Source organism: Cognataquiflexum rubidum, assembly GCF_022538115.1.
Classification (GTDB): Bacteria; Bacteroidota; Bacteroidia; order Cytophagales; family Cyclobacteriaceae; genus Cognataquiflexum; species Cognataquiflexum rubidum.
This window is the reverse complement of record NZ_JAKZAL010000026.1, coordinates 1-57,671: the sequence shown is the minus strand read 5'-3', so window position 1 is coordinate 57,671 and position 57,671 is coordinate 1. Positions and strand designations below refer to the sequence as shown.

Annotated in this window: 54 protein-coding genes and 3 tRNA genes (1 of these 57 running past the window's edge); 21 read left to right on the top strand and 36 right to left on the bottom strand. The window is 41.0% G+C overall.

Going from position 1 to position 57,671, the window contains the following annotated elements:
• The 6 genes from MMU05_RS20515 to MMU05_RS20490 all read right to left on the bottom strand — a co-directional run.
• A protein-coding gene (locus tag MMU05_RS20515; RefSeq protein WP_241143530.1) for a PorP/SprF family type IX secretion system membrane protein crosses the window boundary here: on the bottom strand, window positions 1–64 show its 5' end (the start). 956 nt of this gene lie to the left of the window's left edge; the window shows 64 of its 1,020 coding nt (coding positions 1–64); it begins with the start codon at window positions 62–64; the stop codon falls past the left edge of the window.
• Window positions 64–2,358 carry a PKD domain-containing protein gene (locus MMU05_RS20510; protein ID WP_241143529.1) on the bottom strand — a complete coding sequence of 765 codons (2,295 nt, stop codon included), beginning with the start codon at window positions 2,356–2,358 and terminating at the stop codon, window positions 64–66. The genes MMU05_RS20515 and MMU05_RS20510 overlap by 1 nt, the downstream gene beginning before the upstream one ends.
• Before the next feature lie 162 nt (window positions 2,359–2,520).
• The gene (locus MMU05_RS20505; protein WP_241143528.1) at window positions 2,521–3,792 is read right to left on the bottom strand and encodes an adenylosuccinate synthase; all 1,272 of its coding nucleotides are present in this window, start codon (window positions 3,790–3,792) and stop codon (window positions 2,521–2,523) included.
• 112 nt (window positions 3,793–3,904) lie between these two features.
• Entirely contained in the window at window positions 3,905–4,249 is a 345-nt protein-coding gene (locus MMU05_RS20500; RefSeq protein WP_241143527.1) for an STAS domain-containing protein, read from the bottom strand.
• The gene (locus MMU05_RS20495; RefSeq protein ID WP_113926313.1) at window positions 4,246–4,713 is read right to left on the bottom strand and encodes a Fur family transcriptional regulator; all 468 of its coding nucleotides are present in this window, start codon (window positions 4,711–4,713) and stop codon (window positions 4,246–4,248) included. Before MMU05_RS20495 ends, MMU05_RS20500 begins: the two co-directional genes overlap by 4 nt.
• 353 nt (window positions 4,714–5,066) lie before the next feature.
• Complete coding sequence (locus tag MMU05_RS20490; RefSeq protein ID WP_241143526.1) at window positions 5,067–6,644, bottom strand: high affinity choline transporter 1; 1,578 nt, start codon at window positions 6,642–6,644, stop codon at window positions 5,067–5,069.
• A 324-nt stretch (window positions 6,645–6,968) separates the two neighbouring features.
• On the opposite strand from MMU05_RS20490, the gene MMU05_RS20485 reads away from it, so the two are divergent.
• Window positions 6,969–7,808, top strand: a complete 840-nt coding sequence (locus tag MMU05_RS20485) for a CDP-alcohol phosphatidyltransferase family protein (protein ID WP_241143525.1) — start codon at window positions 6,969–6,971, stop codon at window positions 7,806–7,808.
• A 130-nt stretch (window positions 7,809–7,938) separates the two neighbouring features.
• Here MMU05_RS20485 and MMU05_RS20480 read toward each other — a convergent pair whose 3' ends face one another.
• A complete protein-coding gene (locus tag MMU05_RS20480; RefSeq protein WP_241143524.1) occupies window positions 7,939–10,158 on the bottom strand; it encodes a RelA/SpoT family protein in 2,220 nt (739 codons plus the stop codon).
• A 129-nt stretch (window positions 10,159–10,287) separates the two neighbouring features.
• Between MMU05_RS20480 and MMU05_RS20475 the strand changes: the two genes are divergently transcribed.
• The 5 genes from MMU05_RS20475 (at window position 10,288) to MMU05_RS20455 (ending at window position 14,692) form a co-directional block, all read left to right on the top strand.
• Window positions 10,288–10,369: transfer RNA gene (locus MMU05_RS20475), tRNA-Leu, on the top strand.
• Between the two features lie 109 nt (window positions 10,370–10,478).
• Window positions 10,479–11,804 carry a trigger factor gene (gene tig / locus MMU05_RS20470; RefSeq protein ID WP_241143523.1) on the top strand — a complete coding sequence of 442 codons (1,326 nt, stop codon included), beginning with the start codon at window positions 10,479–10,481 and terminating at the stop codon, window positions 11,802–11,804.
• Between the two features lie 77 nt (window positions 11,805–11,881).
• Entirely contained in the window at window positions 11,882–12,556 is a 675-nt protein-coding gene (locus tag MMU05_RS20465) for a ClpP family protease (protein WP_262917715.1), read from the top strand.
• Window positions 12,556–13,782, top strand: a complete 1,227-nt coding sequence (gene clpX / locus MMU05_RS20460; protein ID WP_241143522.1) for an ATP-dependent Clp protease ATP-binding subunit ClpX — start codon at window positions 12,556–12,558, stop codon at window positions 13,780–13,782. Before MMU05_RS20465 ends, clpX begins: the two co-directional genes overlap by 1 nt.
• A 142-nt stretch (window positions 13,783–13,924) precedes the next feature.
• Complete coding sequence (locus tag MMU05_RS20455; protein ID WP_241143521.1) at window positions 13,925–14,692, top strand: hypothetical protein; 768 nt, start codon at window positions 13,925–13,927, stop codon at window positions 14,690–14,692.
• A gap of 25 nt (window positions 14,693–14,717) precedes the next feature.
• Here MMU05_RS20455 and MMU05_RS20450 read toward each other — a convergent pair whose 3' ends face one another.
• The 18 genes from MMU05_RS20450 to mutS all read right to left on the bottom strand — a co-directional run bounded on the left by MMU05_RS20450 (window position 14,718) and on the right by mutS (window position 33,714).
• Window positions 14,718–15,131 carry a GxxExxY protein gene (locus MMU05_RS20450; protein WP_241143520.1) on the bottom strand — a complete coding sequence of 138 codons (414 nt, stop codon included), beginning with the start codon at window positions 15,129–15,131 and terminating at the stop codon, window positions 14,718–14,720.
• A 708-nt stretch (window positions 15,132–15,839) separates the two neighbouring features.
• On the bottom strand, window positions 15,840–16,952 hold the full coding sequence (gene lpxB / locus MMU05_RS20445; RefSeq protein WP_241143519.1) for a lipid-A-disaccharide synthase: 1,113 nt from the start codon (window positions 16,950–16,952) through the stop codon (window positions 15,840–15,842).
• Window positions 16,953–17,028: 76 nt separating this feature from the next.
• Window positions 17,029–17,403 (bottom strand): four helix bundle protein, encoded by a 375-nt coding sequence (locus MMU05_RS20440; protein WP_262917714.1) that lies wholly within the window; start codon window positions 17,401–17,403, stop codon window positions 17,029–17,031.
• A 146-nt stretch (window positions 17,404–17,549) separates the two neighbouring features.
• Window positions 17,550–17,969 carry a 6-pyruvoyl trahydropterin synthase family protein gene (locus MMU05_RS20435; protein WP_241143517.1) on the bottom strand — a complete coding sequence of 140 codons (420 nt, stop codon included), beginning with the start codon at window positions 17,967–17,969 and terminating at the stop codon, window positions 17,550–17,552.
• A 108-nt stretch (window positions 17,970–18,077) separates the two neighbouring features.
• Entirely contained in the window at window positions 18,078–18,746 is a 669-nt protein-coding gene (locus MMU05_RS20430) for a hypothetical protein (protein ID WP_241143516.1), read from the bottom strand.
• Between the two features lie 69 nt (window positions 18,747–18,815).
• Entirely contained in the window at window positions 18,816–19,289 is a 474-nt protein-coding gene (locus tag MMU05_RS20425) for a DUF4843 domain-containing protein (protein ID WP_241143515.1), read from the bottom strand.
• A gap of 12 nt (window positions 19,290–19,301) precedes the next feature.
• A complete protein-coding gene (locus MMU05_RS20420; protein ID WP_241143514.1) occupies window positions 19,302–20,813 on the bottom strand; it encodes a RagB/SusD family nutrient uptake outer membrane protein in 1,512 nt (503 codons plus the stop codon).
• A 22-nt stretch (window positions 20,814–20,835) separates the two neighbouring features.
• Window positions 20,836–23,913, bottom strand: a complete 3,078-nt coding sequence (locus tag MMU05_RS20415; protein ID WP_241143513.1) for a SusC/RagA family TonB-linked outer membrane protein — start codon at window positions 23,911–23,913, stop codon at window positions 20,836–20,838.
• A gap of 548 nt (window positions 23,914–24,461) precedes the next feature.
• Complete coding sequence (locus MMU05_RS20410) at window positions 24,462–26,381, bottom strand: OmpA family protein (protein ID WP_241143512.1); 1,920 nt, start codon at window positions 26,379–26,381, stop codon at window positions 24,462–24,464.
• A 3-nt stretch (window positions 26,382–26,384) separates the two neighbouring features.
• Window positions 26,385–27,014: a 7-carboxy-7-deazaguanine synthase QueE gene (locus tag MMU05_RS20405; RefSeq protein WP_241143511.1), complete on the bottom strand. Its 630-nt coding sequence runs from the start codon at window positions 27,012–27,014 to the stop codon at window positions 26,385–26,387.
• Window positions 27,015–27,238: 224 nt separating this feature from the next.
• Entirely contained in the window at window positions 27,239–27,676 is a 438-nt protein-coding gene (locus tag MMU05_RS20400; protein ID WP_241143510.1) for a GNAT family N-acetyltransferase, read from the bottom strand.
• The gene (locus MMU05_RS20395; protein ID WP_241143509.1) at window positions 27,676–28,131 is read right to left on the bottom strand and encodes a GNAT family N-acetyltransferase; all 456 of its coding nucleotides are present in this window, start codon (window positions 28,129–28,131) and stop codon (window positions 27,676–27,678) included. Before MMU05_RS20395 ends, MMU05_RS20400 begins: the two co-directional genes overlap by 1 nt.
• Window positions 28,132–28,270: 139 nt before the next feature.
• Entirely contained in the window at window positions 28,271–28,756 is a 486-nt protein-coding gene (locus MMU05_RS20390) for a methylated-DNA--[protein]-cysteine S-methyltransferase (protein WP_241143508.1), read from the bottom strand.
• A gap of 197 nt (window positions 28,757–28,953) precedes the next feature.
• Window positions 28,954–29,649 carry an XRE family transcriptional regulator gene (locus MMU05_RS20385; protein ID WP_241143507.1) on the bottom strand — a complete coding sequence of 232 codons (696 nt, stop codon included), beginning with the start codon at window positions 29,647–29,649 and terminating at the stop codon, window positions 28,954–28,956.
• Window positions 29,650–29,790: 141 nt separating this feature from the next.
• Window positions 29,791–29,874, bottom strand: a tRNA-Leu gene (locus MMU05_RS20380).
• A 69-nt stretch (window positions 29,875–29,943) separates the two neighbouring features.
• Window positions 29,944–30,016 (bottom strand) — tRNA-Gly (locus MMU05_RS20375).
• A gap of 221 nt (window positions 30,017–30,237) precedes the next feature.
• Window positions 30,238–31,038 carry a response regulator transcription factor gene (locus tag MMU05_RS20370; protein ID WP_241143506.1) on the bottom strand — a complete coding sequence of 267 codons (801 nt, stop codon included), beginning with the start codon at window positions 31,036–31,038 and terminating at the stop codon, window positions 30,238–30,240.
• Window positions 31,039–31,101: 63 nt separating this feature from the next.
• On the bottom strand, window positions 31,102–33,714 hold the full coding sequence (gene mutS, locus MMU05_RS20365; protein ID WP_241143505.1) for a DNA mismatch repair protein MutS: 2,613 nt from the start codon (window positions 33,712–33,714) through the stop codon (window positions 31,102–31,104).
• Between the two features lie 85 nt (window positions 33,715–33,799).
• On the opposite strand from mutS, the gene MMU05_RS20360 reads away from it, so the two are divergent.
• The gene (locus tag MMU05_RS20360) at window positions 33,800–34,342 is read left to right on the top strand and encodes an RNA methyltransferase (protein ID WP_241143504.1); all 543 of its coding nucleotides are present in this window, start codon (window positions 33,800–33,802) and stop codon (window positions 34,340–34,342) included.
• A gap of 57 nt (window positions 34,343–34,399) precedes the next feature.
• On the opposite strand, the gene MMU05_RS20355 is transcribed toward MMU05_RS20360, so the two are convergent.
• A complete protein-coding gene (locus MMU05_RS20355; RefSeq protein WP_241143503.1) occupies window positions 34,400–34,774 on the bottom strand; it encodes a hypothetical protein in 375 nt (124 codons plus the stop codon).
• A 77-nt stretch (window positions 34,775–34,851) separates the two neighbouring features.
• On the opposite strand from MMU05_RS20355, the gene MMU05_RS20350 reads away from it, so the two are divergent.
• Window positions 34,852–35,187 carry a tRNA-binding protein gene (locus tag MMU05_RS20350; protein ID WP_241143502.1) on the top strand — a complete coding sequence of 112 codons (336 nt, stop codon included), beginning with the start codon at window positions 34,852–34,854 and terminating at the stop codon, window positions 35,185–35,187.
• Between the two features lie 10 nt (window positions 35,188–35,197).
• Here MMU05_RS20350 and MMU05_RS20345 read toward each other — a convergent pair whose 3' ends face one another.
• Window positions 35,198–35,515, bottom strand: coding sequence for a Rieske (2Fe-2S) protein (locus MMU05_RS20345; protein WP_241143501.1), 318 nt, complete (start codon window positions 35,513–35,515; stop codon window positions 35,198–35,200).
• 51 nt (window positions 35,516–35,566) lie between these two features.
• On the opposite strand from MMU05_RS20345, the gene MMU05_RS20340 reads away from it, so the two are divergent.
• Entirely contained in the window at window positions 35,567–36,310 is a 744-nt protein-coding gene (locus MMU05_RS20340; protein WP_241143500.1) for a hypothetical protein, read from the top strand.
• Between the two features lie 147 nt (window positions 36,311–36,457).
• Here the strand turns inward: MMU05_RS20340 and MMU05_RS20335 are convergent, their stop codons facing one another.
• The 3 genes from MMU05_RS20335 to MMU05_RS20325 are packed head-to-tail and all read right to left on the bottom strand — an operon-like array spanning window position 36,458 to window position 37,833.
• Window positions 36,458–37,054 carry a DNA-3-methyladenine glycosylase I gene (locus MMU05_RS20335; RefSeq protein WP_241143499.1) on the bottom strand — a complete coding sequence of 199 codons (597 nt, stop codon included), beginning with the start codon at window positions 37,052–37,054 and terminating at the stop codon, window positions 36,458–36,460.
• A 5-nt stretch (window positions 37,055–37,059) separates the two neighbouring features.
• Entirely contained in the window at window positions 37,060–37,524 is a 465-nt protein-coding gene (locus MMU05_RS20330; RefSeq protein WP_241143498.1) for a TspO/MBR family protein, read from the bottom strand.
• 3 nt (window positions 37,525–37,527) lie between these two features.
• A complete protein-coding gene (locus MMU05_RS20325; RefSeq protein WP_241143497.1) occupies window positions 37,528–37,833 on the bottom strand; it encodes a DUF4286 family protein in 306 nt (101 codons plus the stop codon).
• A gap of 140 nt (window positions 37,834–37,973) precedes the next feature.
• Here MMU05_RS20325 and MMU05_RS20320 point away from each other — a divergent pair, with 140 nt between their 5' ends.
• From MMU05_RS20320 to MMU05_RS20280, 9 genes are all read left to right on the top strand, one after another.
• Window positions 37,974–38,627, top strand: a complete 654-nt coding sequence (locus MMU05_RS20320) for a carotenoid biosynthesis protein (protein WP_241143496.1) — start codon at window positions 37,974–37,976, stop codon at window positions 38,625–38,627.
• Window positions 38,628–38,667: 40 nt separating this feature from the next.
• Window positions 38,668–39,114 (top strand): sterol desaturase family protein, encoded by a 447-nt coding sequence (locus MMU05_RS20315; RefSeq protein WP_262917712.1) that lies wholly within the window; start codon window positions 38,668–38,670, stop codon window positions 39,112–39,114.
• 2 nt (window positions 39,115–39,116) lie between these two features.
• Window positions 39,117–40,013, top strand: coding sequence for a MerR family transcriptional regulator (locus MMU05_RS20310; RefSeq protein ID WP_241143495.1), 897 nt, complete (start codon window positions 39,117–39,119; stop codon window positions 40,011–40,013).
• Window positions 40,014–40,227: 214 nt separating this feature from the next.
• Complete coding sequence (locus MMU05_RS20305; protein ID WP_241143494.1) at window positions 40,228–40,740, top strand: RNA polymerase sigma factor; 513 nt, start codon at window positions 40,228–40,230, stop codon at window positions 40,738–40,740.
• Window positions 40,741–40,745: 5 nt separating this feature from the next.
• Entirely contained in the window at window positions 40,746–42,227 is a 1,482-nt protein-coding gene (locus MMU05_RS20300) for a phytoene desaturase family protein (protein WP_241143493.1), read from the top strand.
• 23 nt (window positions 42,228–42,250) lie between these two features.
• Window positions 42,251–43,093 carry a phytoene/squalene synthase family protein gene (locus MMU05_RS20295; protein ID WP_241143492.1) on the top strand — a complete coding sequence of 281 codons (843 nt, stop codon included), beginning with the start codon at window positions 42,251–42,253 and terminating at the stop codon, window positions 43,091–43,093.
• Window positions 43,094–43,186: 93 nt separating this feature from the next.
• Window positions 43,187–44,032: a 4-hydroxy-3-methylbut-2-enyl diphosphate reductase gene (locus MMU05_RS20290; protein ID WP_241143491.1), complete on the top strand. Its 846-nt coding sequence runs from the start codon at window positions 43,187–43,189 to the stop codon at window positions 44,030–44,032.
• A gap of 53 nt (window positions 44,033–44,085) precedes the next feature.
• Window positions 44,086–44,769 (top strand): fatty acid desaturase, encoded by a 684-nt coding sequence (locus MMU05_RS20285; protein ID WP_241143531.1) that lies wholly within the window; start codon window positions 44,086–44,088, stop codon window positions 44,767–44,769.
• A gap of 82 nt (window positions 44,770–44,851) precedes the next feature.
• Entirely contained in the window at window positions 44,852–47,257 is a 2,406-nt protein-coding gene (locus MMU05_RS20280; protein ID WP_241143490.1) for a TonB-dependent receptor, read from the top strand.
• Window positions 47,258–47,337: 80 nt separating this feature from the next.
• On the opposite strand, the gene MMU05_RS20275 is transcribed toward MMU05_RS20280, so the two are convergent.
• The 6 genes from MMU05_RS20275 to panC all read right to left on the bottom strand — a co-directional run bounded on the left by MMU05_RS20275 (window position 47,338) and on the right by panC (window position 52,591).
• Window positions 47,338–48,267: an AraC family transcriptional regulator gene (locus tag MMU05_RS20275; RefSeq protein WP_241143489.1), complete on the bottom strand. Its 930-nt coding sequence runs from the start codon at window positions 48,265–48,267 to the stop codon at window positions 47,338–47,340.
• Window positions 48,268–48,406: 139 nt separating this feature from the next.
• Window positions 48,407–49,546, bottom strand: coding sequence for an acyl-CoA dehydrogenase (locus MMU05_RS20270; protein ID WP_241143488.1), 1,140 nt, complete (start codon window positions 49,544–49,546; stop codon window positions 48,407–48,409).
• A 104-nt stretch (window positions 49,547–49,650) separates the two neighbouring features.
• A complete protein-coding gene (locus tag MMU05_RS20265; RefSeq protein WP_241143487.1) occupies window positions 49,651–50,337 on the bottom strand; it encodes a zinc metallopeptidase in 687 nt (228 codons plus the stop codon).
• A gap of 32 nt (window positions 50,338–50,369) precedes the next feature.
• Window positions 50,370–51,371 carry a lysylphosphatidylglycerol synthase transmembrane domain-containing protein gene (locus tag MMU05_RS20260; protein WP_241143486.1) on the bottom strand — a complete coding sequence of 334 codons (1,002 nt, stop codon included), beginning with the start codon at window positions 51,369–51,371 and terminating at the stop codon, window positions 50,370–50,372.
• Window positions 51,372–51,373: 2 nt separating this feature from the next.
• Window positions 51,374–51,721 carry an aspartate 1-decarboxylase gene (panD, locus tag MMU05_RS20255; RefSeq protein ID WP_241143485.1) on the bottom strand — a complete coding sequence of 116 codons (348 nt, stop codon included), beginning with the start codon at window positions 51,719–51,721 and terminating at the stop codon, window positions 51,374–51,376.
• Window positions 51,722–51,742: 21 nt separating this feature from the next.
• Window positions 51,743–52,591 carry a pantoate--beta-alanine ligase gene (gene panC, locus MMU05_RS20250; protein WP_241143484.1) on the bottom strand — a complete coding sequence of 283 codons (849 nt, stop codon included), beginning with the start codon at window positions 52,589–52,591 and terminating at the stop codon, window positions 51,743–51,745.
• A gap of 124 nt (window positions 52,592–52,715) precedes the next feature.
• On the opposite strand from panC, the gene MMU05_RS20245 reads away from it, so the two are divergent.
• From MMU05_RS20245 to glmS, 3 genes are all read left to right on the top strand, one after another.
• Window positions 52,716–53,525, top strand: coding sequence for a glycogen/starch synthase (locus tag MMU05_RS20245; RefSeq protein WP_113926273.1), 810 nt, complete (start codon window positions 52,716–52,718; stop codon window positions 53,523–53,525).
• On the top strand, window positions 53,509–54,864 hold the full coding sequence (locus tag MMU05_RS20240; protein ID WP_241143483.1) for a DUF4270 family protein: 1,356 nt from the start codon (window positions 53,509–53,511) through the stop codon (window positions 54,862–54,864). The genes MMU05_RS20245 and MMU05_RS20240 overlap by 17 nt, the downstream gene beginning before the upstream one ends.
• A gap of 121 nt (window positions 54,865–54,985) precedes the next feature.
• Window positions 54,986–56,827 (top strand): glutamine--fructose-6-phosphate transaminase (isomerizing), encoded by a 1,842-nt coding sequence (glmS, locus tag MMU05_RS20235; protein WP_241143482.1) that lies wholly within the window; start codon window positions 54,986–54,988, stop codon window positions 56,825–56,827.
• Window positions 56,828–57,671: the final 844 nt, after the last annotated feature.

The following is a 57,671-nucleotide window of genomic DNA, read 5'->3' as shown; positions in this document are numbered from 1 at the left end:
TATCCTGCGCTTGGGCAAATCCAACAGTCAAGGCCATGAAAAGGATGACAATATATTTACCCATTACCTTATCAATAAAAATCTACCACTTTGCTCAACCGATTCTCCATCAATAGAAACCATTTTGACCCTGTATACATAATTGCCCCCGGGCATCAATTCCCCATTGACTTTACCATCCCAACCTTCTGTTTGCAAATCATCTGTTCTAAAAAGCATATTGCCCCAAAGGTTGAAAACCAGGATTTCCATCTTCGCGATTCCTCTGACTTTGGGCCTGAAAAAACGATTTTCAGCCAAAGTCGGGGTAAATCCTGTAGGGAACATTACCCTAAAACTTTTGGTGATAGAAAGCTCTTTTGTAATCTCAGCAACACAACCTAGGCTGTCGGTGATGGTCAAAACAACCTGATAAACCCCTTTAACTCCATAGACATGGATAGGATTCTCTTCTGCTGAACTATTCCCATCACCAAAGTCCCATGACCAACTGACCACCTCTTCAGACGACAGGTCTGTAAATTTGATAGGATCATCCGGGAAGATCCCACCCTCTTCATCCCCTTTCACTCCTGTGCCATCCACTTCGAAGTCAAAATTTGCCTTCAATACCTCTTCCACAATGATCACCTCAAAAGGCGCGGGTTCGGACCAACAAGTCAAATCTTTGTGCTTTACCCTTATCAAATAATCTCCCGAAAGGGCTATTTGGGCCATTTGCTCATTGAGCAAAAATTCTCCCGATGGTGTCTCCAATTGGTAATCATACAGCGAATCATCATGGCCTGAAATGAATTGCCGGATGTCAAGGGTCATGCCCGGATCGCATCCAACGACCGGATTGGTAATCACCAATGACGGAAAGGCAGGATTGATCAAGGTAAAACCCTCGGATTCCGTGGGGCAACTTTTAGAGTTATAGGCGATAACTTTATAGGTGCCGGGAAGGATGGCGGAGATTTGGGGAAGGTCAGAGTTGGGGATCAAAATATCATCCCTGTACCATTCGAACCTAACATAAACTTCCTCTCCGACAGCCTTTAAAATAACCGGAGCCCCTGCACAAAGCCTAACTTCATTTGTATTTTCCTCCACCCCTTCAGCCACAACGCTGACAGGTTCGGGGGATTCTTTGATCAAAAGCTTGATATAATTCCCTGAGGATGTTTTGCCATAATTATCCGTGATGGTATAATACACCTGAACTGTCTGGTCTGTGAATCCGGTATTTGGGAAAAAAGTAAATTCTCCTCCTGTATCTGAAGCACGGAAGGTTCCCTGCGGCAAAACCAAAACCCGGTTTTCCGGTCTACACCTTGCCTGAGAACAGATGTCCCCCTCTTCGGCCTGAATGTCCTCAAGGGAGCCATAAAACTGCAAACACCTGATACTTGAATTCTCATTTGGGAGGGTAGCCTCGGCGGCAGTTATTTCATAGGTGTTTTCTTGCCCTTCGCAGGAGGCTTTGTCATCAATATTGATTCCCTCGGGATTGGCTAAGCCATCCTCGTTTGAAACCTCTACAATGAGATTCCTTATTTCGTGAATATTGTTTAGCCCCCCTGTGGAAGCTGTGAATCCTATTTTAAGATTTGGGGGTGCAGGAAAGTCGTACGGTCTATCAAAAATGGTGACCATCCGCGGATTGTTTGCCTCGGTAGAAACGAGCATTTTCACCGTCAAAAAGTACCCGTCCCCGAATGGATCCGGCTGCAAATCCAAAAATACTTTTCGATACCCTGGAAGGTTTGGGTCGGTAACCCTGTTTGTCCCTGGTCCACCTGAACTTATGGGAAATTGGTCAGAAGGTCTGAGACCATCATTTCCCGGCAACATTGTTTTTCTCCCTACAACGAAGCCATAACCTGAAAGCCCGTTTCCGGGACCTCTGATGACAATGGAATTGGGAACCAAGGATTCTCCAATACCCGCAAATCCACCATTCTTTCCTTCTTGAGTGGTCCCAAAGTTGCCAAACTCATCAAATCCGATTCCCAGATATGCTCTTGATAAACCAACTTGGTTACCGCGCTGCGCATAACCAAGAGATCCGCCAAAGCCACCGGTGTTGAATATGGGCGTTTCGGCATCAAAAAGAAATGCCACTATACCATCTGCGCCATTGCCTCCATAACTGAAATACTCAAATTCAGCTTTGATGCCATAGGTTGAAGAGAAAGGGATGTCGATATAGATATACCCATTTTGCTCATTGATAGCATCTGTAAGCCTGAGAGCACCATCCACGATTCTTGCGCTGCCTCCAAAAACCGTGGCAGATTGGGTAGAATTGTCTGTAAATTGCTCACAATACGGGAAACCAACCTGCGCCACGCTTTCATTAACTAACGAAAGCACACACAATAGGAAACCTAAAAAAAATAATGCTTGCGGTTTTAATGGGAAAGGATTTTTCAATTACCTGAGAAATCTAAATTGACAATCATTTAAGAACCTGTAAAGTACAGAAACTCTTAAAAAATAAAAAGGCTTCCTTTGGGGAAGCCTTCAATTAGGAGATTATCTAAGGATCGTCTGCTTTCGATCCGGTCCGACCGATACCATTTTGATCGGAACACCAAGCTCTTTTTCGAGGAGGTCGACATAATTTCTCAGCTCTTTGGGAAATTTATCATATTCATTCACTTCTGCCAAGGATGTAAACCATCCGGGCACTGTCAGGTAAACCGGCTTGACTTCGTCGTTATTAAGTTCATAAGTCAATCTGTCTACCCGAGTCCCATCAGGGAGTTCGTAATGGGTACAGATTTTTATTTCCTCAAAAATATTGAGTACATCGGCCTTCATCATGAAAAGCTGCGTCACTCCATTGATCATAATGGAATACTTCAATGCCGGCAAATCAATCCAACCGCATCGTCTTGGGCGTCCGGTAGTAGACCCAAATTCGTTTCCTTCTTTGCGCATGGCCTCTCCTGTGGCATCATGGAGTTCGGTAGGGAAAGGTCCGCTGCCTACTCTGGTACAGTAGGCTTTGAATATCCCAAAGACATCGCCGATTTTGGATGGGGAAACACCTAGACCTGTACAGGCGCCCGCGACCATGGTACTGCTTGAGGTGACAAAAGGATAACTTCCAAAGTCTATGTCCAACAAAGAGCCCTGTGCACCTTCTGCCAATACTTTTTTGCCGGAGGCTAGGTAATCATTGACTTCATATTCGCTGTCAACGAGGTTGAGTGTCCTGAAAAATGCCACTGCATCAAAAAAGGTTTTTTCCAATTCTGCCAATTGGCTGATATCAAAATCGTAGAAATTGAGAATTGTCTTGTGCTTTTCTACCAATGCGCTGTATTTCTCTTCAAAATCCGCCGCCAAAATATCTCCTACCCGTAGGGCTACTCTTCCGATTTTATCCTGATAGGTTGGTCCGATTCCTTTGAGCGTAGACCCAATTTTCTTGTCTCCTTTGGATTTTTCATAAGCGGCATCCAACAGCTTGTGTGTAGGGATGATGATGGTTGCCTTTTTGGATATAAAGAGGTTTTTCTTAAAAGCAATATTGAATTTTTGAAGGCCCTCAATTTCCTTTCTCAAAACTAACGGATCCAAAACAACTCCGTTGCCAATGATATTGAGGATATTTTCCCTAAAAATACCGGAAGGGATCTGATGCAAGACATGCTTGATCCCGTCAAATTCCAACGTATGACCTGCGTTTGGACCTCCCTGAAACCTGGCTACCACGTCATATTGAGGAGCCAATACATCTACTACTTTACCTTTTCCCTCGTCTCCCCATTGCAGGCCTAAAAGAACATCCATTTTCATTTTAATCTATGTGTATAAAATTTTAAAATCAATTCGGCCGTGAAGTTTGTCATATCCACAAAAAATAACAAATAACTCTCTTTATTTTATATAGATATCCCCACGTTGCCAATTATGCAATAGCGTTTTTTGCCTCGGAGATGGAGGGGTAAACGGTGAAAATATTGTTCAATTTGGTGATAATGAGCAGCTTTTGAACATGTTCTGAGGGCGCTGTCAGGTAGACTTCCCCACCTGAATTTCTCATTTTGGTAAGCATGGTGATCAAAAGCCCAATGCCACTCGAACTGATGTACCTCACTTCAGAGAGGTCCACCACAAAAAACCTGATCTTGTCATTCACTGCATCGGACACCATTTCTACCAGTTTTGGTCCGACCTCGTCTCCGATCAAATCACCTGTCACAAACAGAAAGTGGGCTTTATCCTCTTTTTCAATCCTGTAATTTAATTTCATATTATGGCTCTATTTTCGCAGTTTTCTTTTAAGCATGTTCCGTACAGGATCAGAGAATGATGAAGGACTTTGAAATTTAAAATCTCGCTGACTGTATTTTGGATGTTTTGTATCCTAGGATCGCAAAACTCAAGCACTTTGTTGCATTCGATGCAGATCAAGTGGTCGTGCTGCTTGTAACCATAGGATTTTTCGAATTGGGCGATATTTTTGCCAAACTGATGCTTGGTCACCAGATCGCATTCTTCCAATAAGTCCAAGGTATTGTACACAGTAGCTCGGCTTACCCGGTAGTTTTTGTTTTTCATGCTGATGTAGAGTGATTCTACATCGAAGTGTCCGCCACGCCCGTAGATTTCTTCCAAAATGGCATAACGCTCGGGTGTCTTTCTAAGCTTTTTATTTTCCAGGTAGGCTGTAAATATTTTCTTTACCTCTTCGAAAAGGGTCTGATTTAAGGCCATGAATTTTAGGTTTTTGCAAATATAACTTATCTTATTTAGAAAAGATTCGAATAAGCAAGATAGAAATCCTTTTAATCAAACCTTGTCTCTTTGAAAATTCCTTCTAATTGGAAAAGTTTTGTTGCTTGAAAGAGTTTTGACTGATTGTCGGTTAATATTTTATCACTGAGATAAAATGGACTGGAATAATTACTGTCCAATAGCAGGGTCATTCTTAAAAAAGACCACTTTTTTTGACTTTGGATCGGATGGAAAATTTACTTGAACAATGTAAATGGATAATCAGGGTTCAAAAATCATCAGCGAACAGAAAAGACCATACCTCTAATTTCGTTTGCCTTCCTTTTCCAATCCTAATCTTCTCCTATCACCAATATTTTGGCTGTATCCCATTTTTGAGTCAGCCTGGACACGAAGATTATGGTTAACAAACTGCTGACCATTGCCAATGTACGAAACGGAAACAAGACCGCGCCATCCTCAATCATCGGATAGTCAATTAAAATAGGCAAACCCAGTGAGGCCTCGCCCCCTCCAAATCTCAAAATCACGCCAATCGCAAAACCTGCCATTGACCCGATTTTATTGGCTTTTTTGTCAAATAGAGCAGTCACCAACTGCGGAAAGAGCAGGCAATACACAAAATCGCTGCACAGTACCCAAAGGGAATAAACACTTGTCACATTTAGTGCAACCAAAGTAGCAGCTATGCCAATAATCCCAATCGAAGTTTTGATGACTTTATTTAGATTTTCAGTCGAAATATCGGGTTTAACCAAGGGCCGATACACGTTCCAACTTGCCAGTGAAGATGCTGATAAAATGGAGGAATCAATCGAGGACATGACCGCAGCCGCAATTGCTCCGAGCCCAATCGTAGCCACCACAGTAGGTGTAAGGTAGCGAATGACATAGGGCAAAATCATGGAATTGTTTTCTAAATTGGCCGCTGCCCCAAAATCCATCCAATCGGTTACGTTGCTTCCGATAATACCGATCATCACAGCCGGAACTGCGGCTATCAGACAGACTACACCTGCCAAAATGGACAGGCGAACGGCTGTTTGTTCGTCTTTGGATGCCAATACCCGTTGAAAATAAACCTGCCAAGGAATTCCGCCAAAGATGAGTAATAGGGCATAATCCCACCAATACCAATAATAACTCCCCAGTACTTCTTTACTCGGGATGAAGGTCGCTGCTCCACCTTTCATGGTTTTGTAATTAGCCCAAGCCACATCCCATCCCCCAACCTCAGAAAGTGCAAAGGGAACAACTATCGCCAAGCCAATCAATAAAATTGACATTTGAATAATATCCGTCAAAGCCACCGCCAAAAGTCCCCCAATAGCTGTGTAGGCAATGGTAACGACTGCTGATATAATAATAGAGGTTTGGGTATCAATACCTAAAACGGTAGAAAATGTGGTGCCGAGTGCCACCAAAATGGCTGCTGTCCAAAATATTTCACCGGCCAAGGCAGGCAAAAAAAGCACAGCTCCCATTTGTTTGCCGAAGCGCTGGGCCAATGGGTCAAGCATGGTTTTGAAACGATGACGTCGCATTTTCCGCGCAAAAATCAACCCTCCCAACATCAAACTCAAAGCATATCCCCAAGGTGCCTGCACCCATACCAAGCCGTCTCCGTAGGCGTATTCCGCTGAGCCATTGATGTAGCCACCCCCAACCCAGGTGGCACTCATTGTAAAAATTGCAATCCCCAGTGGCAAACCTCGCCCCGCCAACATCATATCGGCTTTTGATTCCTTTTTTTGGGCGACAATGGTGCCGTAGTAGAAAATCAAAGCATAAAAAATCATCATGGATGCATAACCATACCAAAAAACCTCAGCTTCGGTAAACCAATACAAATACAATCCAAATAAGATTAAAACGCCTAGCAAGAAAAGTGTAGGGTAGATTTTTTTCATGGTTTTAATAGGCTTCTATAATATTGTTGAGCTTGGTCTGGAAACTGACTATGACTGCTTCCGCTATTTATTTTATGCTCCGGATTTAACACTAAATTGGGGAATAAATATTATTGATGAATTAAGGAAAGCCAATATAATAACTTACAAAGTTCAACTTATTCTTTTTCACTTTGACTTCTTTACATTGACTTCCAAAAGAAACAGCTCACAAGCTTTTCTTTGCAATATTTCCCCTTTTGAGAAAGAAGAGAATCGTATAAATCGTTGACTATTTTAACCAATTAACTTTTTACAGCATGTATTTGAGGTGTTGCAAATTAAATGAATTTGGCATTTGGGCATCACTTCAATTTTAAACCTCAAATTTCAAACCTCATCATTTTAAATAAAAAGGATAAATTTGCTCCTGAAGCCAAGTTGCTAAATAATGACCATCCTTATGATAAAATTGATGTGAAAAAATTCAGCTTTTTTCAATACGTCTTAGCATGGTCAGTTCATGCCTTTACAGCATCGGGGATGATTTTTGGTTTCTTGGCAATGTTAGCAATTCAAAAACAAGATTTTGCTCAGGTTTTCGTATGGCTTACGGTTGCGTTTTTGGTAGATGCAATAGACGGTACACTTGCCCGTGCTGCCAAAGTTTCGGAGGTATTGCCCAATTTTAAAGGCGACTCAATTGACCATGTGATTGATTTTGCAAACTATGCCATTATTCCGGCATATTTTATCCATGAAGCAGGTCTTTTGCCTGCAGAATTTAATCTGTTTGGCGCATCGGCAATCCTGTTTGTTTCGTGTTTTTATTATGGCAAAACGACCTATGTTACCGAAGATCTTTATTTTGAAGGATTTCCTATTTTGTGGAATTTTGTAGCGTTTTACCTCTATTTTGTGTTTGATTTTTCGCCTACGGCAAACTTGGTTTTGCTTTTAATCCTTTGCGTCCTCCCAATTTTGCCATGGAAATACCCCTACCCAAGTCAAACAAAAGAATATAGACTGCTGACATTTACAGCACTCTTTTTTATTGCCATAGGAATCATTGGGACCGTTGTCATTTTCCCCGAGAAAAACTATTGGATTCAACTGTGTTCCTATGTAGGGATAGTCTATATTTTTGGAATGGCAATTTTTAAAACATTCTTTTCCAAAAAATAAAAGGCTGAATACCTGAGTCCGAAAAAGTCATTAACGAATCATAGGATTTTGAGGCAAATGAAAACCTGGTATTCCAAGGCGTCTAAATCAATAGTACTCCAACAAAATTCAAATTCTGACGGCCCAGTGTTCAATCAAACCTTGTCACTTTGAGGATTCCTTCGACTTTTGAAAGGTTTGACATTAATTTTTCGAGGTGTTGGGTGCTGTGGACGTAGAGTTTGATCGATCCTTCAAATATTCCGCTGTCAGAATCTACGGTGATGGACCGCATGTTGACTTTGAGTTCATTGGAGATTACCCTGGTGACATCATTGATCAGCCCCACCCTGTCGGTACCTACGATTCTCAAGCCCGCCAAAAACGCGATCTGCTGTTGGCTTGTCCAACGGGCTTTGATTACCCTGTTTCCGTGGTTGGACAGCAATTCTAAGGCATTCGGACAGGAAGTTCTGTGGATTTTGATGCCTTCATTGATGGTCACAAAGCCGAAAACATCATCTCCGGGGATAGGATTACAGCATTTGGCAAGGATATAATCCACCAAATCCATGTCTTCACCGATGAGCAGTTGGTCATGGTCAGGGCCTTTGAGGTTTTTGATTTCCTTAGTAAAGGAGGATTCGTCCTTTACTTTTTCAAAGGAAGCTTTGCCTTTTTGTTTTTTCTGCTCTTTAAATTCTTTGAAGCTTTTGATCGATGTGGCATCGATGACTCCTTTCCCTACTTTATAAAAAAACTCGTTTGGCGTTTTGGTCTCAAAATATGCCCTCAATTGCTCGACGACTTCGGAAGTGAATTCCATTTTCATTTGACGGAGTTTCCTTTGGACGATCTCTTTCCCATCCAGGATGGTAGATTTCTTTTCTTCCCGGAGCGCGTCTTTGATTTTGGCTTTGGCCCGTGAGGTCACCACGGAATTGAGCCAGTCTTCAGTTGGTTTTTGTTTGTTGGAGGTCAGGATTTCTACCTGATCGCCGTTTTTGAGCTTGTGGTTGATTGAAACCAATTTTTGGTTGACCTTGGCTCCGATGCATTTGGCTCCGACTTCTGAGTGTATCTCAAAGGCAAAATCCAAGGCTGTTGCACCATTGGGAAGGACCTTCAATTCACCTTTTGGGGTAAAGACAAAAACCTCGTCATGGAAAAGGTTGCCGCGGAAGTCGTCCATAAACTCAATGGCCGAGCCGTCATTTGACTCCAACAATGTCCGTACTTGGGTAATCCATTCGTCTAATCCTGTTCCCTTGTTTTGGATAGTATCCTTTTCCTTGTATTTCCAATGAGCGGCATATCCCCGCTCGGCGATGTCATCCATCCTGGACGTCCTGATCTGAACTTCCACCCATTGGCCGGTCTGACTCATGACCGTAGTATGGAGGGATTCATAGCCGTTTGCCCTCGGGGTGCTGATCCAATCCCTGAGTCGGTCGGGATTGGGCCTATAGAAGTCTGTCACTACGGAATACACCTGCCAACAATCTGCTTTTTCATTTTCGAGCTCGCTGTCAATGATGATCCTCACAGCAAAAAGATCATATACCTCTTCAAAAGGTATATTCTGCAATTTCATTTTGTTGTAGATCGAAAAAATAGATTTTGGTCTTCCTTTGATGGTAAATTTGAAGCCCTGGGAAAGCAGTTCCTCTTCCATGGGACCAATAAAACTTTTGATGAATTTATTTCTGGAGAGCCTGGTTTCATTGATTTTGTTGACAATGAAAAGGTAGGTCTCCGAATCTGTAAATTTGAGGTAAAGATCCTCCAACTCCGATTTGATGGCATAGAGCCCCAATCGGTGGGCGAGCGGAGCATAGAGGTACATCGTTTCGGAAGCGATCTTCAACTGCTTGTGCCTTGGCATGCTGTCAAGGGTACGCATGTTGTTGAGCCTGTCCGCCAATTTGATCAGGATCACCCGTACATCGTCGGAAAGCGTGAGGAGCATTTTCCGGAAGTTTTCTGCCTGCTGTGATGATCCGTATTCAAATACTCCTGAGATTTTGGTCAAGCCGTCTATGATCTGGGCGACTTTGGCACCGAATTCCCTTTCTATGTCTTCCAGTTCCCAATCGGTGTCCTCCACCACATCGTGCAGCAAGGCTGCCACAATACTGGTAGTTCCCAGGCCAATTTCCTCCACACATATCAATGCGACCTCAAGAGGATGATAGATATAAGGTTCTCCGGACTTCCGCCGCATTTCTTTATGGGCTTCATTGGAAATGGTAAAAGCCCTTTTGATGATTTTGGCGTCACCGGGTTTGAGGACCGGTTTGGCCATTTTCAAAACCTTTTTGTATCTTTTTAAGATCTCCTTTCTTTCCTCTACCGGGTCTATTTCTATCATATTATCGAAGCTAAAGCAATTCTTTTATCAAAACAACCCGTCCTGTAGGGTATTTAACAAATTTTGGGATGAATTTTATTCCAATTTTTGCAAGTTTAATTTTACTTATTACCTTTGCAACCACAAATCGCGGATGTGGCGAAATTGGTAGACGCACTAGACTTAGGATCTAGCGCCGCGAGGCATGGGGGTTCGAGTCCCTCTATCCGCACGCTTCTTAACCCTCAATCAACTTTCCGGCTTCGAGCCTAATACAGGCAATCGAAATAAGAAATGGGATTGGGGGTTTTTAAATTCAAATCACACCAAAATACAGCAAATTGGAAATCTCATTAGACAAGCACGCAGCAAATCAGGCTTCAGTTAAAATTAAACTAAATGAAGCAGATTATCAACCAAAGGTGGATGCGAAAATTAAGGACTATGCCAAAAAAGCCACAATAAGAGGTTTTAGACCTGGCAAAGCTCCCATCACCATGGTAAAAAAGATGTATGGAACCTCGGTACTCGTGGATGAAATCAATTCGATCCTTACTTCTTCCCTGAATGATTATCTGAAAGCCCAGACTTTTAAAATATTGGGAGATCCCCTTCCAATGGTTGAAGATGCCGCAAATATCAATTGGGATAGCCAAAAAGAATTTGAGTTCAAATACAAAATAGGTTTTGTAGAAGATATCTCTGTCAATATCGATGGCATTGATGCTGTCAACTATAAGATGGAAATGGAAGAAAAGGAAGTAGATGACGCCATCCAAAACCTTCGAAGCCAATACGGAAAAATGACCAATCCTGAGGTCAGCCAAGAAAATGATTTTCTATATGGCGACCTGAAATCTGAGGATAGTTCATTTGAAAAAACCTTCTCCATGCCACTTTCTGCCATAGAAGCAGGTTCTTTAAAGCAATTCATCGGATTGAAAAAAGGAGATGTAGTGACCTTTGATCCTTCCAAAGCCATCAAGGAAAACCTTGCTGCCACCGCAGGTGTCACTGAGGAAGAAGCTGCTGACCTTAAAGGTAATTTTACATTTACTGTTCAAAACATCAACAGGACTGAATTGGCAGACTTGAATCAGGAGTTTTTTGACAAACTGTTTGGCGAAGGTCAGGTAGACTCAGAGGAAGCGATGAGAACCAAAGTGAAAGAAATTCTTTCAGAAAATTACAACAAAGAGCTGAGGGTTTTTGGTGAAGAAAAAATCAAAGAAAAACTCGTTGCCAAAGCCAATATCGATTTGCCGGAAGATTTCCTGAAAGAATGGTTGCTAAGGGCCAACGAAGGAAAAGTGACGACAGAACAAGTAGAGCAGGAATATCCAATCTACGCCAAGCAACTGACATGGACATTGATTTCCAACAAAATTGCGAAGGACAATGATATTCAGGCAGAACATGCAGATGTCATTGAAAAAACCAAAGAAATGATCCGCGAGCAATTCGCTTCTTCAGGACTTGGTTCACAGATGGAAGCAAGCATGGATATGTTTGTGGATAATTATCTCAAGGGCAACGAAGGCCAAAATTATATGCAGATGCTGACTTCTGTACAGAATGAAAAAGTCCTTGATTTTGTAAGAGAAAAAGGAAATCTGAAAGAAGAAGTCATCAAAATCGACAAATTCAAAGAACTGTTAGAAAACTAATTTTTGGATAAAATCGTTATCAAAAAGTCCTTCTTTAAGGGCTTTTTTTATTTTTGTACAAGACTAAAACAGAAATTATGATAAACAGAGACGAATTCAGAAAATACGCTGTCCACAGCAGGGGCATCAGCGGTAACGCTTTTGACCAATACAACACATTTGTGGAAAACATGACCAGGTCAGTAATCGAGGAAAGACCTACCAATTTCCGCGAAATTGATGTATTTTCAAGGTTGATCATGGACAGAATCATCTTTTTGGGAACTCAGGTAGATGATTTCATTGCCAATATAATCACTGCACAGTTGTTGTTTTTGGAATCTACGGATCCAAAAAAAGATGTGCTGCTATATGTCAACAGCCCCGGAGGCTCTGTGACTGCAGGACTCGGCATCTATGATACTATGCAGTATATCAATCCTGACGTGGCCACTATCTGTACCGGTATTGCAGCTTCAATGGGAGCGGTATTGCTAGCCGGTGGTGCCAAAGACAAGAGATCGGCTTTGCAACATTCCAGGGTGATGATTCATCAGCCTTCGGGAGGCATGCAGGGACAATCTAAGGACATGGAGATTTCTTTGAAGTTGATCCTTTCCATGAAGCAAGAATTGTATCAGATCCTTGCTGACCATTCAGGAAAATCTTTTGAAGAAATTGAAAAGGATTCTGACAGAGATTATTGGATGAAAGCACCGGAAGCCAAGGAATATGGCTTAATTGATGAAGTATTGATTAAAAAAACTAAATAATGGCACAAATTACCTGTTCATTTTGCGGAAGAAACAAGAAAGACGTGGACCTGATGGTCTCCGGGATCTCGGCGCATATCTGCAATTTCTGTATTGACCAGGCCTACCAGATTCTTGGCGAGGAAGATAAAAACAAAAAACCCGGCAAGAATGTCAAGGTCAAGCTCAAAAAACCAAAGGAGCTTACTGAATTTCTAAACCAATATGTGATCGGTCAATATGAAGCCAAAAAAGTACTGACCGTAGCCGTGTACAACCACTTCAAAAGGTTGCTTCAAAAGGGTGAGGAAAATGACGATATCAGGATCGAAAAATCCAACATCATCATGGTCGGTGATACAGGAACAGGTAAAACCTATCTAGCCAAAACATTGGCCAAGGTGTTGGAAGTGCCATTTTGTATTGCTGATGCCACTGTGCTGACCGAAGCAGGGTATGTGGGTGAGGATGTGGAAAGTATCCTGACAAGGTTACTTCAAGCCGCTGATTACAATGTAGAAGCTGCTGAAAAAGGCATCGTTTACATTGACGAAATCGATAAAATCGCCAGAAAATCAGACAACCCTTCCATTACCCGTGATGTAAGCGGTGAAGGCGTGCAGCAGGCTTTGTTGAAGTTGTTGGAAGGAACAGTGGTAAATGTACCCCCACAAGGTGGCAGAAAGCATCCTGACCAGAAAATGATCGCCGTCAATACAGAGAACATCCTATTTATCTGCGGTGGGGCATTTGACGGGATTGGAAGACACATTGCCAAAAGGCTGAATACCCAACCCATGGGATTCAATAAATATGTGGAAGACAGACAAGTGGACAGGACCAACCTGCTCCAATATGTCACCGCACAGGATTTGAAATCTTTTGGTCTCATCCCTGAGTTGATAGGAAGACTTCCTGTGGTAACCCACTTGGACCCTTTGGATAGAGACACGCTGAAGAGCATCTTGACCGAACCAAAAAACGCCTTGACCAAACAGTACAAAAAGCTGATAGAAATGGAAGGTGTCAAATTGGTTTTTGAAGAAAGCGGTATCGACTATATCGTAGAGAAAGCCGTGGAATACAACCTTGGAGCTAGGGGCTTGCGGTCAATCTGCGAAGCGATCATCACCGATGCGATGTATGAATTGCCTTCGGATGATTCGATCAAAGAATTGGTTATTGATGCCAAATATGCGCAGGAGCAGTTTGACAAGTCTAAGTTTAAGAAACTACAGGTAGCCTAATGGAGTGATCAGTTTTCAGTGATCAGTTTTAAAACCGCAGAAGAAACCAAAAGGACTTCTGCGGTTTTTTTATGTCCAGAAGATAAGCTACTGTTTTTTATTAAAATCTTCTTAGTAGATTAGTACGTTAAATGATGTCATTATGAAAAGGATATATCATATTTTCGTCCCATTGGTTTTTTTGGTGTCAAGCTGTGAATTGGGTCGAACCGAACAAGAACCTATTTTTGATGAGGTGAAGTTGGCATTATCTGAGACACTTTTCACTCCAGAAGGAAAATTGAAAAGCAAATATGACTTTCAGGAATTCCATATTCCCTTGGGAAGGATTGATTATTATTATGATGCTTCAGGAAAGCTTAAACTATCAGTTGGGATTAAACCTAACAATGATTCTTCCTCAGTTTTTCTGTATGATTATGACCAACGTGGAAATCAGGTGGCTGTCAATGTGTATTCAAAAGAAGAAGGAAAACATATTCTATCGTCAAAGACTTTAAAAGAGTATGACGAAATGGGTAGGATTATCACTGAAAAAAATACAGGTAGTATAGCAAAACGTACTTACCTATACGATGAATCAGGGTTTTTGATTACAATAATATTAGCGGGCGATTTGACAGGAGGGGAATGCCATTTGTTTTATGCTGATGATCAAAATCGTACTGCTAGGCTGGTTTGGGGAAATTGCATTGAGGGCGCTACCCCAATAATGGAATATTTTTATAGGTACAATGAAAATGGTTTATTAGAAGCCAAGGAAACGTGGGATGGGCCTTCAGGAAAGAAGGATGCCTTCCAATATTTCTATAATGAATTAGATCAAATGCTTGAAGAAAAAGAATACTATCCTCAATGGGGTTTTGTCCCAAGGAATAGATCAACATATGAATACTATACGACTTCTTGAGTTTCCGGCAAATAAAACTTTTTAATCAATCCATCAGGCTTTCAAAATATTCATTTACAAAAGTCTTTTGACCATGATGGAATATATTGGTCACGTTAAAATTTATGATGATGCCTTTAGGAGCTTTTAGCAGTTTCATATAGGCCAATGTTTGGGCATGAAACAGGGGGATGACTTCTTGAACAGCTTTTATTTCAAGAACCAATGACTCCTCAATGTAGAAATCAAAGGTAAGGTCTAAGTCCACAAACTCTCCTTTGTAGTCAAAAGGCATTTTGACTTGTTCTCTGTATTTAATTCCTCTGAGAGATAACTCTCTAGCCAGACATTTTTGATACACTTTTTCTAGCAAACCGGGGCCCAAAATCCTATGGACCTCAATAGCGGCCCCAATTACATTATAGCTTAACTTATCGAGTTGTTTTTTGGACATTTCCATTTGGACAGAGGTTAAATCAAAGAGTCAATTTTGAATAATTTCTTAATTTCTAAAATTCAAAACAAAAAACATAGTGGGAGAAAAAATAATTACCATATAGGTCATATAGACAACATGGGCACTAATCAAACCATATAATGATTTCATAATTCAATTGACATTTTCAATCCTCATATCAACATTCTTCAGGGAAAAGATTAACCACATAGCTCATATAGAACACAAAGTTCTTAGCCAAACTTTTTTTGATATCAAAAATTAAATTGAAGATATGGATCCTTGATTAATTCCTCTAAAAAACTATGTGGACTATGTGTCTATGTGGTAAATTAACCTCAAATCCTTTTGTCCATTGACCATTCCTAAAGTCCGGAAGAAAAATTACCCACATAGCCCATATAGAACACATAGTTCTTGGCCAAACTTTTTTTGATATCAAAAATTAAATTGAAGATATGGATCCTTGATTAATTCCTCTAAAAAACTATGTGGGCTATGTGTCTATGTGGTAAATTAACCTCAAATCCTTTTGTCCATTGACCATTCCAAAATTCCAAAGAAAAAATTAACCACATAGCTCATATAGAACACATTGTTCTTAGCCAAACATGCCTTGATATCAAAAATTAAATTTGCGCTTAAAATCCTTTATCAATTCCCTCTAAAAATCTATGTGGGCTATGTATCTATCTGGTAAATCAAATAACCTCAATGGCTAATCCATAGGCTGCTACAAATCATCTTAGCAGCAGTTTCTGAAGCTGAACCGGTCCCCAGCTTTTCTTTGATTTCGGTATAGCCATCCAAAATTTCAGCTTTGTGTAAAATATTAGACAGGATCAGATTCAGTTCCTGACTGAGGTTCTCGACGTCATAATCATCTTGGATCAATTCTGCAACGACTTTCCGATCGGCGATCAAGTTGACAAGAGAAATAAACGGTACCCGAATCAATCTTTTGGCGATGGCATAGCTGATACCTGAGGTTTTGTAGACGACTACTTGGGGAACGCGGAAAAGGGCTGTTTCCAAAGTGGCTGTGCCCGAGGTGACAATGGCTGCATTGGCATGGTGCAGCAGGTCATAAGTCTGATTGTAAATGACTTTAATACCGGCTTTGATGGCAGTTTCATATAAGGTTGTGCTAAGATTGTCTACTCCTGCAATGACAAACTGTGCATTCGGAAACTTCTTGACCACCTGCAGCATGACATGCATCATGTTGGTGAGTTCCTGCTTTCGGCTTCCAGGCAGCAAAGCGATGATGGGACTGTAGCTTAAACTGTTCTTTTGATGAAAAAAAGGATGCGGTTCAAATTTGGCGATTTCGTCGAGCAAGGGATTTCCAACATATTCAATATTTACTCCATACCGCTCAAAAAACGCTGGTTCAAAAGGAAGAATCGAATATACCTGATCGGTGAACTCCTTAATTTTAAAAGCTCTTTTTTGGTTCCAAGCCCAAACTTTTGGTGGGATATAATAGTGGACAGGGATGGTATGCTTTTTCCCAAAAGCTGCCATTTTCATATTGAACCCCCCATAATCCACCAAAATGAGGATATCAGGTTTGGCGTCTAGGATATCATTTTTGACTAGAGAGAGGTATTTCAATACTTTTCTGAACCCAAAAAGCACTTCTACAAAACCCATCACTGCCACTTCATCATAATGGGCACAGAGAGAAAGTCCTTCATTTTTGGAATAATCTCCACCCATGCCACGAAAGGTAGCTTTAGGATCCAAGGCTTTGATGGCCCGGATAAGGTTGGAGGCGTGTAAGTCTCCTGATCTTTCACCTGATATGATGTAGTACTTCATTGTTATGGTAAGAGGTGGAGAGGTTAAAGGTGAGAGGTAGAAGGTAAAAGGTGAGAGGTAAGAGGTAAGAGGTAAGTTATTTGCAGAATTGCGATGATTTATTGATCATTGAATTTAGCATTCTATTTATTGAAGCACAATCATTCAATACTTTTGCCAATTCCTCTTCTGATATAAGTTGAAGGTCAAAGGCGATTTCAATCCAATGCTGGGTTTCCAAAATTTCCGCATCAGCATCGGTCAACTTACTGATAAAATGTTTTTCATATCTCCTTTTGGCCCATGATTCGGCTATCTGAGCACCTACAGACCTGGAAGATCTTCGAATTTGATCAGTAAGTGAAAACATTTCCTCCTTCGGGAATTTTTTTGTCAATAAGAAAATATTTGAAGCCAAAGATCTTGACAAAATATAAACCTCCAGATTCTTATAGTTGCTTACAAAGGTCATGAGCAAGTCTGTTAAATTAACTTATTAATTTAACAAAAGATAAAAGGAATCCAAATCAAAAAAAAATCTCAAATTCATGGTTGACCCCACCTCTTACCTTTTACTTCTTACCATAAATAAAACTCAGCTTTTTCCCAACCAAATTACTACTCCCCAAAGTACTCCACAAAATTTCTTGGGGTTTCGTAGAGCGTGAGTTTGTACAATTTACCCTGTGGGACGATTTTGTTGACGGCAGGCTCGAGGATTTTCCAGAATTCCATGACGAGGTTTTCGCAACTTGCCATTTTGCCAAGCATAAAATCCACGTCCACATTGAGGTTTTTGTGGTCGACTTTGTCAATGACCAAGGTTCTGATCAATGTGCTCAATTGCTTTAAATCCACCACAAATCCTGTCTCTGGATCGGGAAGACCTTTTACTGTGACGATCAGCTCAAAATTATGCCCGTGCCAGTTGACATTGGCGCAGGGTCCAAATACTGCAGTGTTTTTCTCCTCTGACCAATTGGGATTCCAAAGCTTATGGGCGGCGTTGAAATGCTCTTTTCTACAAACGTGTACCATCCTCGAATTCTAATGAGGTGCAAAAATAAGCAAAAAGAACAAGGATAGACAAATTGGTAAGAGTTTCAAAAAAGAAACCCTTTCGGTTTGAAAGGGTTTTGAGAATTTTCAATTATTAAGAAGATTGATCAACCTGATCACATCCGATTTTTCTTTGAGGTCAAGTGAATAATCCTTGATCAGCTTGTTGACTTTGGCGGTATCTTCCCCAAAAGTTTCCTGGATAGATTTCGGTTTGGTTTTCATCAATTTGGCATCGCCATCATTCACTACATACAATTCTTCCACACTCTGGAAAATTTTGGACTTTTGAGAACCATAGGCAGCAGTCAGGTCATCCCCCAAAGTCTTATAGTGATGGCTAATCAACGAATACTCCCCGTCAACCAGGATTTCAACAAAGACATTTGCCCCTACCTTGGGGATAGCATAGCCTGATCTAAAAACTCTCGGATTAAAATCAGGATTAAGGATAAATCCTGAAATCTTTGAGGGAATGTAAGCCACTAACTGTCCATCTGATCTGTGTTCCAAGGTATTGTCATAAGTGTTGAAAGCTATGATCATGTTTCTTGCCGTATCTTTTTCTGAATACAAGATACTCCCTTGTTCAAAATCGAGAAGATAGGCAGACCCTTTGATTTCTGCGTAGGGATTGGCCGTAACCGGTCTTCCACCTGAGACACCGTCTTTTAATAACTTCAACTGTGCCATGGCAGGATGAATCAATCCTGTCAAAAGCAATACTGTAACAATCTTTAAACTAATTTTATTCATATTCAAAAATAAAAAAAAGGCCGGAAATCCGGCCTTTTTTTTAATTATTTATTTTTAATTTTTTAATACTTAAGGAGCAGGATTAGGTCTTGTAATCCTGATCTGTACTCGTTTGTGATTCTCACTAGCAGGAATCTGAGCATTGCCTTCCAATTCAAGTAAAACATCCACAGAACCTCCCAATGCACCTGTGTTAGGAATGGTTACCACGGCATTTGCAGTACTTGAATTAGCCGGAATTACCAAAGATCCTGTTACAGTGAAATCAGTTCCAGCTACACCTGTAGTTCCTTCAGGAACAACTTTGAAGGTAATTGTTTCGTCGGAAGTCCTCTGAGCAGCTACAAGATTGACCTGGAGATTTACCGTGCCTACAGTATTTGCAACTGTAATCCTTGGATAAGTCACCCCGGGTGCAGGAGCTCTAACAACGGCATCCTGGAATTCGACGACAGCGCCTGACCAAGTTGGATAGTTTTGCTCAATACAAGAAGAGAAAGCCAAAACCAAGACCAATGATAATAATGATAGTATCTTTTTCATATTCAATTCTTTTTAGTAGCCTCTATTTTGGTTCAAGTTAGGGTTACCATCAACCTCTCTTTGAGGGATTGGAGGAAGGATTTTGAAATCATCAAAAGTCAAAATAACAGACGGTACAATCTTCACAACGTTCCTACCATATCTTTTTAGATCAAACCACCTGTGACCTTCAAAGGCAAATTCCTTGAAACGCTCCAAAAGGATCTCATCCAAAAGGGCTTGACCTGTAAGTGAAACAGCAGGCAAACCTCTCAAACCTTTGAACGCATTCAGTTCAGCCAATGCAGCAGCTTCATTACCTGGAATATGATAATTGGCTTCAGCCCTGTTAAGATGCATTTCGGATTTTCTGATCACAGGTACATTGTCTAAGTAAGCAGCTCCACTTTTGGAAGCAAATTTGATACACTCGATCTGACGACCCGCACCTCTTACAGTATTACCTGTGGTAAACAAAAATCCTCTGATGTCGCTGTTTCTAGTCACATCCCAATTGTTGTTATCCGATGCAGGGTTACCAAGTTGTAATTGAGTCAGACCAAAGAAACCTCTTACAGTAGGATTAGGGATAAAGTCACCCCAACCACCTTGAGAATTTTTATTGGCAGTCAAGTTAAGAAGCGTGGTATAAGAAGTCTGAAGGGACTCATTCACACCAATAGACTCAGCCGCGATGGCGAACCTCACTTCAAACATAGACTCAGGATTTATATCCGCTCTCCAACCATTCACATAAGAAGAACCGGATAATACAGTACCCACATTGCTTGCTAGTGCAGTGGTAGCTTCCGCTGCTGCCTTAGGCCAATCACCTCTATACAAAGCGACCCTTGAAAGCAAAGCTGATGCTGCTGCAGAAGAAGCAAATTGAGTTCCTCTAGAAGTCAATAAGGTTTTTGCTGCCTCCAAATCTGTGTAGATCTGTGCATAAACCTGGTCAACGGTAGACCTTGGAGATTGACGGGACAAAGCCGCATCCGAAGTTATAACTCCTTCCAAAACCAATGGAATACCTCCTTCATCTATCACACCAGGAGCGTAAACAGCAGTAGGGATGTAGGAGTAAACTTTAACCAAATCAAAGTAATACAAAGCCCTTAAGAACTTGGCTTCGCCTTCCCATCTTGCCAATTGAGCAGCAGAAGCTCCTTCAACCGTAGACAACGCAGCGATAATCAGGTTAGCTTCGTTGATTGCAAAATAGCTGTTTGCCCAAAGGTCTGCAGTAAAATGCGCATTGGGCTGGTTGTTATTTTCACCAATCAAACGGCCGGAGTTAGAGGTTGTAACACCTACATCAGCCAAGGCATCTGACAACGCCAATAAATTCCTACCGTAATTTGAAACCGGTCTCAATCTCGCATACACAGAGTTGAGGGCAGCCGATACCGCGTCAGGAGTATTCAATGCTCCGTTAGCATCAATTGATTGTCTTGGATCAACTTGTAGCAGGTCATCGCAGGAAGTAATCAAAAACGAACCTGCAAAGACAAAGGATAAGACAATTTTATTTATAAATTTCATATTTTTCATTTCCTTAAGATGTTTAGAATCCGATTTGAACACCTATGGTATAGTTCTTAGTCAAAGGTATCTGACCTGTACCTGCACCGACGAACTCTGGGTCATATCCCGGATAGTCTGCGAAAGTCAAAAGGTTCAATCCCTGTGCATATATTCTTGCTCTTGACAATCCGAGGCTTCTTGCCAAAGTTGGGCTTAAGTTGTAGGCAAATGTCAACTGTGCCAATCTGATAAAATCTGCTTTCAACAGAGCAGCTGAGCCCGAATTTCTTCCAACACCTCTTGCTTCATTACCGCCATTGGTAGTAACGTCACGGGGTATATCAGTAATATCCCCTGGTGCCAACCATTTTCTATCATTTACTACAGATAGTCCATTCAAGGACAACCTTGTGCCATTTTCTCTCAAGAAGTTATACTGACCATCCGATACGATAGCACCGAATTCGTAAGTAAAGAAGGCAGTCAATTCAAATCCTTTGAATCTAAATTCATTATTAAAACCACCAAAGGTAGTAGCCAAGTTAGATCCATTGTATTGTCTGTCTGCTGCGAGAGGCTGGTAGGTAATGTTTCCATTGATATCGTACCACATAGGACGGCCTGTCGCTGGATTGACACCGGCATATTCCGCAACGAACCAAGAACCAGGAGCGGCCTGCCCATCATTAGCAGGGTTACCCACAGGTTGACCAACTGCCAATCCTGGGTTAGCAGGTAGGAATTGAAGGTCGTCATAAAGACTTATGATCTGGTTTTTGATATGGGTGAAGTTGAAGGAAGTATTCCATCTGAAACCACCTTTATCGATGTTGATGGTAGTAACTTCGAATTCAATCCCTTTATTCTGCAATTCACCTACGTTATTTGCGATTGTTCCAAAACCGTTTGTCCAAAGGATTGGCTGGTCCAAAAGCAAATCTCTGGTTCTTCTGTCAAACACATCCAATGAACCTGTAATCCTGTTGCTCAAGAAACCATAATCAAGACCAAGGTTGAAAGTTACGTTTGATTCCCAACCCAAGTTGAGGTTAGCGAGTGAAGTAGGTCTGATACCTGCCTGACCTGCGTAGTTACCTCCACCACCGTAAAGACCTCTGGCAGCAAAGTTACCAATCTGGTCATTACCGGTCTTACCGTAAGATGCTCTCAATTTCAAATCAGAAACAGCCTCACTGTTTTGCAAGAAACTTTCTTCTACGATATTCCAGCCAAGTCTGATGGAAGGGAACAAACCGTATCTGTTGTTTTCACCGAATCTCGAGGATCCATCATAACGTGCAGTAACAGTTGCCAAATATTTTTTCTTGTAATCATAACTACCTGAAATGAATGCACCTGCCCTTTTGTAACCTGTCCAGAATCCTGTAATGGATTCAGGAGTTGCAGCAGACTGGATAGTTCTGAACTGGAAGGTTGGGAAACCGATACCTGCACCTGAAAGGCCTTCTCTTGTCTCAGAAACATATTCCAAACCGAAGATTCCTGACACGTTGTGCACTGAATTGAAGGTTTTGTTCCAGTTCAAGGTCTGGGTTGTAATAAATCTTGTTCTCCAGTCAGACTGGTTAGAGCTTCTACCTACCACACCGGCGCCATCAGGAGTCCTTGGATCTCTGTATGATTCACCTTGAAGCAACCTGTAATCCAAACCAAATAGGGATCTGAAAACTAGGTTATCTAGAATTTTGTAGTTAGCTACCATGTTACCTACCACAGTATTGGTCCTTTGAAGACCTGAATTATAAGCATTTACCAAGACAACGTTTTGCCCCAATACACCACCTATAGAAGTGTTGAAAGATCCGTCTTCATTGTAGATTGCGTTGTGAGGAAGCACTGCAGAAGAAGAGAATGCAGGGTTACCCAAGAATGCACCGTCTACAGCGAATGGGACATTCTGCTGGAATGTAGAAAGGTTGATGCTTGTTTCAAGATTTAACCTTGCATTGGCCTGATGTGTCAAAGCCACTCTTACTGTTCCCCTTTCAAAGTCAACAGGCTTGAAAGATGATTCTTGATAATTGTATGATCCTGAGAGGAAGAAGGTGGTTTTGTCATCACCGCCGGAAACTGATAGCTCGTAGTTTTGAATTCTACCTGTTCCCATAACCTCATCTTGCCAATCATATGTTGGAAGACCATTTCCAAAGGCATCTAATTGCTCCAAAGTCAAATTTCCAAAATCTGCCGGTCTTTGATTTGGGTGAAGCATGCTGTTCAATGCGTTGAATGAGGCAGTTCTTTCAGGAAACCCACTGTTTAGGTTGCCAAGTTTTCTTGATTGAAACCACTCAGGACCACTTAATACATCCAAGTATTTCATTGGTTCAGTGGATCCACCAAATGCGTTGAATTCAAATCTTGCTTTTCCTTGCTTACCTCTCTTGGTGGTGATGATTACCACACCGTTTGCAGCTTGAGAACCGTAGATGGCTGCAGATGCAGCATCTTTCAAGATTTCCATCGACTCAATGTCATTTGGGTTCAAGAATGCAAGCGGATTAGATTGTGTAAAATTAGCATTTGATTGGTTGTTCAACTGAACACCGTCGATAATGAACAAAGGCTCATTACCTGCGTTGATCGAACCTACACCTCTGATACGAATATTGACCGCACCACCTGGAAGACCGTTTGCAGATCTTACCTGTACACCGGCAGCCCTACCTTGCAAAGCCCTGTCAAAAGACTGCATAGGCAAGTTTTGGATCAATTCACCTTTAACCGAGGAAATAGCACCTGTGACTTCCCTTTTTTGCTGAGTTCCATAACCTGTTACGATTACTTCGCCCAAACTTTCGGTGTCCGGTTGCAATTCAACAACGATTTGGGATCTGTTACCAAGAGAGACCTCTTGATCAACAAAACCTGTGAAACTGATAACCAGGACATTCCTGCCATCTGGTATATTGAGTGAAAACTTACCATCCAAATCGGTAGCTGCACCGATTGTAGTACCTTTCACCACGACTGACGCACCTGGTAACGGAAGACGGTCCTCGCCGGATGTCACCGTTCCAGTCACTACACGACCTTGCGCAAATGCAGCTGCACCCACGAAAAGAAGCATAAGTCCTAGAAGTAAAACTTTCTTCATAATTAATTTTTTTGGTTTAACGATTAGCCAATTTTATCCAATAACCTCTTATAATCCAAAATCGTTTGAAAAAATTACATACGTGGAAGACCAACAACGATTAAAGAATATTTGGTCTGTGACAAAATATTAACATTTTAAACCACCAAAATGGGATTTTACCTACATTAAAGAGAGTTAATGGTTTGTTATCGCAAGGTTAACGGAATAAAATATTTTTTAACTTTTGTTAACATTATTTTCAGAATGAAAAATAAGTTGCCATTTAATTTCTGAAAACATAAAATTGATTGAATCTTATATTTTTATAACACTTATATATTCTATTTATAAATTAATAGTCTTATTTTAATAATAAATAAATTTTTTTTAATAAATAAGACATTACTAAAAAATGGAATTTTTCCAATATAATATACCGAATAAATGCCCATTTCAGGCATTTATAGCAGGTTTAGTTCCAATATCAAAATTTTTATGGTGAATTGAACGTTTTTAAAAAATAATGTATAGACATCAATTGCTGCTGTAAGCGAGGGATTATACCATTATTTAATTGAGATGGTCACCCGCCTGTTGAGTGCTTTGTTTTCAGCTGTATCATTGGGGCGGATAGGCACTCTGTCGCCTTTGCCTTCTGTAGATACACGGTCCACAGGGATACCCTTATCTATCAAGAACCGCTTTACACTCTCTGCCCTTCTTAGGCTCAAGTTTTCATTGTACCCCGGACTACCCTGATTATCGGTATGGCCAATGATCGTGATGGACACCTTGCTGTTTTCTATCAAGAAATTATAAAGACGTTTGAGCGAACTTGAGGATTCGGGTTTTAATTCGTCCTTGTCCAAGTCAAAAAATATATTTTCAAAAACAAACTCTTCTCCCGGACCAATGGGCACCAAGGAAACCATCAAATCCTTTTGATTTTTGAGGTTGTCGCGATCCACATTGTATATTTTTGGCAAATAACCTTCTTTTTCCACATAGAGACCGGAAAAAGATTTGTCAGGATAAAGCATCATGAATTCTCCTGTTTTTCCGTCAGATCGGAATTCATAAAGGGTACTGTCATTGCTGAGACTGACGAGCGAAAGCCTCGCGTCTATAGGATCGCCTGTTTTGCTGTTAAAGACTTTGCCTTGGGTGACAATCAGGTTTTCGCCCAAAGAGATTTCTTCTGGAAATTTAAATTTATACAGGTAGGACCTCTCCTCCATACTTTCATTGAAAGTGTTCTCTGTATAATAGGCATAGTCCCTTTGGGCAGTAATAAATAGTGAAAACTGATCCAAATGGTCATTGATAGGATATCCAAGATTTTCAGGGTTGGTAAAAAGCCCTTTTTCAACCCTAGAAACAAATATATCCTGACCTCCAAAACCCCTGTGCCCATCCGAGGCAAAAAACAATATCTCATTGTTGAAATAAATGAAAGGAGAAACCTCATCTTTTGACGTATTGACCAAGGACCCTAGGTTTTTTGCTTCTGACCAACTACCGTTTGACATCCTGAGGGCGTACCAAAGGTCTCTTCCCCCAAACCCACCTTTTCTGTTGGAGGAGAAAAACAAAATCCGACCGTCTGCAGAGAGGGACGGTTGAGAATCCCAAGACCGGGAATTCACGTTTTTGCCCATATTGGAGGGCCTTTGCCAGGCATCATTGATTTTGTAGGCGATGTAGAGATCACAGTCTCCAAACGAATCAGGGGTCTCGCAAGAGGAAAAAATCAGAATCTTACCATCTGCTGAGATGGTGCATGTTCCCTCATTATAATTGGTATTGATGACATTGGAAATACTCTCCGGTTCGGACCACAGACTGTCTTTTTCTGAAAAATTGCTGATAAATAAATCCTCATGTTCAAAGTTTTTGAGGCCATCTCTTTTTACAAAAATGATCTTTTTGCTGTCGGCAGTCAGGACAGGGAAATACTGCAGGGAAAACTTGTTTAACGGTTCAGGTAATTTTTGCTTGTCTATTGAAAGGGTTTTTTCAAGCTGCTGACGGATAAACCTCATCTGACTTTCCGTCTCCCGGTAATCGAGACGTTGCTTGAAGCTTGGTTCTAGCAAGGCACTTGCTTTTTCATATTCTTCCAAGGCTTCCTGAAAATTGCCCATGGACAGATAGCAATGGAGTTTGAGCCATTTGAATTCACCTTTGATCTGGTTTTTTGCCTGCTTAGCTCTTGCCTCGCCCCTTTCAGCCACTTCAATTGCTTCCTGAGGTTTTCCTTTGGTCAAAAGAATCCTTCCCCACTTGATATAAGATTCCAAAAAGCCCGCTTCCCTTTGGATGGAAGCCTTGTATTTTTCAATGGCCTCATCGTACATCCTTTTCTGCACCAATTCATCACCTTCCTGGTGCATTTTGATCGCCTTGCTGTCAATGATAGAATAGCCCTGCCCGAATGAGAAAGAGATGAAAAAAAACAGGGCTAAACTAAGAAGGCTTATTTTCATGGGCTAAGGGATGTCCATAAATTTATGTGTTTGTAGCGATATTTTCCAATTTGGATTTGATTTTACGTAATCTATCACCTTTTTGGTCATAGTCTCTTTTTTGCTCCACTCAGGTTGGAGCAGTTTTTGACAGGTGGGTTTTACCTTGGAAGCGTGTTCTTCCGCAAATGCAAAATCCGAATTATGGTATGCGATGACTTTCAATTCATCTGCTTTTTCGTAAATGCTGGGATGAGGTTTTTTAAATTTTTTGGGTGAAAAGCAGACCCAATCAAAGGTACCCGAAAAAGGATGGGCCCCGGAAGTCTCTATGTGGATCCTAAAACCATTTTCCTTCAAGGCCGCTGTCAATGGGCCGAGATTGTACATCAGAGGTTCTCCCCCTGTGATGACCACCGTCCTGCTTGGAAAGTTCTTTGCCTCCTTCACTATCGAGTCAATGGACAAGATCGGCCACTTCTCAGCTTCCCAGGATTCTTTGACATCACACCACACACAGCCCACGTCACAGCCTCCAAGTCTGATAAAATAGGTAGGGCTACCGGAGAAGGCTCCTTCTCCCTGAATCGTGTAAAAGGCTTCCATCACAGGAAGCATCGTTCCTTCCGAAACTTGTATTTTGATATTTTCCATAATTTTTGATGAAGCGGGTAATTGAACCGCTGGGTAAATCTTTGATTTTTGGTCTGCAAAGGTAGGCAAAAAAAGGTAGAATGCTAAAAATTGAGAGAGTGGGGGATTGGAAAATTGAAAGGTTGGAAGGTGAGAACGTTGAAAGGTTGGGAGGTTGGAAGATTATAAAATTGGATTGGAAGGTTCGAAGTTTGGAAGGCTGGAATCGGCTAAAGTCTATTCACTCAAAGAACTTTTTCCATTACAATCCTGTATTCTTTGACTTCTCCTTTTTTGATCAAATCTATAATCATAAAACCTCTATTGAGTCCGAAATGAATCATTTTGGAAAGCCTGTTTCTGGTTTTGAAAGTCACTTTGACAAATCCATGGGTTTTTGCCCAAGTCTCCTGACTGTCCGCTAATCTGGTGGCAATTCCTTTTCTCCTGTATTGGTCCAACACCCCACCCATCCATGAGTAAAATACATCATGCCCGTACCGACGGTATCCGACTTTAAATCCAACAGGTTTGCCATATACAGTTGCAATCAAAATTAAATGAGGTACGTCCGAAAGCCTTTCCTCATAGGTTTTTTGGGAGTATGGCTGAAAAAATTCAGTTACTTCCCTGCTTAGAGCCACCACTTCGGCAATCGTTCCTTTCCTGATTTGGATTTCCATTACAATTCAATTTCCATTTTGGTATCACATCTTCCATATTTTCCGCATTCGGGCGGTGTTTCCTTGAATCCAAACTTGCGGTATAGGTTCAAGGCAGCCTCTAATTTGGTGTTAGAATAAAGGACAACTTTTTTGGCACCCAAGGATTTTGCCTTTTCCAAAATCGAAGTTGCAAGTAACTGACCCACTTTTTTGCCTTGAGCTTTGGGGATGACTGCCATCTTTATCATTTCATAGGTGTCGTCAGTAGATTTTGCCAAGCCCACAGTCCCAATGATCTCCTCCCCATCTTTTGCAAAAAGAATCGCTCCTCCCTTGTTAAGGATTACTTCTTGGGGATTACCCAACTGCTCTAAATCAAAGGGTTCCAAGGTGAAATATTTTTCCACCCATTCTCTGTTGATCTTTTCGAAGTGAGGCTTAAGGTCAGGAGTGTAATCTATAATCTGAACCATATTGGGCTAGGTAGGTTTGAAAAACGCAATCAAATATAACAGGCATAAAAATAAGAAAAGCCTGAGAGGTTTCCCAATCAGGCTTTTGTCTTTGATAAAATATTTCAATTATTTAAAAGACGGAAGCTTAGACTCCATTTTAGAAATTAAGCTGCACCTGTTTTCCGATCTTATCTTTTTGCTCCAATTCAAGTAATTTGGATTTCCTCCACAAGCCCCCGGCATATCCGGTAAGTTGTCCAAATTGTCCAACAATTCTGTGGCAGGGTAGCATAATCAATATGGGATTTGCTCCTATAGCCGTTCCGACAGCCCTTACTGCTTGGGGATTGCCTAGACTGTTGGCGATTTTTTGGTAAGAAACAGTCTGACCAAAAGGTATTTTGTTGACCTCCATCCATACTTTATGTTGGAAGTCAGTCCCTCCGAGTGCGACCGGAACGTCAAACGTTTTGAGTTTGCCCTGAAAGTAAAGCCCCAATTGGATCCAAACATCCATCAAGATCCCATCAAAAGAATCCTCAGTGGGATCTTGCTCAGTAAATTTCAAACTAACCAGGTATCCGTCCCAGACTTCAGCCCTGACATTTCCAAGTGGTGTCTCTAATACCGCAAATTCTCTCATATTTACTGATCGTTTAAGGTAATTATTCCATTTGTCAATAAACATTTCCGCAATCATAGACTTACAACGATTTAAAATCCAATTTGTCTTACAAAATCTTATTTTATTTAAAAATCAGTTTAAAATTTGGATCAATTCCATTTTAAATAAAAAAATAATATAATTAATCAGCTCGGCAAAATATTCTCTTAAAACACTCACACGATCATCAATCTGAACATCCAAACCTCCCGTATTGACCTGATATCGACTTCGAAAGGTTTGAATATCGGATTGGAAGAACAAAGTAACAATTTTTCATTTTCCTTGACAGTATTGTAGGCAATTTTAAAAGTGATGCCTTCAGATTCTGTCAGGACCACATATTTTTCTCCATCCTTGATTCGGGTCCAATCATCCACGTACTCGCACACAATCCATGCACCGTCAGGAATGGGAAGCATCGAATCCCCATCAATCTGGAAAACACGGTATTTCTTATCCTGAGGCAAAAATGGGAGCGAGAAACGGGGAAGTTCACCGATAAAATCAGGATCCGAAAAACCTGCCAAATAACTCGCTTTTACTTTTTGGGAAACAACTTCGATCAGTTCCTTTCCTTCAGCGTCCACCGTGGTAGCCAATATCCTCAGATTTTTGCCTTTCAAAAAACGGTCTGTATCCAATAATTCCCTCAGCTTATACTCTGAAAGTTCCTCCAGGTTTTTTCTTAGGAGCAAGTCTATCGACACGCCAAGGTAATCAGCTATCAGGAGCAAAGTCTCCAAAGGTGGATTGATGTTCAACTCATATCCTGCGAGCTTGGACCTGCTAATGCCTATGGAAGCAGCCATCGTTTCTTGGGTGATGGATTTCTTTTTTCTAAGTATTTTGATGTTGGCGCTCAGGTGCATCTTGCAGGTTGTTTGGAAACAAGGCCATGAAATTCATACCAAAAATACTACTATTGTTAAAATAACAGACAAAAATTTGATGATATTTTAAACAATCAGAGAAGAGCACATAAAAAAAAGCCCCGCTGAAAGCGAGGCTTGTACCAGGAGCGGGAATCGAACCCGCACGAGATTGCTCTCACAAGATTTTAAGTCTTGCGTGTCTACCTGTTCCACCATCCCGGCATTCTCTAACGTGATTAGAGATTTCAAAATTACCGAAAACAACAAAGCCCTTCTTCAAGGGCCTTTTTGAGCGAGAGACGAGATTCGAACTCGCGACCCCGACCTTGGCAAGGTCGTGCTCTACCAACTGAGCTACTCTCGCAGTATATTCAATAATTCAAAACTATGAGTCTTGCTCTACCTCCCGATAGCTATCGGGATGAGCTACTCTCGCAGTGTATTCAACAATTTGAAGCAAAAACCTTACGCCTTTGTCTTTTGTGAGTGCAAATGTAAAGCAGTTTTCCAAAATAGCAAAAGTACAACCGTAAAAAATTTTGTTTCCATTTGCTTGCCATCTCTCCAAAATTGATAATCAGGCATTTATTTAAAATTATTGGAGATAAGAATTTTCATTAAATCATTAGAATTCTTTGCCCCCAATTTTTTCAGTATTTTTTTCCTGTGTGTAAAGACTGTATTTATTGAAATAAATAAATATTCTGCGATTTCCTGTGAATCCAATCCTTCCAGCAATAACAAAGCGACTTCCTTTTCCTTTTTGGAAAGGGAGATGTCATGCATTGGAGGCTTTTCTTTTTGATGGGTTGTTTTGGACCCGTCATCTTTGGTGTAAGAATAGCTCCAATCATATCCTTTCAGGTGTTCATTGTTGGTAATCAAAAGGCCGATATGGAGGTCATAAATAAAATTTCCTTTTTCATCAATCAGGTATGGTTTGGCTTTGGTAAAAAACCAGATTTCCTTTTTGGTGGTCTTGTGGATCCAACGGAGCGTATAAGACAATTCAAAAGTCTTTTTTTCCTGAAGACTTGCCTTTTGAAATACTTCTAAAAAAATATTGTTAAAGGCCACATGCTCTTTGGCATCCTCAGGATGCAATGCGGAAATAACGCCCACAAGGCCATTTTCCCTTAAAAATTCAGCGGTATAGCCGCTGAGTTCCTCGATATTTTCGGTAAAAAAAGGCAAACTCATGTCCCTGTAATCAAAGCATCCAATGATTATCCCATCTTTCATCCCGAGGCTGTGGCTGATTTTATGCAAATCTTTGATGAGCGACTCCTCATCAGGATGGGAAATAAATTCCCTGTCATTTTTGTATGAAAAAAATTCTGATAACTTATTCTGATTTCTTAATTCTTCCAACAACGAAATATCCATATACTCAATCTAAAACTATCAGTTTAAAATTTTACCTTCAATTTAAACATATCCAACCAAGTTTCAATTGCCTAATTTCTTCTTAATCTCATTCAGTTTAAGCAATGCCTCAATGGGAGAAATGGTATTGATATCTATAGCCGAAAGCATTTCCTGCGCCTCTTTGAATTTTGGATCAGCATCGAACAGACTCAGTTGATAATTGCTCTTGGGCATGTCCTTGATTCTGTCCTTTGGCGCATTCATTTCTTTGTCTTTTTCCAAATGCACCATGATTTCGGAAGCCCTCAAAACGACCGGATTTGGCATCCCCGCCATCTGGGCCACATGAATCCCAAAGCTATGCTCGCTCCCACCTTCCTTTAATTTCCGCATAAAGATTACTTTGTTTCCAACCTCTTTTACAGAAACGTTGAAATTTTTGATTTTGGGAAAATCGTCTGCTAACTGATTCAATTCATGATAATGAGTTGCAAATAGGGTTTTTGCTCTGAATTTTGGGTGATTGTGCAAAAACTCAACTATCGACCAAGCGATAGATATACCGTCGTAGGTAGATGTACCCCGGCCTATTTCATCCATCAATACGAGGCTTCTGTCGGAAAGGTTATTTAAAATACTTGCCGTTTCGGTCATCTCCACCATAAAGGTAGACTCTCCTTTGGACAAATTATCGGAAGCTCCAACCCTTGTAAAAACTTTGTCAATGATCCCGATTCTGGCGTAGGAAGCAGGCACAAAGCTTCCCATTTGGGCCATCAGCACAATCAAAGCAGTCTGTCTCAGCAAGGCGGATTTACCTGCCATATTTGGACCTGTGATGATGATGATTTGTTGGCTTTCATTGTCAAGGAATATGTCATTGGGAACATACTCTTCTCCTATCGGCAGCTGTCTTTCAATAACCGGATGTCTTCCATCTTTGATCTCGAGGGAATCCGTATCCGAGATTTTTGGCTTACAATAATTGTTCTTTTTGGCTACCATGGAAAAAGAAAGCAAACAATCCACTGTGGCCAATATCCTTGCATTTTGTTGGATCTGACTGACATACTCCGACGCATCCATGACAAGCGCCAAAAAATACCTTTGCTCAATCGCCAACATCCGGTCTTCGGCGTTCAGGATTTTTTCTTCATATTCTTTCAATTCCGGCGTGATATACCTCTCGGCATTGACCAAGGTCTGTTTTCTGATCCAATCTTGCGGCACCTTGTCTTTATGGGAATTGGTCACCTCCAGGTAATAGCCAAATACTTTGTTGAAAGCTACTTTGAGAGAAGAGATTCCCGTCCTCTGAGTTTCTCTTTGTTGCAAGGAAACCAGGTAATCCTTGCCCGTATTGGCCAGATTCCTGTATTCATCCAATTCTTCATCGACTCCCGGCTTGATAATTCCGCCCTGATGGATCAGCATGGGTGCATCTTCAAGAAGCTCCTTTTCTATTTTGTCCAATAAAAATTCACATGGACTGATCTGGTCGGAGAGTTTTTTGAGTGAACCGTTTTTGGAGTTTTTCAAAATCTCTTTGATGGGCAAGGTATTTTTCAATGCCCTTTTCAGCTGGTTCATTTCCCTGGGATTGATCCTGCCCACAGCAACTTTTGAAATCAATCTTTCCAAATCCCCAATATGTTTCAGATGGACCACAATTTCCTCGCACAGTTCCGGCGATTCAAAAAAATACTCTACTACTTTGAGCCTGTCTTCAATCGGTTCTTTCTCTTTGAGGGGAAGAACCATCCATTTTTTCATCATTCTGGAGCCCATCGGGGTAATGGTCTGATCGAGAATATTGATCAAAGGAACGCCACCATCCTGTTGGGAATAGACGAGCTCAAGGTTGCGGATGGTAAACTTATCCAACCACACATATTTTTCTTCCGCAATCCTGGAAATCGAGGAGATATGCTTGACCTCTTTGTGCTCTGTTTCTTCGAGGTAATACAATATCGCTCCTGAGGCAATGATCCCATGTTCGAGATTTTCAATCCCAAAGCCTTTTAAGTTTGCGGTAGCGAAATGTCCTGTGAGCTTTTCATAGGTATAATCAAGTTGGAATACCCAATCCTCACAGTGAAAGGTCGTAAACTGGTCCTTGAGTATGTCCTGCGCCTTTGCTCTTGCGGCTTTGGAATAGATCACCTCTGAAGGACTAAAACTCTGAAGAAGCTTTTCTATATAGGATTGTGAGCCTTCCGAACACATAAATTCCCCGGTGGAAAGATCCAAAAATGCAATCCCCAAAATATCTTTCCCAAAATAAACCGATGCGAGGTAATTGTTTTTTCTTTTGTCCAGGACATTGTCATTGAATGAAAGCCCCGGGGTCACCAACTCCGTTACTCCTCTTTTGACTATTCCTTTGACATCTTTTGGATCTTCGAGTTGGTCACATATCGCTACCCTGTTTCCGGCCCGGACCAATTTGGGTAAATAGGTATCCAAAGAATGATGGGGAAATCCGGCCAATTCGATATGTGAAGCTGAACCATTTGCTCTCTTGGTCAGGACTATATCCAAAACCTTGCTGGCTTTGATGGCATCCTCCCCGAAAGTCTCATAAAAATCCCCCACCCTAAAAAGAAGCAAAGCGCCAGGATGCTTTGCTTTGATGGCGTTGTATTGTTTCATCAAAGGGGTTTCCTTCACTTCATTTTCCTTCTCCTTGGCCATACTGTCCCTGATTTGATTCTTTGTGTTACTTTTGAATATTATAAAAGGTTGAAATTAAAAGATATCAAAAGGGAAACAAAACTGCATGCGAAAATTAAACATGGCGGAACTAAACCGCCTGACTGTGGATGAGTTCAAATCGGAACGAAAATCTCCGATTGTCATTGTTTTGGATAATGTGAGAAGTCTCAATAACGTGGGATCGGCCTTTAGGACTTCCGACGCCTTCCTTGTTGAAAAAATATACCTCTGCGGGATCACCGGGAAACCTCCCCACAAGGACATCCAAAAAACTGCACTCGGGGCAACCGAGTCCGTGATTTGGGAATATGTAGACAGTACTTTGGCCGCCATCCAACAATTGAAGAAGGAAGGATATACTGTCTGTGCTTTGGAACAGGTTGATAAAAGTATAAAGCTGCATGAATTCCTCCCCGACCCCGATCGGAAGTTTGCTTTGGTATTTGGGAATGAGGTTTTTGGAGTGGAGGAAGAAGTGATCGAGGCATCAGATTATGTCATCGAAATCCCCCAACTAGGGACCAAGCATTCTCTCAATATCTCTGTTTCAATGGGAATTGCCCTGTGGGATTTTATAGTAAAAATGGGAATTTTAGACAAACATTAGCAAAAAAAAAGAGACTAATCTAGTCTCTTTTTTACTGTGTAAATTATGGTATTTGCATTAATCTTCTTTGAACCTGTCTACTATGTAAAGAAATAGATTGAACGACAGGGTTGAAATTTCTTCTTTTTTTGCGTCTTTTTCGCCGCCTTGTCTGTACAAGGGATTATCCTTTTTCAGACCTGTTGCTGTAGCAGGCTTGGAATCTTTGACAGGGTTCAAGGTAGTCCTTTGACCGTTGTCCTGCCTTGAATCCACAGATGATGATTCAGAACCTTCAAATTGGGTGGATTGCTCCGTGTTTTTCGGAAGGTCCGGAAAGTTTCTTTCTCTTTCAGTTTGTGCGTAGGACACAAAACTCATGATGAAACCTAATAAAAAGGTCAGTTGAAGCTTTTTCATTCCCAAAGTAGAGATTTTTGATACTTCCAACATTTATAAGAGAGGTTTGAGTAGATTTATAACTCCCCATCGGGGTGGAAAGTTTCCAAATATATAAAAATTCTTAATCAATGCAAACGATTGACTTTATCGAATTTCAAAGAATTGACCTTCGCGTAGGAACAATAGTGCGTGCCGAAATCTTTGCTAAAACGAAAAAACCGGCATATAAAATATGGGTGGATTTGGGGCCACTTGGTATAAAAAAATCATCTGCCCAAATCACTGACCATTATCAGCCTGAACAACTGATTGGAAAGCAGGTACTTTGTGTTTGTAATTTCGCCCCAAAACAAATAGCGGATTTCATGTCTGAAGTTTTGGTGACGGGATTTGACGATGGAAGTGGTCAGATTGTATTGGCTTCTGCCGACAAAGCAGTTCCCAATGGCTCAAAATTGCATTGATGGACATCGGTCAAATCCATATTTCAAGTCCACTTTCAGAAAGTTCTACTTTGTAAACTTTTAAATCAGGACACTGTCCTGTCAGCACCTGTCCGGATCTGAGATCAAACCTATATTCATGAAGGGGGCAAACTATTTCATCCCTGACAATAGTGCCTTGGAGCAAAGAGGCCATACGGTGTGGACAAAACGGTTCGAAAGCAAAGAAAGCCTCCCCATTTCTGGAAATGCAGATTTTCTCACCTCCCAATTGGACGAGCTTGATCCTCTTTTCCGGAATCATCTGAAGCACCTGCTCTTTGCTTTGTCCAAGGGTAAATGTTTTCATTAGCAAGTTTAAAATGGTAACTTAGAATCCTAAACCTAATATAATCCCACCATGAAAAAAATAATTTTACTGCCCTTTCTGTTTCTCGCCGGGGCGATTTTTGCCCAAAGTCTGGAAGGTGCCTGGAAAATGACCCATCAAAACGGCAAGGCCATGACCGAAACAGAATACATCAAAATATACCAAGACGGTTATTTTTCTTTCGGCGCAAAAGAAACAGCTACCAACGCTTTTGTAAGTGCGGGCGGTGGACCATTCACCATCAAAGACAATCTGTATCAGGAATTGTTAGATTTTTACACCACTAATCCCGAAATGGTGGGGCAAAGGACAGATTTCAGCTTGGATATGGTGGGAGGGAAAATGGTGATTTCCACCGAAATGAGTGGCAAGACATTGGTTGAAATATGGGAAAAAGTAAGTGATGCCAAAGATGACCTGACCCGTAATTGGGTGATTACAGGAAGAAAAAGAGACGATGAAATCGCAAGAAGCACTCCCGGGGCACGACGAACCATCAAAATCCTGAGCGGTGGACGCTTCCAATGGGTGGCTTTCAATTCCGAAACCAAAGAATTTAGCGGGACAGGCGGTGGAACCTACACTGCTGAAAACGGCACTTACATTGAAAAAATCGAGTTCTTCTCCAGAGACAATAGCAGAGTCGGCGCAAGTCTTGAATTCAAATACGAGGTCATCGATGGCGAGTGGCACCACAGCGGCCTAAGCTCCACCGGCAATCCCATCTATGAAATCTGGTCTGCCTACAGCAAAGCGTATAACCCCGTCAAATAGTGGACAGACTCGCCCAAGTTTGTATCCCCACAAACTCGGGCGAGTCTGTCCAACTCCATGTATAGGGGAAAAAAATTGGATTAAATTTCTTTTTTTGAAAAAAACATCAAAGCCAAGCAAATAGGAATTTCCTTATGCTTGGCTTTTTTATTTGCCCAAGGCTCTGACTTCTTGATACCTGAAACAATCGACCAAATGGTCATTGACCAGACCGGTGGCCTGCATGTGGGCATACAATATGGTGCTTCCCAAAAATTTGAACCCCCGGGATTTCATGTCCTTGGCAAGTCTATCGGATATTGGGCTGGTCGCAGGAACTTCGGACATGGATTTCAATTGGTTTTGGATAGGTTTTCCACCCACAAAATCCCAGATGTAGTTCTTAAAGCTTCCATGTGATGCCTGGATTTCCATAAATCTTTTGGCATTGTTGATGGCAGCCCGGATTTTCATTTCATTCCTGATGATACCCGAATCCAGCAATAACTCCTGTACATATCCATCCGGCAAATCTGCCACCACCCGGTAATCAAATTCTGCAAAAGCTTTCCGATAACCTTCCCTTTTTTTCAAAATCGTAGACCAGCTTAACCCAGCCTGCGCGCTTTCCAAGACCAAAAATTCGAACTGTTTTTGATCATCAAAAACGGGAACTCCCCATTCTTCATCATGGTATTTGACATAATCTTCAAAACCCAGGCACCACGGGCAGCGGAATTTTCCGGTTTCCTGTTCTATTGCCATACTATTTAATTGAGATACCAAATCCCGGCATTCAGTGCCGTCGCAAAACTTACCCAAAGCAAATAAGGAACCATCAGGTAAGACGCAATTTTATTGATCGGGAAAAATACCCTGATGCAGACGACGATCATGATCCAAAGTGGAACTATAACCAATAATCCGAGGATGGGAGATTCCATACCAAAAAAAGCCGGAGACCAGATCCCGTTGAGGACAAGCTGGATTGCAAACAACCAAAGGGCCGTTTTCTTCATGGGATGGTTTGATTTCCAGATCAAAAACAAAGCAATCCCCATCAATAAATAAAGTGTCGTCCACGCAGGTCCAAAAACCCAAGAAGGAGGTGTGAAAAATGGTTTGTTAATCGTCTGATACCAGCTCTGTACAGAGGAAATGGTGACTAAAGCGCCCAATCCCCCGACAACCTGAGGAATAATAATTGAAATGATCAATTTGAATATATTTGTCATGGCTTATTCTACGGTTTCAAGTAAGGTTCTGAATACCACAAACCTATCTCTAAATTTCTGATTTACATCTTCCTGAAGCTTTGCGGCAAAACTTTGTTGGTATTCCATAATTTTTTCCATGCTGTCAGTAAAATACTGCACAGAATAATTGGTCGAACCGTCCTCGTTGTCATGGAGGATTTTATAAAACCTGTTTTCCAAAAACATCCCCGTGGCCAATACATCCGGGATATGCGTTTCCTTCATCCAGCTTACCCATTCTGCTTCGGATTCTTTCTCAATATTGACTGTTACATTGTATAATATCATATTTCTTTACATTTGTCTTTAATTTTGTGGCACACGTTGCCCAACAAATATAAGTTCATGTTGTTAATCACCCGTGAATAATCCAAAATCATTTCGACAATATGTCCCCGGGCGTTATTAAAAGATCAGAATATCAAACCGTGAAGGAGGCCATCCAAGACATACAAACAAACAGGATTGGGCTGATGAGGGGGATTATTTCCGCTTTTTACGTCTTTGGAATAATCGGGCTATCCATTCCAATGGTGCGCCCCTATTTTCAAATGATGACGCCATTTACGTTGATCCTGAGTCTCGGTATTTTATTGTTATTTCATTCTGGGTGGAATAAGCCGTTTGGGATTTTTGCAGTATCAGTTGCAATTTTGGGATTCGGATCAGAAGTATTGGGCATCCATACCGGGTTTCCCTTTGGAAGTTACGTATATGGAAAAACTCTGGGCCTTCAGCTTTTTGAAGTCCCCTTGGTAATTGGGGTCAACTGGCTGCTTCTGGTCTACCTTACAGGAAATTTATTTTCCACCAAAATCAAAAATGATTGGCTGGCAGCCACCCTGTCTGCCATGGTGATGGTAGCCATAGATTTCTTGATCGAGCCGGTTGCGGTCAATCTTGATTACTGGTCATGGGAAGGAAATGTGATTCCACTTTCCAATTATCTTGGCTGGTTAGGAGTGGCATTCATTCTCCAAATCGGCTACCGGAAAACTTATTTTAACAAAGAGAATGCGATTTCAATTTATCTCTTGATCAATCTGGTAACATTCTTTGCCTTTTTGAATTTTATTTCCTAAATCAAAATTCACCAATAAACATTCTAATTCACTTGGAGTTATGTCAATAATGCTTGCTGTACTATTTACATCGATCGGATTCGCAATAATGGAATTTTCAGGTTGGTTTATCCATAAATATATCATGCATGGTCCACTCTGGAATATCCACAAAACACATCATGAGCCTTCAAAATCTTTCTTTGAGCTTAACGATTTGTTTTCTCTTCTTTTCGGAAGTATCGCGGTTGCATTGATCTTTCTCGGAGTTGATGATTTAGACTACCGGTTTTGGATAGGGATAGGGATCAGCTTATATGGGGTATTGTATTTCATCATCCATGATGTATTGGTACACCGGAGAGCAAAGTGGTTTGATAGGCCAAAAAACAGTTTCCTATTGGGAATCTTCAGAGCCCATCAAGCCCATCACGCTACAAACAAAAAACATGATGCCGTTTCTTTCGGCTTATTCATAGTACCCAAGAAATACTTTAAACGCTACTAATTGTGAGTACTTATTCAATCAAAGATCTGGAACAAATGTCGGGCATCAAGGCCCACACTTTACGTATTTGGGAACAGCGTTACAATTTGTTGCAGCCTATGAGGACTGACACCAACATCAGATTTTATGATGATGCCAGTCTCAAACTCATTTTAAATGTGGCTTTGTTGAACGACAACGGTTTCAAAATCAGCAAAATCGCCAATATGACTGAGGCTGAGATGAAGGAAGAAGTCGTCAAACTCACTGAAAAAACCCTCACCCATGACGATCAGATCCATGCATTGACCATCTGCATGATCGAGATGGATGAAGAGAGATTCGAAAAGGTGCTTTCAACCAATATCCTGAAGATAGGTTTTGAACAAACAATGCTCAATATCATCTATCCTTTTATGTCAAAAATAGGCGTATTGTGGCAGACAGGTGCGATCAATCCGGCACAGGAGCATTTTATCAGTAATCTGATCCGACAAAAACTGATCGTCGCGATCGATGGCCAACTATATAAAGGAGGAGGAAAAAAGTTCTTGCTTTACTTACCTGAAGGTGAATTGCATGAAATATCCATTCTCTTTGCTGCTTACCTGATCAAACTCAAAGGCCACAAGCTCATCTATCTTGGACAAAACACTCCGGATGAAGACCTTCAGATTGTATACAGACTTCATCAGCCTGAGTTTTTGATGACTGTCATCACAACTTCCCCAAGCAGCGAACAAATCCAAGATTATATATATAGCATCTCTGAAAGATTCGATAAATCAGAAATTATTCTGTCCGGCTACCAAATCGTGGGACAGGACCTGGATTTCCCTAAAAACGTCCGTGCTATGCATTATATCAAGCAATTGAAGGAATTTATAGAAGAAATGGACAATGTACTTGCAGAAAAATAGTTTGAAAAATTAAGCAAAAAATTAAACAAGGTGAGAAATACCATTCTCACCTTTTTTTTGTGCCTTTAAATACAAAATATACCTCTAATCGTTACTTATGACATTTTAGATATTCATAGATTTATTTTGTTTAAGATTTTTATATTTTTATTAGACAAAATGTTTGGATTTTGTTTAAAGATATCTACCTTTGATTAAACAAAATCAAAAAGCCATGACGACTCTAGAATTCAGTTACTCGCTACAGAAGCTTTCAAGTTCTTTGAAGCCTTTTGCACTAAAATTGACCAGGGATACTGATGATGCCAATGATCTTCTTCAAGATACCATGGTCAAAGCTTTTACCAATAAAGATAAATTCACTGAAGGAACTAATCTGAAAGCGTGGCTTTATACCATCATGAAAAATACCTTTATTACCAACTACCAAAGGATGGTAAGAAGAGGTACCTTTGTAGACACGACGGATAATCTGCACTATCTTAACTCAGGAGACGTCTTGGTAGAAAACGGCGCTTATGGAGATTTTGCAATGAACGATATCCAACTGGCTATCGAAAACTTAGAAGCAGTCTACAAAACTCCGTTCATGATGCACTTCAGGGGTTTTAAATACCATGAGATTGCTGACAAATTAGAGATACCAATTGGAACTGTAAAAAATAGAATACATATAGCAAGGAAGCTTTTGAAAGACGAGCTGCATATGTACAAACATAGAAATTAATGTCAATGAATAAGAAAAACGTGGTGGTGATAGGATCCGGCTTTGCAGGACTATCTGCAGCCACACACCTGGCACATGCAGGATATCAAGTGACGCTATTAGAAAAAAATGATACCCCCGGGGGAAGAGCTAGAAAGTTCGAATCCGAGGGTTTTGTTTTTGATATGGGTCCCAGCTGGTATTGGATGCCGGATGTGTTTGAATCCTACTTCGGATATTTTGGAAAAAAAGTCTCGGATTATTATGATCTAAAGCGACTCAGCCCTTCTTATACAGTAGTCTTCGGTGAGAATGATTTCATGGAAATCCCTTCAGACCTGAATGAATTCAAATCCTTATTGGAAACCTTGGAACCGGGTGTAGGACCGAAACTGGATGAATTCCTGAAGCAGGCGGCTTACAAATACAAAGTGGGGATTGAGGATTTGGTCTATAAGCCAAGTAGGTCTTTGACGGAATTCACCAGCCCAAAATTACTGATCGACGTGGTCAGGATGGACGTATTCCAGTCTATGTCCAAACATGTCAGGAAGTTTTTCAAACACGAGAAAATCATCAGATTGATGGAATTCCCGGTTCTTTTTCTAGGAGGAACTGCAGACAATATCCCCGCACTTTACAGCTTGATGAATTATGCAGACATTGCTCTGGGAACTTGGTATCCTATGGGAGGCATGTTCAAAATCGTGGAGGGCATGATCAGTTTGGCCGAAGAAAAAGGTGTGAAATTCCGGTTGGGCGCTGAAGTAGACCATATCAATGTCACCAATGGTATAGCCCGCAATGTGGTTTTGAAAAACGGTGAAAAGATCGAAACAGACATTTTGGTAGCAGGTGCAGATTATCACCATGTGGAGAGTGTTTTATTGGCTCCGGAATACAGAAACTACGATGCCACCTATTGGGATAAGCGTGTCATGGCACCTTCAAGCTTACTCTTCTACCTTGGCGTGGATAAGAAAATCGAAAACATAACCCACCATTGTCTCTTTTTTGATGAGCAAATGGGACCACATGCAGATGCCATTTATACCAATCCGAGATGGCCGGAGAAACCTCTTTTCTACCTTTCTGCTGCTTCCAAAACTGACCCTACTGTGGCACCTGAAGGACAGGAAAATCTCGTTATTCTGATACCACTTGCTCCAGATTTGGAGGATGGGGAAGAAATCCGGGAGAAATATTACCATATGGTGATGGACAGACTGGAGAAACTCACCGGACAGGAAATCCGAAGTCACGTGATTTACAAACGCTCTTATGCCCACAGCGACTTCAAGGCTGATTACCATGCTTTCAAAGGTAATGCTTATGGATTGGCCAATACTTTATTGCAGACAGCAATATTGAAACCTTCCCTAAAAAACAAAAAAGTCAAAAATCTGTACTATACTGGACAACTGACTGTTCCGGGACCGGGTGTCCCGCCTAGTCTTATTTCAGGCCATGTAGTTGCCAGAGAAGTTGTCAAGGAAAACAAACTGTAAAAATAAATTGGTATATTAAAGGGATGAATGCAAGAAGCCTTTTTGACAATACGACTTTCGAATGCAGTAAACTGATCACGCAGCGGTATAGCACGAGCTTTACTATGGGTATAAAAACGTTGGACAAAAAATTCCATTTACCAATTTATGCCATTTATGGTTTTGTAAGGTATGCCGATGAAATCGTAGACACCTTTCACGATAAAGACAAAAAAGCACTGCTTGACAGATTCAAAAGTGATGCCTACGAAGCCATCGATGAGGAAATCAGCCTAAATCCTGTTCTCCACGCATTCCAGCTCATCGTCAACCAATATAAAATTGATAAAGATCTGATCGAAGCCTTTTTGCGAAGCATGGAAATGGATCTTGATTTCAAAACATACAATGATTCCCGCTACCACGAATATATCTATGGTTCGGCAGAAGTGGTAGGATTAATGTGTCTCAAGGTATTTTGCGAGGGAAATAAGGAAGAATATGAAAGTCTCAAGTCACCTGCCTGCAAGTTGGGGGCTGCTTTCCAAAAAGTGAACTTCCTGAGAGATATCAAGAGTGATTTTGAGGAAAGGGGTAGGGTTTACTTTCCCGGAGTAGACTTCAATTCCTTTGACAAATCAACAAAACAACTCATCGAAGAAGATATACAAAAGGACTTTGATGAGGCCTTAGACGGTATAAGGAGATTGCCTAAGGGAGCTAAAATGGGAGTAAAAGTAGCTTACCTTTATTACCAAAAACTATTTGACAAAATCAAAAGCCTACCCCCGGAAACGATCACCCATCAACGGATCAGGATTCCTAACAGCAGAAAACTATCATTACTCCTGAGTACCTATTTCGAATCCAAGTTGGGATTCAACTGAAAACTCTAACATACCTCAAGCCAAAACTTTGAGGACGAAAACAGTGAAAAATTAAAGCTTAAAACAATTATCCAAGTCCAAAGTTTATCTCCTATGATGAATTTGAATGTACAAATCGATCAGCATTCCGGTTTTTGTTTTGGGGTCGTCTATGCCATCGAAATGGCAGAAGAAGTACTTGAGGAACAAGGTTATCTATATTGCCTTGGAGATATTGTACACAATGATGAAGAAGTAACTAGATTGACCAAAAAAGGGCTGAAAATCATTGATCATGAGGAATTAAAAAACCTTTTCAACGAAAAAGTACTGATCAGGGCTCATGGCGAACCGCCCTCTACCTATCAGCTTGCAATCAATAATAACCTGACTCTGATAGATGCAAGCTGTCCGGTCGTCCTTAAACTTCAAAACCGGATCAAAAATTCTTTTGACAAAGATGAAACGATCTACATTTATGGCAAACATGGGCATGCCGAAGTGATCGGACTCCTAGGCCAAACCAATAACAAAGCCGTTGTTTTTCAGGACATCAATGAACTCGACTTGCCTTCTTTGCCCAAGAATCTGACCCTTTACAGCCAAACCACCAAGAGTACAGACAACTTCTACAAAATAAATGAAGCCTTCAAAGAGAGTGGTATCGAGGTGAACACCAACGATACCATCTGCAGACAGGTATCCAACAGAGACAAGGAGTTGCGGATTTTTGCAGAGAAATTTGACAGGATCATTTTCGTAAGCGGCACCAAGTCTTCCAATGGGAAAGTTCTCTATAATGTCTGCAAAGAGAAAAATCCAAACACCTATTTCATATCAAATCCCGATCAGGTCGAAAAGGAATGGTTTAGCCAAAATGAAACAGTCGGAATATGCGGCGCCACCTCCACCCCTATGTGGCTGATGGAACAAGTAAAAGAAAGAATCGAAACTTTTTAGTCTTTCTTTACTAAATTTGCGGCGTGCCTTACAATATTAAATCCTCAAGCTCGATAGGAAAAACCGGTGTCTTCATCGGCTTGACTGTAATTTTATTATGGTTCACGTCTCTGTCATTACTTTTGAGCTTTGACATTTCGTGGTCCAATCCCCTAGTCTATTTGGGTATTCTGATCCAGATGCATCTTTATACAGGTCTGTTTATCACTGCCCATGACGCCATGCACGGGATGGTGTCAGAAAATAAAAAACTGAACCATGCCATTGGTTGGTTTGCTGCCATCCTTTTTTCCTACAATTTTTACTGGAGACTCTTTCCAAAACACCATGAGCATCACCGGTTTGTAGCCACGGATAAAGACCCTGATTATCACCCTTCCGGCAAGTTTTTGATCTGGTACCTGAGTTTTATAAAACAATATGTATCAGTCTGGCAAATCCTCCTGATGGCTGCCACCTTCAATATCCTCAAGCTATTTTTGCCAACAGAAAATCTGGTGGTTTTCTGGATGTTGCCGGCGGTGCTTTCTACCCTACAGCTATTTTATTTTGGTACTTATCTTCCCCATATGGGAGAATCAGACAACAAACACCATTCAAAAAGCCAATCTAAAAATCACTTGTGGGCTTTCCTTTCCTGCTATTTTTTTGGTTACCACTATGAGCACCATGATTCTCCCGGTACACCTTGGTGGAGGCTTTGGAAAGTAAAAGAGGAATTGGAAAAAGGAATTTAACTCATCATTTTTCAATTTTTTAAAATTATTTGAACAATCCTGACTAAAAACAGATTAGTACTTTGAAAACTAATACCAGCATATGAGACTATTCTTTACAATTATCTTACTTTCATTTACACTTTCAGATTTATTTGCCCAAGGAGCCGAAGTCCGGGGCCGCGTTTTCAATCCTGTCAACAACGAGGGAATTCCTTTTGCCAACGTGATTGTTTTGGGAACTGACTTTGGGACAGTGACAGATGAAAACGGAAATTACGTATTGGCAAACCTTCCTGCAGGGCTTTACAATATCAGGGCGAGTTTTATTGGATATCGTGCCAAGACTTTCTTTGAAATTCAAGTGACCTTGGCAAGGGCAGTCAGGCTTGATTTTGACCTCCGGGAAGAGGCTTCAGAACTCACCGAAGTGACTGTTAATGCAGATTTCAGCAGGTCTGAAGAAACACCCATTTCCGTAAGGCGGCTCAACACCAATGAAATCGAGCGGTATCCGGGAGGAAACCGGGATATCAGCAGGGTAATCCAATCTCTGCCCGGTGTGGCGAGTACTGCAAGTTTTAGAAATGACATCATCATCAGGGGCGGAGCGCCAAATGAGAACAAATTCTTTATCGATGAAATCGAAGTACCCGTCATCAACCACTTCTCTACACAAGGTTCCTCAGGCGGTCCAGTCGGAATTCTCAACGTGAACCTGATCAAAAATGTCGATGTCATTACCGGTGGCTTCCCGGCAGACAGGATGAACTCGCTCAGTTCATTCTTTGAATTCCAGCTGAAAGAAGGAAGAAAAGACAAAATGTTTACCCAGATGACCTTGGGAGCTAGTGAACTGACACTTTCCAATGAAGGACCGATCGGGGAAAAAACAACATATATCCTCTCTGCCAGAAGATCTTATTTGCAGTTTCTCTTCAGACAGCTTCAGCTTCCATTCTTGCCCACTTTCAATGATTTTCAGTTAAAAACCACCACAAAACTCAATGCCAAAACCGAACTGACTTTTATCGGTGTGGGTGCTATTGACGACTTCGCTTTGAATTTTGATGTTCCGGAAGACGAAACAGAGGAAGAAAGGGAACAAAGGCTCTACACCTTAGAAAACCTCCCCGTATCTACCCAATGGAATTACGCCACAGGTTTGAAATTGAAAAGATTTCGGGAAAATGGATTCTGGACTTTCATATTGAGCAGGAATATGCTCAACAACAGGTCCTTCAAATATGCACAAAATGATAACAGCAACCCTGATAACCTATTGTTCGATTACACTTCCCAAGAAAGTGAAAACAAGTTCCGTGCGGAGAATTCGATTTTTGCCAAAGGCTTTAACCTGAAGTATGGGGTAAATTACGAATACGCCAGGTATTTCATCAGCGAAATTGACAGAAGTACCTTGGCCACCGAAGGCGAGGTCATCACTGCGAAAGCAGAGGCTTTTTTCAACAGCTACGGAGGTTTTGTTTCGGCGAGCAAATATTTCAACAATGAGCGCCTTTTGGTGACCGCAGGTCTGAGAATGGATGGAAGCACCTTTGGTAAAACTGCCCAGAACCCGCTCAACCAGCTAAGTCCACGGGCCTCAGTGTCTTACCAGATTAAGCCCCAGCTGTTTTGGACTGCCAATGTCGGTCTTTATTATCAAAAGCCTCCATACACAGCCTTAGGCTACAGAAACAGCGAAGGAGAACTTGAAAACCAAATAAATGACATCAGATTTATCAGGTCAACGCATTTTATCACAGGGATTGAAAAAGTAATTCCTGAGAAAAGCAGACGGTTCAGTGTGGAAGGATTCTATAAATTATACGCCAATTATCCATCTTCCATCAGAAATGGCATTTCACTTGCCAATCTCGGGGCGGATTTCGGGGTCATCGGAAATGAACCGGTTATCTCCAATTCCGATGGTCGGGCTTACGGTCTTGAGTTCTTGGCCCAACAACGATTTTTCAATAATTTCTATGGAATCGCTGCGGTCACTTTGGTCAGAAGTGAGTTTACCAATCCCAACACAGAAGGATTTGTACCCTCTGCATGGGACAACAGGGTTATTGTCAGCTTGACAGCAGGAAGAAGATTCAAGAAAAACTGGGAAATCGGTGCCAGATGGAGGTATTTGGGTGGATTGCCATTTACCCCGGTTGACGTAGAAACTTCTTCTCTGAGAGAAGTATGGGACTTGACCGGACGTGCAGTATTGGATTTCAATCAGATTAACAGTCAGAGACTTTCTGCTTTCAACCAATTTGATTTCAGGGTCGACAAGCGGTATTTCTTTAATAAATGGAACCTCAACTGGTATTTTGATGTGCAGAATGCATTCAATTTCCAAGCGGAACAACCTCCGGTTTTGATTCCGGTAAGGAATTCTGACGGAAGCATAAAAATTGATCCTAATGACCCTAGCAGATATCAGATGAGATTTATTGACAATCCTGCGGGCACTATCCTTCCGACCATCGGGATTATTGTTGAATTCTAACAATCCAACTTAAGTAATAAATGAAAAAACCGTCCCCCAACTAGGCAGGAGACGTTTTTTTTTGGTCAAATTGATTGGGTTTATTGTACGTTGATTAAGGATTCTCGTCTTCTCATTTTTCCGGCAGGCAAACCATACATCATCTTAAATCTTCTACAGAAGTAGGCTGTGTCTTTGTAGCCTACATCTTTGCCGATATCGCGGATACTTTTCTTGGATGTTCTGAGTAACTCCACTGCCGCCTCCATTCTTTGGTATTCGATATAATCCTGTGGATTGATTCCGGTCAGCATTTTGAAATATTGGCCCACATAATCCTCGGATACATTGGCAACTTTGGCCAAAACCTTATTGGATAAGTCTCCACCAATATTTTTCTTGATATAATTGAACAAATCAATCAGCCTAGGATCTTTAAAATAAGTGCTGTTGGTAGAAAGTTCTTCGACAAACAACCTGTTCTTAAGGACGTGGCGGACAATTTCAATCACCAAAAGCTCTGTATATAGCTTGATTACCCTTTCTTTTCCCGGGGTGTTTTGCTCAGATTCTTTGATGATATCCTCCACAATGGTCGCTATCCGGTCATTGAACCTGATTACGAATGGGGGAATTCCCAAAGAGTGGAAAAAGTTGACGACATCAAAGACTTTGGCTTCAAAATTCAGGATGGTGACACAATCCTCCTCTACACTTTTTATCTCCTTGAATGAGATTGTCTGAAGGTATTTCCTTTTGTTGTCTAAAAAGCCTTCAATATTGGTTTCGGTTTTTTTGCCCTGTTGACCAAACGAAATATTGGTTCTTCTTCCCGCAGGTATAAAAAGAATTTCTCCTTCGTTTACCAATTCCATTTCATCAGAAAACTTGAGTGACCCTTGGTGAAGCAATAAAACGGTATTTTCAGTATCACTGTAATCCAATACTGTCACGGGTTTTTCAATTTTAAAATTGTTTCCCTTCAGAAACCTAACCCCGACAGATTCGATTACCTTATTGTAATATTCCATGAAAGCAGTTATTATAGGTTGTGGCGTAAAACTATCACAATTTTCTAAAAGCAAGGTGATTATTCAATATTTTTTTGATATAAAATAAAAAAAGGCATAAAAAATAGATTTTATGCCCTTTTTACCAAATAAAAATTGATTATCTTATTATACTTCTTGATATGACTATTTTTTGAATTTCGCTGGTTCCTTCATAAATCTGTGTAATTTTTGCATCACGCATCAAACGCTCCACATGGTACTCTTTGACATAACCATAGCCACCGTGAACCTGAACTGCTTCAATGGTGACATTCATCGCCACCTCAGAAGCATAAAGTTTTGCCATCGCACTTGCAAAGGCATAATCCTTTCCTTCATCCTTCAGCCAAGCCGCTTTTAGGACAAGAAGCCTTGCCGCTTCAATCTGGGTAGCCATATCCGCCAATTTGAATTGGATGGCTTGGTGCTGATTGATAGGCTTTCCGAAAGCTTTCCGCTCCTTGGAGTAAGCAAGTGCCAATTCATAGGCTCCTGAAGCTATACCCAATGCTTGGGCTGCGATTCCGATTCTTCCGCCGTTGAGTGTTTCCATGGCGAACGTAAATCCAAAACCCTCCTCTCCAATCCGATTGGCAACAGGAACTTTTACATCAGAAAACATCAAGGAATGGGTGTCAGAGCCTCGAATGCCCAATTTATCTTCTTTTTTGCCAATTACAAATCCTTCCTGACCTTTTTCTACAATAAATACAGAAATCCCTTTATGACCTTTCGAAGCATCTGTCTGAGCAATGACGAGGTAGACAGACGCAGAACTGCCATTAGTAATCCAGTTTTTGGTACCATTGAGGATATAGTGATCACCTGCCAATTCAGCAGAAGTCTTTTGGGAAGTAGCATCCGAACCGGCTTCTGGTTCTGACAGACAAAAAGCACCGATGATTTCCCCGGCTGCCAATCTTTTTAGATATTTCTCTTTTTGGGCTTCAGAACCATATTTTTCCAAACCCCAACAAACCAGGGAATTGTTGACGGACATACAGACCGAGGCTGAGGCATCGATCTTGGAAATCTCTTCCATCGCCAACACATACGAGATGGTGTCCATTCCTCCCCCGTTGTATTTGGGGTCTACCATCATGCCCATGAATCCAAGTTCACCCATTTTTTTGACCTGCTCTTTGGGAAACCTACCTTCTGTGTCTCTGTCAATTACACCTGCCAATAATTCGGAATGGGCAAACTCCCTTGCGGCATCTCGGACGGCTACATGCTCTTCTGTATATTCAAAATTCATAAGAATATTTGGGTTAATAATTTCGGTCGGAAGATATAAGAAAAAAAAATAAGGGGCAATTTCTTGCCCCTTAAAGTAAACTCATTTGGTTGATTTAAGTTTCCTTAATCTCTGTTGCCAAAGAAAATGAAAATGTAATAGGCCAAAGTTGCTAAAGCTGCAAGCGCTGCCACCACGTAAGTCATGGCTGCCCATTTCAAAGCATCTTTGGACATTTCGAATTCGGAAGGTGTGACAATATTCCTTTCTTTGACCCAAGCCAAAGCCCTGTTACTTGCATCAAATTCCACAGGTAGTGTGACCAATGTGAAAAGTGTCATCACGCCATAAGATCCTACTACAATGTACCCGATGATTTCATAAGGAAGTCCCATAAAGGCTCCTCCCAATAAGGATGCGATCAATACAATATTCAATATTTTGCTACTGATGTTTTGAACAGGCACCATCGCGGAACGGAGATTGAGCCAAGCATAAGAACGCGCATGCTGCACAGCGTGTCCACATTCGTGGGCGGACACAGCAGCAGCTGCTGCATTTCTGCCATAGAATACATCCGGGCTGAGGTTGACCGTTTTGTTCATAGGGTTATAGTGGTCAGTGAGCTGACCTTCCACAGACACGACCTTGACATCGTGGATATTATTATCTGCCAACATCAATTCGGCAATTTCCTTTCCCGAAAGATTTGCCATCAAAGGAGTCTGTGAATACTTTTTGAACTTGCTTTTCAGCTTTGAGCTGACTACAAATCCAAGCACTGCGAAGACAACGACAATTAGAATAATCATAGTTTTTATTTTTTGCTTAAGTGTTTACGAAATTAAGAAGATTTGGATACTTTTTTCCCAGTTATTTTAAAGACAATTCCCAATGAAACAAGCCCGAAGACGACAATCGTCAAAACCTGACTGCTATGGACGATCACCGCGAATATTTTTCCATCTGATTCACTCAGACCATAAGCTATCAAAATGAAGGCCACCAATGCGTGAAAGGTCCCTATACCCCCCTGAACCGGTGCAACCATGCCAATACTTCCCATTACCATCACCATCAGCAGTGAGCTCAGTGACAAGTTGGCAGTAGAAGGAATGGCCCATGCAACCAAAACCAAGGTAATATAATAAATCATCCAGATAGCAAATGAGCTTCCCCAAAACCCCGATTGGTTTCGGACCTGCCTGATGCTGATGATGCCTTTGACCAAATCTCGGGTAAAGTGCCTTAATTTTCTAAAAATATTACTTTCTCTGTATTTCAGAAAAGCAAAATAAAAGAAAATGGCCATAACCAATAAGCCTCCGATTAGAAGAGGAAGGTATTGGGTTACTTTTTCTACCAAAGTTTCTACAGAAACCAGTTCCGAAAAAAGCTCCAGAAACAGGTTTCTTTCAATGACAAATGCCAGGAAGATGGTGAAAACGAGAAATAGAAGGTCAACAGTTCTTTCCAGAATTACCGTCCCAAATAATTTGCCCATTTGTAAGCCATCGGTTTTTGCCAAAACCCCACAGCGGGCCAATTCTCCTGCTCTCGGCACAAGCATATTGGTCATATAACCAATCATAAGTGCCCAAAAACTCCTTGAAGTGGGAGTTTTATAGGATTGATCAGCATCTATAAGCAGGGCCCACCGCCAGGCCCTAAGCCAAAACCCAAGAAGGGAAACCAAAACAGAAATCCCTATCAAAAGGAAAGAGGTTTCTGAAACAGCCTTCAAGAGACTATCAAGACTGATGTCTTTGTATAAAAACCAAAAAATCCAGACAGCGACTATCAACGATAATGCCACCTGAATCCATTGTTTGAGGTTTAACTTCACCTTTAAATCAGTTTGTTGTGGTCATCAGGGAATACGATGACCGGTTTGTGTTTTTTAGCTTCCTCAAAATCCATAGAAGCATAGGAAATGATGATGACGATATCGCCTACCTGCGCTTTTCTAGCAGCCGGACCATTGAGACATACCATGCCGCTTCCCCGTTCTCCTTTGATGACATAGGTTTCCAGCCGCTCCCCGTTGTTGATGTTGACGATAGCGACTTTTTCATTTTCAATCATATTGGCGGCGTCCAAGATATCCTCATCTATGGTAATGCTTCCGACATAATGTAATTCTGCTTGGGTAATCTTTACCCTGTGGATTTTTGATTTTAAAACCTGAATGTGCATGTGGGGAAATTTTGCGCGAATTTAATCAAATATGGAAATGTTGTCGATCAACCTGACATCGCCGAAGTAAGCCGCAGTACAGATTGACACATTTTTCTCTTCGCCGATATCCTCTAATACGTAAAAGGAATCAGAAGTTACCAATTCGAAATATTCCAATTTCGCTTTTGGCTCAGATTCAAACATCTGGTTGATCTTTTTCCGGATGCTTAACCACGGGCTACCCCCCAAAAGTTCTGATTTTGCAAAAAATAATGTTTTCGAAATTATTCGGGCTGCTTGTCTCGACTCAGAATTCAGTCTCAGGTTCCGTGAGGACAAGGCTACACCATCTTCTTCTCTCACGGTCGGAACGACATTGATTTTGACATCGAATGAAAGGTCATGGACCAGCCTTTTGATGATCGCCACCTGCTGCAAATCCTTCTGTCCGAAGTAGGCTTGGTGGGGTTTAACAATATTTAACAGTTTGGAAACAACTATCCCCACGCCATTAAAATGACCCGGCCGAAAGGAACCTTCCAATATTTTATCCAAATGTCCAAAATCTATGGAGAGCATAGGCTTTGAGGGATATATCTCCATGGTATCTGGCAGAAAAAGGTAATCTACCCCGGATTTATCCAACAGTTCCAAGTCTTTATCCAAAGTTTTTGGATATTTTTCAAAGTCCTCTTGGTTGTTGAATTGGGTGGGATTAATGAAAATAGACACTACCACGATGTCAGAATATTGTTTTGCGATTTTGACTAATTCCAAATGACCTTGGTGTAAAGCACCCATGGTGGGCACCAAACCAATGGTTTTATTGCTGTTACGGAGAATATGAAGGTTATTGTTTACCTCTTCTTTGGTCCCAAGGATATACACTATTGTTGTACTTTGCGAATGTAAAATAGAGGCAAAACTATGTTATTCCTTAGAAATACAATGGCTTTACCGCTTTTTTTTGTATATTTGTGCGTTTATTATCACTCATCTAAACACAACAAGTATGTCCAAACTCCGTATTCTCTACGTTGCAAGTGAAATCAATCCGTTTTTACAGACTTCTGAGGTGGCAAATTTCGTTAGGGCATTGCCCCAGGCGATGCAGGAAATGGGGATGGAAATCCGTATTCTTGTGCCAAGATTTGGGCTCATCAATGAAAGGAAGAACAGGTTGCATGAAGTAGTGAGGCTGTCAGGGATCAACATTGCCGTAGGAGAAGAAGAGAAACCTTTGATTATCAAGGTTGCCTCCATACCGAATGCCAAGCTTCAGGTTTATTTCATCGACAATGAAGACTACTTCCAGAGAAAAAGCGTGTTTCATGACAAGCATGAAAAATTCTATGAAGACAATGACGAAAGGGCAATTTTCTTTTGTAAAGGCGTCATAGAAACAGTGAAAAAGTTAGGTTGGGCTCCCGATGTGGTACATTGCAATGATTGGATGACAAGTCTGATCCCCATGTACCTCAAAACTACCTACAAAAACGAGCCTCTCTTTAAGGACACAAAATCGGTTTTTGCTATTTACAATACCGGATTTACCCATAAATTTGGCGACGATTTGTTTGAGAAGGTAAAAATGGTGGATATCGATGATGCCATTCTTGCGCCACTCAAATCCAAAGATTACGAAGGCTTCCTAAAAATAGGAATGGAATACGCCGACGTAGTCATCAAAAGTGAAGACATATCCGAAAACCTCAGCAAACTCATCGAGGAGTGCTCTAAAGAAAAACAGTGTGAGATTAACAACGAAGAAGAGAAACTTTTTGAAAGTTATTACAACATCTATAATGACTTGGCCGGCTAAGCTGTCCGCTGGATTATTCATTGTTCTTACCATTGCAACTTCCTGTGAAGATCCTTCCAATATAGGTTTGGAACTGGATCCGGAAAACAATCAGATAGGGGTATTCTACCAAGAAATATCCCTGTCTGCTTCTGTAGTGCTACAAGATTCCCTAAGCACTATCAATACCGGTGTCATAATATATGGAAATGAAGAAAGTGATTTCTTTGGAAAAACAGAAAGCATCGGATACACCCGGCTTTTCTTCAACAGGGACATCGCCAGACCCAAAGAAAATGCAGTCCTTGATTCGGTCAGGTTTCTGATTAGCATGCGGGAGGTCTTAACGGCAGACACCATCAATCCCAAAACTATCAATGTCCACCTACTCACAGAGCAGATCCAGGACGTAGATTATTTTAATTTCAGCAGCGTAGCCTATGAACCTACTCCTTCCTTCAGCGCCACATTTAATTTTACCAATAGACAGGACACCATTGTATCTACCAAAATCAATAATGCACTTACCCAGGAAATATTCTCTGAGTTAAAAGACGGCAGGTATTTTCAGGATATCTTTTCGTTTCGTGAGTTTTTGCCCGGCCTTGCTTTCAAAGCCGAAGAGGGTGAAAATGTTGGATTTACAACTTTTATAGGAAACAATACAGGATTTATCTTTTATTTCAAAAACGAAGGAGACACAGTCTCCCGAGCTTATCCAATTGCGACAGGGATCAATTTCAATTTGGCAAGACATTTCAGCCAAGTCATCAACGATCCTACCGGAACCCCGATTGAAGTCGTTACAGAAAAGAATAAAGCATATGAATTACCTGATTTTGTAGGATCAAAAGCAACGATGGGGCTTCAAGTTAAACTTGACTTTAGTCCCCTTGATACTTTCTTGGATACATTATCGAATGTAAATTTTAATCAAGTAATGCTTGAGATGGGGCCGCTGATTGATTTCAGCATAATCGAATCTCCGTTGACATTAATTCCTTATTTTACAAATGAAACAAACCGTTTGCTTTTTAGAAAAGACGGTTTCCCTCTTATTGTACAGCCTGATGGAAGTGTTCAAGTAGACGCCGAAACCGGGGAGCCTGCATTCACATTTAACGCTGCGCATCTTACATTGACGAGTAATCAAAAAACTTACACTCAATTTATCACCTCACACATCAATGCTATCTATAGAAATAAAATAAACCGCACTGATGTTTTGCTAGTTCCAGGATTTGTTAATAGACAAACCCAAAACATTTCTCAAGATTTTAGATCTAATTTAAAAGAATATGTTGTTGGACAAAACACCATCAAACTGAAAATCTTTTATTCAAGAAGCAGATCTCTGTAGACAAGGAATTTTAAAGAAGTCGGTACAATCCACGAGAAATTTTGTAGAAGTATATTTTTTCACCTAGAATTTGTACTTGTAATTCGAAAAAGTATAGATTTGGGCTTTTAAATTTTTATATATGTGTGGAATCGTAGCTTATGTGGGGCAACAAGAAGCCCTGCCAATCATCATCAAAGGACTTAAAAGACTGGAATACCGCGGCTATGATAGCGCCGGGGTAGCCCTTCTCAACAAAGACGGCCTGAGTATTTACAAAAAAAAGGGCAAGGTATCAGAATTGGAAAACCACCTTGGTTCTATCCAAAACCTGAATTCAAAAATCGGCATAGGTCATACACGTTGGGCCACCCACGGCGAACCCAATGATGTCAATGCCCATCCCCATTATTCCTCGAATGAAAAATTTGCAATGATCCATAATGGCATCATTGAAAATTATGATGTCTTGAAAACAGACCTGATCAACAAGGGGTACAAATTCCAAAGTGAAACAGATTCTGAGGTTTTTATCAAATTCATAGAAGACATCTATGCCAATAATTTTTGCAGCCTAGAGGAAGCTGTGAGATTGGCTTTGCACAAAGTAGTCGGTGCTTACGCCATTGTGATCATGAACATTGAAGAACCTGACACGCTGATTGCGGCAAGAAAGGGTTCCCCGCTTGTGATCGGTGTCGGAGAGAACGAATATTTTTTGGCTTCAGATGCTACTCCGATTATAGAATACACCAATCAGGTGGTCTATTTGGATGATTATGAAATCGCAGTCATCCGTGACAACAAGCTCCAGATCAAAACCATTGAGAACGTCGAGACCAACCCATATATCAATCAATTGGAAATGGAACTCGAAGCCATCGAAAAAGGCGGCTACGAGCATTTCATGTTGAAAGAAATCAACGAGCAGCCGAGGTCTATTGCCGATTGTATGCGGGGAAGGTTGGATGCCAAAAACGGCAGGTTGGTACTTGGTGGCCTGAGGGATTATATGAACAAATTCCAAAATGCCGATAGGATCATCATTACTGCCTGCGGAACTTCATGGCATGCGGGTTTGGTAGCCGAATACCTCTTTGAGGAATTTGCAAGAATCCCTGTGGAAGTAGAATACGCTTCCGAATTCAGATATAGAAATCCCGTCATATCAGAAAAAGACTTTGTCATCGCCATTTCCCAATCAGGTGAAACCGCCGATACTTTGGCTGCCATCGAGTTGGCCAAATCCAAAGGAGCGACCATCTTTGGAGTATGTAATGTCGTAGGATCTTCGATCCCGAGAGCAACCCATGCGGGTTCCTATACCCACGCAGGTCCTGAAATCGGAGTGGCCTCCACCAAAGCCTTCACGGCACAGATTTCTGTTTTGACCATGATGGCCTTGAAATTGGGATACCAAAGAGGCACTTTGTCTGAAACACGGTACATGCATTTGTTGAATGAATTGGCGACCATTCCATCCAAAGTCGAAAGGGCACTGAAACTTGATGCAAAGATCAAAGTCATCGCAGCCGAGTACAAAGATTCCCGCAACTTCCTGTATTTGGGAAGAGGTTATAACTTCCCGGTAGCTTTGGAGGGTGCTTTAAAACTGAAAGAAATTTCCTACATCCATGCTGAAGGTTATCCTGCGGCGGAGATGAAACATGGCCCTATTGCCTTGATAGATGCAGAAATGCCGGTAGTATTCATTGCCACCAAAGACAGTTCTTACGAAAAAGTAGTCAGCAACATTCAGGAAGTAAAAGCCCGAAAAGGCAAAATCATCGCAGTAGTAACCGAAGGCGATACGACTGTAAGAGGTCTCGCTGATCACGTGATTGAAATCCCTGATACCGAAGAAGCCTTTGTCCCTTTGATTGCAGTCGTTCCTTTGCAGCAACTTTCCTATCACATCGCAGTCATGAGAGGCTGTAATGTCGATCAGCCAAGGAATCTGGCGAAGTCGGTGACGGTGGAGTAAAGTGGTGAGAGGTAAGAGGAAATAGGTTAGTGGTGAGAGGTAAGAGGTTAAAGGTGAAAGGTGGGTTCAGATTATCTCTTTAGATTTTGGTAAAAAAAATAAATATAAATCATAACTGTCCTTAGGTAATTCTTAAGGGCAGTTTTGTTTTTGGTCACTACAATATCCCTATTTGAAGAATTACTTTTCGATGAAGATTTCAATTATTTCCAAAATTATTGGTAGATCAGTATTTATTGAACAACAAAGAAACAAAGAAAACAAAAGCCCGATATTTGTATCCTTTGTTTCTTTGTGGTTTATTCTTTTTTCACCGCAGTGTAAGGAATATTCAAACACCCGGCTTTGGGAAATTTTGAATGTTAATTCTCTTTGTTCCCTTTTGTTCCTTTGTGGTTTAATCTTTTACCTAGGATGCATCATATGCTTTTTTCTTTATTTCCTCTGCATACTTGCGTGAGGTATATTTTTTACCGCAAAGGGATGGAAGGTTTCGCAATGGGACGCAAAGGATTTTGAGCTTCCCTGTTTTTGGCGGAAAACCTAATTACTCTCTTCTCCTTGTTTCGGCCAAAAACCGGAATCGTATTTTTTGTCTTTATCCCCGAGTTGCGTTCCTTACTCGGGGTTATAATTATGTGATCCCTTCAGGATCATTTCTCCCGCCGATGATAGTGCCTCCCAAACCATTATTCATTCAGCAATTTTAATTCCCATACTTTTTTCCCTTTCCCTTTGTGTACTTGCGTGAGGTATATTTTTTACCGCAAAGATTCTGTGTTAAGAATCAAGATAAAATATAAAATTTTTATCTTTAACCATTAAATCAGCTTAAGCTAGATTC

Bases quoted from the DNA above. Each gene is read 5' to 3' on its own strand.
- MMU05_RS20505 (WP_241143528.1), bottom strand. From the start codon at position 3,792: ATGAAAATGGATGTTCTTTTAGGCCTGCAATGGGGAGACGAGGGAAAA.
- MMU05_RS20500 (WP_241143527.1), bottom strand. From the start codon at position 4,249: ATGAAATTAAATTACAGGATTGAAAAAGAGGATAAAGCCCACTTTCTG.
- MMU05_RS20495 (WP_113926313.1), bottom strand. From the start codon at position 4,713: ATGGCCTTAAATCAGACCCTTTTCGAAGAGGTAAAGAAAATATTTACA.
- MMU05_RS20490 (WP_241143526.1), bottom strand. From the start codon at position 6,644: ATGAAAAAAATCTACCCTACACTTTTCTTGCTAGGCGTTTTAATCTTA.
- MMU05_RS20485 (WP_241143525.1), top strand. From the start codon at position 6,969: ATGAATTTGGCATTTGGGCATCACTTCAATTTTAAACCTCAAATTTCA.
- MMU05_RS20480 (WP_241143524.1), bottom strand. From the start codon at position 10,158: ATGATAGAAATAGACCCGGTAGAGGAAAGAAAGGAGATCTTAAAAAGA.
- MMU05_RS20465 (WP_262917715.1), top strand. From the start codon at position 11,882: ATGATAAACAGAGACGAATTCAGAAAATACGCTGTCCACAGCAGGGGC.
- clpX (WP_241143522.1), top strand. From the start codon at position 12,556: ATGGCACAAATTACCTGTTCATTTTGCGGAAGAAACAAGAAAGACGTG.
- MMU05_RS20455 (WP_241143521.1), top strand. From the start codon at position 13,925: ATGAAAAGGATATATCATATTTTCGTCCCATTGGTTTTTTTGGTGTCA.
- MMU05_RS20450 (WP_241143520.1), bottom strand. From the start codon at position 15,131: ATGGAAATGTCCAAAAAACAACTCGATAAGTTAAGCTATAATGTAATT.
- lpxB (WP_241143519.1), bottom strand. From the start codon at position 16,952: ATGAAGTACTACATCATATCAGGTGAAAGATCAGGAGACTTACACGCC.
- MMU05_RS20440 (WP_262917714.1), bottom strand. From the start codon at position 17,403: ATGACCTTTGTAAGCAACTATAAGAATCTGGAGGTTTATATTTTGTCA.
- MMU05_RS20435 (WP_241143517.1), bottom strand. From the start codon at position 17,969: ATGGTACACGTTTGTAGAAAAGAGCATTTCAACGCCGCCCATAAGCTT.
- MMU05_RS20430 (WP_241143516.1), bottom strand. From the start codon at position 18,746: ATGAATAAAATTAGTTTAAAGATTGTTACAGTATTGCTTTTGACAGGA.
- MMU05_RS20425 (WP_241143515.1), bottom strand. From the start codon at position 19,289: ATGAAAAAGATACTATCATTATTATCATTGGTCTTGGTTTTGGCTTTC.
- MMU05_RS20420 (WP_241143514.1), bottom strand. From the start codon at position 20,813: ATGAAATTTATAAATAAAATTGTCTTATCCTTTGTCTTTGCAGGTTCG.
- MMU05_RS20415 (WP_241143513.1), bottom strand. From the start codon at position 23,913: ATGAAGAAAGTTTTACTTCTAGGACTTATGCTTCTTTTCGTGGGTGCA.
- MMU05_RS20410 (WP_241143512.1), bottom strand. From the start codon at position 26,381: ATGAAAATAAGCCTTCTTAGTTTAGCCCTGTTTTTTTTCATCTCTTTC.
- MMU05_RS20405 (WP_241143511.1), bottom strand. From the start codon at position 27,014: ATGGAAAATATCAAAATACAAGTTTCGGAAGGAACGATGCTTCCTGTG.
- MMU05_RS20400 (WP_241143510.1), bottom strand. From the start codon at position 27,676: ATGGAAATCCAAATCAGGAAAGGAACGATTGCCGAAGTGGTGGCTCTA.
- MMU05_RS20395 (WP_241143509.1), bottom strand. From the start codon at position 28,131: ATGGTTCAGATTATAGATTACACTCCTGACCTTAAGCCTCACTTCGAA.
- MMU05_RS20390 (WP_241143508.1), bottom strand. From the start codon at position 28,756: ATGAGAGAATTTGCGGTATTAGAGACACCACTTGGAAATGTCAGGGCT.
- MMU05_RS20385 (WP_241143507.1), bottom strand. From the start codon at position 29,649: ATGCACCTGAGCGCCAACATCAAAATACTTAGAAAAAAGAAATCCATC.
- MMU05_RS20370 (WP_241143506.1), bottom strand. From the start codon at position 31,038: ATGGATATTTCGTTGTTGGAAGAATTAAGAAATCAGAATAAGTTATCA.
- mutS (WP_241143505.1), bottom strand. From the start codon at position 33,714: ATGGCCAAGGAGAAGGAAAATGAAGTGAAGGAAACCCCTTTGATGAAA.
- MMU05_RS20360 (WP_241143504.1), top strand. From the start codon at position 33,800: ATGCGAAAATTAAACATGGCGGAACTAAACCGCCTGACTGTGGATGAG.
- MMU05_RS20355 (WP_241143503.1), bottom strand. From the start codon at position 34,774: ATGTTGGAAGTATCAAAAATCTCTACTTTGGGAATGAAAAAGCTTCAA.
- MMU05_RS20350 (WP_241143502.1), top strand. From the start codon at position 34,852: ATGCAAACGATTGACTTTATCGAATTTCAAAGAATTGACCTTCGCGTA.
- MMU05_RS20345 (WP_241143501.1), bottom strand. From the start codon at position 35,515: ATGAAAACATTTACCCTTGGACAAAGCAAAGAGCAGGTGCTTCAGATG.
- MMU05_RS20340 (WP_241143500.1), top strand. From the start codon at position 35,567: ATGAAAAAAATAATTTTACTGCCCTTTCTGTTTCTCGCCGGGGCGATT.
- MMU05_RS20335 (WP_241143499.1), bottom strand. From the start codon at position 37,054: ATGGCAATAGAACAGGAAACCGGAAAATTCCGCTGCCCGTGGTGCCTG.
- MMU05_RS20330 (WP_241143498.1), bottom strand. From the start codon at position 37,524: ATGACAAATATATTCAAATTGATCATTTCAATTATTATTCCTCAGGTT.
- MMU05_RS20325 (WP_241143497.1), bottom strand. From the start codon at position 37,833: ATGATATTATACAATGTAACAGTCAATATTGAGAAAGAATCCGAAGCA.
- MMU05_RS20315 (WP_262917712.1), top strand. From the start codon at position 38,668: ATGTCAATAATGCTTGCTGTACTATTTACATCGATCGGATTCGCAATA.
- MMU05_RS20305 (WP_241143494.1), top strand. From the start codon at position 40,228: ATGACGACTCTAGAATTCAGTTACTCGCTACAGAAGCTTTCAAGTTCT.
- MMU05_RS20300 (WP_241143493.1), top strand. From the start codon at position 40,746: ATGAATAAGAAAAACGTGGTGGTGATAGGATCCGGCTTTGCAGGACTA.
- MMU05_RS20295 (WP_241143492.1), top strand. From the start codon at position 42,251: ATGAATGCAAGAAGCCTTTTTGACAATACGACTTTCGAATGCAGTAAA.
- MMU05_RS20290 (WP_241143491.1), top strand. From the start codon at position 43,187: ATGATGAATTTGAATGTACAAATCGATCAGCATTCCGGTTTTTGTTTT.
- MMU05_RS20280 (WP_241143490.1), top strand. From the start codon at position 44,852: ATGAGACTATTCTTTACAATTATCTTACTTTCATTTACACTTTCAGAT.
- MMU05_RS20275 (WP_241143489.1), bottom strand. From the start codon at position 48,267: ATGGAATATTACAATAAGGTAATCGAATCTGTCGGGGTTAGGTTTCTG.
- MMU05_RS20270 (WP_241143488.1), bottom strand. From the start codon at position 49,546: ATGAATTTTGAATATACAGAAGAGCATGTAGCCGTCCGAGATGCCGCA.
- MMU05_RS20265 (WP_241143487.1), bottom strand. From the start codon at position 50,337: ATGATTATTCTAATTGTCGTTGTCTTCGCAGTGCTTGGATTTGTAGTC.
- panD (WP_241143485.1), bottom strand. From the start codon at position 51,721: ATGCACATTCAGGTTTTAAAATCAAAAATCCACAGGGTAAAGATTACC.
- MMU05_RS20245 (WP_113926273.1), top strand. From the start codon at position 52,716: ATGTCCAAACTCCGTATTCTCTACGTTGCAAGTGAAATCAATCCGTTT.
- MMU05_RS20240 (WP_241143483.1), top strand. From the start codon at position 53,509: ATGACTTGGCCGGCTAAGCTGTCCGCTGGATTATTCATTGTTCTTACC.
- glmS (WP_241143482.1), top strand. From the start codon at position 54,986: ATGTGTGGAATCGTAGCTTATGTGGGGCAACAAGAAGCCCTGCCAATC.